The following is a 53,446-nucleotide window of genomic DNA, read 5'->3' as shown; positions in this document are numbered from 1 at the left end:
GGATCGGTCTCGAAATCCCAAGCCATGACCGCCACGCCTCCCAGCGTCCTTTTTCGTAGGTCGGGTATGCTAGACCCGTCGGGAGGCGAGATCAAACGCTCGTTCGGCCGGCGCCTCAGGCGTCGTCGTCGGCCCCGCGGGTCCGGCGGGCGGTCTGGCGCTTGGCTTCGCGCGCCTTCTGCTGGTCCCAGTAGGCCATGCCGTCGTCGGGCTTGAACATGGTGCGCGGCGCGCCGGCCTTGCTGACCACGGCGAAGACATTGGCCTTGGGGTCGTAGATCAGCCTGTCGCCGTTGGCGCGGGTGAGGGTGAGCGCGCCCCTGGGCGGGTGCTCGACGAAGGCGTGGGCCTTGGTCACGAACTCGTCGACGCTGGCCGCGCCGAAGGCCTCGCCGTTGCGGTCGAACGCGCGCTGGGCGTTCTCCTCAGCCGAATAGCGGCGGCTGGCCGACCACATGGGCTTGCCGGAGACCAGGGTCACCGGGTCGTTCCGGTGGTCGACGCGGGGGACCGAGGACGCGGCCGTTTCGGAAGGTGGGCTCGAAGTCGTCCGTTCCGCGGCCGGGGCGGCCGCCTCGGGCTTGGCCGCGACCGCCGAGGGGCCGTTGTCGCAGGCGCTCAGCGCCAGCGCCGCCGCCGTCGCGATCAGCAGGGAAATCCGCGTCGCCGCCATGGTTGTGGCCTCCAGATCCGCACGTCTGGAACAAAGAAAGAACACAAGCCTCGCCGTTTGTCGAGTCCCCGGCTTTGCCCTACATCCAGACCCCATCACACCAAGGCGAGGCGCGCGGCTTGAGCGACAAGCGGGTTCTCCTGATCGTCGGCGGCGGGATCGCGGCCTACAAGGCGCTGGAGCTGACGCGGCTGCTGCGCAAGGCCGGGGTCGGCGTGCGCCCGATCCTGACGGCGGCCGGCGCCCAGTTCGTCACCCCGCTCAGCCTCTCGGCCCTGGCCGAGGACAAGGTCTACACCGAGCTGTTCAGCCTCACCGACGAGGCCGAGATGGGCCATATCGAGCTGTCGCGCTCGGCCGACCTCGTGGTGGTCGCCCCGGCCACGGCCGACCTGATGGCCAAGGCCGCGAACGGCCTGGCCGGCGACCTGGCCTCCACCATCCTGCTGGCCACCGACAAGCCCGTGCTGATGGCCCCGGCCATGAACGTGCGGATGTGGGAGCACCCGGCCACCCAGCGCAACCTGGCTGCGCTGAAGGCCGACGGGGTGACGTTCGTGGGTCCCGACGAGGGCGCCATGGCCTGCGGCGAGTTCGGCCCCGGCCGCATGGCCGAGCCGCCGGCGATCCTCGACGCCGTGCTGACGGCGCTGTCCGGCGCCGCCGCGCGTCCGCTGGCCGGCAGGCGCGCCATCGTCACCGCCGGGCCCACCGCCGAGCCGATCGACCCGGTGCGCCTGCTCACCAACCGCTCGTCGGGCAAGCAGGGCTATGCGATCGCCAGCGCCCTGGCCGCCCTGGGCGCCGAGGTCACCCTGGTCAGCGGCCCCACGGCCCTGGCCGCGCCGGCCGGCGTGCGCCGGGTCGACGTGGAGACCGCGCGCGAGATGCTGGCCGCCTGCGAGGCGGCGCTGCCCGCCGACATCGCCGTCTGCGTCGCCGCCGTCGCCGACTGGCGGCCCGAGACCCTGAACGGCTCGAAGATCAAGAAGGGCGCGGGCGGGCCCCCGGCGATCAGCCTGGTGGAGAACCCCGACATCCTGGCCACGCTCTCCAAGGCCAAGGCGCGGCCCAAGCTGGTGGTGGGCTTCGCCGCCGAGACCGACGCGGTGGAAAAGCACGCCGGCGACAAGCTGGCGCGCAAGGGTTGCGACTGGATCGTGGCCAACGACGTGAGCGTCGAAGGGACGATGGGCGGCGACGACAACGCCGTGGCCATCGTCTCGGCGGGGGGAATCGAGCGATGGGAGCGCATGGCCAAGGGCGAGGTCGCCCGACGCCTCGCCCAGCGCATCGCCGAGGCGCTCTGAACCCATCGATCGTCATCGCCGGGCTTGTCCCGGCGACCCAGACGCGCTGACGTTCGGAGACGGGGCGGGTCGAGGCCGTATCACGGCCCGCCGCCTCGGCGTTTCCGGGTGGCGGGGACGAGCCCGACCATGACGCTTGATTTGAGAGGATTCCAATTGAGTTCGCCCACCGTCCCGATCCTGCGCCTGCCCCACGCCGAGGGCCTGCCGTTGCCGGCCTATGAGACCGCCCAGGCCGCGGGCATGGACCTGCGCGCCGCGGTGGCCGAGGGTGAGACCGTGACCCTGCGCCCCGGCGACCGGCTGGCCGTGCCCACCGGCTACGCCTTCGCCCTGCCGGCCGGGTTCGAGGCCCAGGTGCGGCCGCGCTCGGGCCTGGCGCTGAAGAGCGGGATCACCTGCCTCAACACGCCGGGCACCATCGACGCCGACTACCGCGGCGAGGTGAAGGTGATCCTGGTCAACCTGGGCGCCGAGGACTTCCACATCCGCCGCGGCGACCGCATCGCCCAGCTCGTCGTCGCCCCGGTGGTGCAGGCCACATGGGCGGAGGTGGACAGCCTGGACGAGACGGCGCGCGGCGCCGGCGGCTTCGGCTCCACGGGCGCGGCCTGATGCGTCCCGCCCGCGAGCGGCTGCCGGGCGTGCCCCTGATCGACAGCCCGTTCTTCGACGAGATCGCCGCCGACGGGCAATGGGACGCCGAGACACGCCGGGTGGCCGAGGCGCTCAACCGCGACGGCTTCGCGGTGATCGACTTCCCCGAGCCCGAGCTGGACGCCCTGGCCGCCGATATCGCGGCCTCGCTGTTCGCCGACCGGCCCTGGGACGACTGGCGCGCCGGGAAGATCGAGGCCCTGGAGCGCGCCTCCGACGCCTGGCGCGACAACGCCAGCGTCCGCCGCATCGCCGCCAACGCCGAGGTCGCCGCCCTGCTGTCGCGGATCTACGGCCGCGCGGCCTTCCCGTTCCAGACGCTGAATTTCCCGATCGGCTCGCAGCAGGCGGCCCACATCGACCTGATCCACTTCGCCTCGGCGCCCGAGAACTTCATGTGCGGGGTGTGGGTGGCGCTGGAGGACGTGGGGCCCGGCGCCGGCCCCCTGATCTACTATCCGGGCAGCCACCGCTGGCCGGTCTTCTACAACGAGCACATCGGCCGCCCGGCGCCCTTCGCCGACCGCATCGGCGAGCGGGTGGAGATGTTCGACCAGGTGTGGGGCGAGCTGCGCGAACGCTGTGGCGTGGCGCCCGTCGAGTTCCATCCCAGGAAGGGCCAGGCGCTGATCTGGGCCGCCGGCCTGCACCACGGCGGGGCGCCGCACACCGACCGCACCCGGAGCCGGCTGAGCCAGGTGACGCACTATTTCTTCGCGGACTGCGCCTACTGGACCCCGCTGCTCTCCAACCCCTTCGCCGGCCAGATCGGCTTCCGCCGCGGCCTGCCCGACGTGCGCACGGGCGAGCCGGTGGAGAACGGCATCAACGGCGTGGCGACGCCGAGGGCGTTCCTGGATGTCTCGGCGCCGCCGATGTCGGACGCGCGGGCGGCGGGGGCGGATGGGTTGGCGGCGCGGCGCGGGCTCGCGCGGCGGGCGCTGGGGCGGTTGCGGCGGATGGTGACGGGGTGGGGAGCGGCTACTGACTCTTAGGGGACGTCCGGAATGTCGGTTCGCCAGCGGCGAGCCTTGCCGACGGGTGGCCGTGGTTCCCGCCCCTGAGTTCGCCACCAAGAGGGATCGGCCTTTCAAGCCGCCCGGCTGTGGCCCCTAAGCCGGGAACTAGACTTGGATCGGGACTTGGATCGGAACCATCGGCTCAAGCACATTCCGATATTTCCGGACAATCATGTCGTAGAGGTCCTTGTGCCTTGGAGCCTCCACTGTGATGACAAGCGCGTATTTGATCTTGGCCGTTTGGTGATCGACGTGCCCTTCGTCGCGGGACAGGTAATGGATGTCGAACACCGGCCGCTCCAGACTCGACGCTCGCTTTCGCACCGCCCCATGGAGGCTTGTCTCCCACTTGTGCGCGTCCGTGCGCAGAAGATCTTCGGTCTGATAGAGTCTTGATTGCGATAAGAAGGTCGATGTCTTCGCGTGGGTCGCATTCTCTTCGACGATTGAAGCGTGCGGTCTGAAGAAGATTTCAAGCCCGCTCCGGGTGTAGCTGCCTGGATGAGCGGAATCGATCTCTGTCGCGAAGCAACATGTAGCCTTGATGCTCACCATGCCGCGCAGCGCTTCGTCCGGCAGAGGGATTTCGGCGCGGAGGTATTTCGACGCGGTGAGTTCGCCCTGGTAGACAACCCGGAACGAGCCGTCGGGACAGACGATGATGTCGTCGATGTTCTCGGACACGCGTCCCCACCCGATCTCGTGCTGAGGCTCTTCGCTCGCCTCGGCGGTATGGATCAGCAGCGTCCGCACAGCTAGGGCGTCGAGCGCGCCGCCGAAGTTGGCCTTAACACCCGTTCCGATTCGAAGCGTGTGAGGAGCCGCAAAGCTGGTCCCACACTGCGCGACGCGATTTGACTGACCCGCACCGCCCAGCACAATGTAAGGAGCAGCCGCGCAACCGCCAAAGGCGACAAGATCAGGCTTCACGAGGCCGGGGCTGCGGCCTGGCCCGACGGAGCTATAGGGTGCGCGCTTCCATGTCGGGCCTTGGCCGTCGGATGCGCCGATCGACAAGCCGTTCACAGTGTCTGCCGGCACTTGGATACGGTTCAGGCCGGCGTCGGCATCCCGCTCGCCATCATTACCCACCGCGATGGTCGCGACACATGCCCCGTCGGCGAGGTACTCGTCCAACACGGCCGTCCAAGCATGCACATCATCATCCTCGATAGGCAGGCAGGGGCCGAGGCTCAGGTTGATGAAATCGTACTTCGGCGAGCTATCGAGTGTGTTTTTGATCCTCTCCAACACGTCGAACAGTTCTAGGGGATCGCTCCCCGAGTTCTCGTCCCACACTCTGATGTGATGGACATTTGCAAAAGGGCGCGGTGCCGTCCCAGAGCTGAGTGAGCCGAAGAGCGCAGCACCCGTGACCGCGTAGCCGTGGTCAAGAGCATCAGGCACCGGCGGGCCAATGCCAGGCGGATCAAAGCACGTCACCCAGGGAGTCAGCGGCGAGTTTTCGGGCAGGCCGCCGTCAAAGATCGCGACGCGCACGTTGGGATCAATTGCCGCCGCCGTCGGCAATGTGGCGGCTCCAAAACCTGGTGCACCGCGAAGCGGCACAAGGTCGCGTAGGCGCGGCATCTCACGGACCGCGCGCAGGAACGAAAACAGTGCGATCTCGGGAACGACGGCGGAAGGAGCAACCATCCGCAGGAAACACAAGCCGCCAGCATGAAAGCGGTGTTGGAGATCAGCTTCCAGACCGCGCGCGTTCAGAAAATCCTGAAACGCGGTGATAATGTAGGTGTCGCTCCGAAACTCTGTGGCGTGAAGCACAACCTCAAGCGCGACTTCTGGCGCTTGCGGCAACGATCCTTTGATCTTTGACGCCGGATCGGGTGCGTTGAATTGCTCCAGCGCCGGAAGGTCCTGCTGCACCGCGTCGGCGACAGAAGACGCCTCAATGTCGGCGAGGAGCCTTCTGAACGATCCGATATTCCCGGCGACAAAGAGTTGGGTTGTCGGCTTCTCGACCGGCGGGCGGGCGCGGCCTGTTCTGTCGGGGCTCCGCTGGTCCGGCGTCACGACCGTCGGCTTGCTGCCCACGGCTTTCAAGCCATAGGTCTTCAGCACGTGCTCGGGATAGTAGCTCTTCGCGATATATTCGGGGTTCAGCGTAACGTTGCCGACGACCTGCCCAAGAGGTCGTGCGTTCTCAGGCAGACGCGTCAATTCGCTGAGTGCGGATTCGATCATGGGCCGGAGCCGAACCCGTGCTTCCTCATAGGTGTAGGGAGGAATGCGCTCCAGCTTCCGCCCAGATGGCAAAACCGGTTCGGTCAGACGCTCACCCTTGCCGAGGAGAAAGTTGCGCTGTTCAGCCATGCGGGCCTCCCGCGGACTTCGCACTCCGCTTTCTAATCGTGTCTCTGCTTACGCCTGTGATCTCAGAGGCGGCCCGTTGCGAGATCGAACTCACCGCCGACAAGCGCTCCGCAAGCTCGAGCTTTTCGCTGCGTGGCAGCTCCGCGACCCGCTGGCGCACGAATTTCTGGATCTCGTCATCGAGCCGCAGCTCATCGAGGACCGCCGCACGACGGAGGTGGACGATGCGCTTCGCGATGTCGCTGTAGCTCGCATCCCCGAGCACAATGGAAAGGACGTCGATCCATTCGGCACCGACCCCTTCGTCATCGCCTAGGAGCCGGCGAATGGCTCTGGCGACGTCTTCGCGCGCTGGGCTGGGGAAGCGCACCACTAGGTCGAAGCGCCGCCACACAGCGGGATCCAGCAGTTCCGAATGATTGGTTGCGGCGATCAGCATGCCGGATGGCGGCCAGTCATCGATCTCCTGTAGCAGCACCGTGACGAGCCGCTTCAGTTCACCAACCTCTGTCGCATCGTCTCGACGCTTTGCAATCGAGTCGAACTCATCGAGCAACAGCACGCAGGATTGTCGCTTCGCGTAGTCGAGCACGGCCCTAACGTTGTTTCCCGTCCGGCCAAGGAAGCTGCTCATCACCGCTGAAAGGTCGAGCACCAACAGCGGCAAACCAAGTTGGCTGGCGATCCACCGGGCAGACATCGTCTTGCCCACGCCCGGGGGGCCGACAAACAGCGCCGACTTAGTGGGCTCCAAGCCTGAAGAGGTTAGCCGTTCTATCTCGCGGCGCTCCCGCACAAGGCTCAATATTTGATGGCCGATCTCCGGCGCAAAGACAGGCGTCGGAGCGTCGGGGTTCGGCGACTCAATCCGCAATAGGTGGAGGCGTGAATCGGAGTCGACGGGAACCGGCACGCCAGCCTCTCTGCGCAGCGCGGAGCTTCGGCTCGTAGCGGCCTTCACCAAGCTGCCCAACTCGCCAGACAGCTCTGGATCGCCGTCGCGACATTTTCTCGCGACCTTGTTCAAGAACAGCGGGATGTCCTGCGATTTGTCCGTCAGCGCCAACCGCGCCAACGTCAGGAAATCATCCCTCATTTTCGAACTCTCAGCACTCACAACGCTTCTCCCGCATGAGTCCGAACTCTACATCATTAGTGGAATAGCTTCCATAAATTTGTTCTGATAATAGTCCGATGAAATGCTAACTATTTGTCGCACCGTCATTTTTTGTGGACGAGTTTTTCTTCGAAAATGCAACATTTAGTCCATCCATAGGCGCGGCTGGACGGGAGCCTCACAGGACCTTGCCATCAGCGCCTTGCGGTGTTTTGCCCAGCTTCAGTCGCCTGCGGTTCGTGCAGACGGTCCCCGCAGAGGCCAAGTTCAGAGTGGTCGTTCGCCGAAAGCGATCGGCAGTCGCGTAGGCCGATTGAACGTCCGGTTCCCGCTCCGACGCCAACGCCCCCTCCTCGCGCATTCCTGCCTCCCGCTCCGCCGTCAACCTCCCGCGCCCAAGGGTCCCGGTCTTCGGCTGCGCCGAAACCGGGATGACAGAGAGGGAGGGTGGGGCGTTGTTTTGGAGCGCTTTCGGGGCGTCGCGCGCCGTGGTCGGATCGCCCAGTTCGGAGCGGGTCGTCGGCGGGGCGAGGTCGCCGACGCGGGCCAGGCGGCGGCGCTGGCCCGCGCGGTGGTCGCCTGTGGCGCGACTCCGGGCCGGGCGGATTCGCGCCTCGGGTGAAAGTGGCCTGGGGCGGCCGAGGTCGTGACCCCTGGGGCGGCCGGATGGCGCCTATCCGTAGCGGGCGCCGCGGGTGCGCTCGATGCAGGGGTGCAGATGATGCGGAAGACGATGTTCCTGGCGGCCGCGGCGGCGGCGATGCTGGCGGCGGCGGACGGCGCCCGGGCCGATACGATCGCGGCCGGAGACACCGCCGCGGCGACGGTGTTCGGAACCACCTCGATCTATCAGATCTTCGGCCACAACGGCGCGCCGGGCGGCGGCGGGGCGGCGACCGACGCCATCCTGTTCGAGTTCGCGGCCGCGTCGGGGAACGTCTTCACGTTCGACGCCACCGGCCTGGTCGACTGCTGCGGCGGCGTGAACCTCAACATCCCCCCCGACGGCGGCAATAGCGGCATGAACGTCGGCGGCGCCAACGGCCTGTCAAGCCTGAGCGGCAACGCCAACATCCCGCTGGTGGGGGTGTTCACCACCGACGCCGATCCCTTCGGCGGCGTCGCCCCGGCGGCCCTCAGCTTCGACGTGGCCAACCCGTCGTCGCTGTCGCCGCTGTTGCACCAGGTGTTCTATATCGGCGACGGCCACGCCGGGGAGGACGACCCCCTGGGGGCCCAGCTCACCTTCACGGCGCCGACCAACGCGACGCGGCTCTACATCGGCGTCATCGACGCGTTCAGCTTCTCCAGCACGACCGGCTACTACGCCGACAACGACGGGTCGTTCGCCGTCTCGGTCAGCCTGGCGAACGACGCCGGAAACGGCGGCGCGGTTCCCGAGCCGGCGGCCTGGGCGCTGATGATCCTGGGCTTCGGCGCGGCGGGGGCGAGCCTGCGCGCGCAGCGCCGGCGCCAGGATCCCGGCGAGGGCGTCCATGCCGCGGCAGGGCTATCCTAGGCGATGTTCGGGTCGTGCGCCGATCGCGGCCCCTTCAGGCCCCCGGTCCCGTGCGCACCTCGACGTCGCGGGCGGTGACCGGCTCGCCGCATTCGGAGCAGGTGGTGACGGGGGCGAAGTCGCAGCCGCAGGCCTTGTGGCGGTGGAGCAGGGGCGGGCCCTCCTCGCCGGCGTAGTGGACGTCGCCCCAGTGGACGATGGCCAGGATCACCGGGTGCAGCTCCAGGCCCTTGGCGGTCAGGCGGTATTCGTGGCGGAGCGGGCGGTCCTGGTAGGCCTCGCGGCGCAGGACGCCCTCGTCGACCAGCAGCTTGAGGCGGTCGGCGATGAGGCTGCGCGAGATCCCTAAGCGGCGCTCGAAATCCTCGAAGCGGCGCACGCCCAGGAACAGGTCGCGCAGGATCATCAGGGTCCAGCGGTCGCCGATGACCGCCGTCGCGCGGGCCACCGAGCAGCGCTGCTCCGCCAGTTCGCTCCATTTCATCGAGGGTGACTCCAGGCTCGTCGGGAAGGTCCCATTGACTGGGTTCGGATTCAAGACTTACCATCGTTCAAAATCCGAACGGAGTGGAAGATGAGCGGAGGAAAGGGCGTCTGCCTGGTGGCGGGCGTGGGCGACGGGCTGGGCTCGGCGATCGCCCGGGCCTTCGCGGCCGAGGGCTATGCGGTCTGCATGACGCGCCGCGCGCGGCATCTGGACGCGCTGGAGGCGCTGGCCGCCGAGATCCGCGCGGCCAGCGGGACGGCGCACGCCTATGGCGTCGACGCCCGCGCCGAGGACGAGGTGGTCGCCCTGTTCGAGACCATCGAGCGCGACGTGGGCCCACTGGAGGTGATGGTCTTCAACATCGGCGCGAACGTGCGCTTCGGCATCCGCGAGACCACGGCGCGGGTGTTCACCAAGGTGTGGGAGATGGCCTGTTTCGCGGGCTTCCTGGCCGGGCGCGAGGCGGCCAAGGCGATGGCGCCGCGCGGGCGGGGGACGATCATCTTCACCGGGGCGACGGCCAGCGTGCGGGGGCGCGACGGCTTCGCCGCCTTCGCCGCGGCCAAGCATGGCCTGCGCGCGGTGGCCCAGAGCATGGCGCGCGAGCTGGGGCCGCTGGGGATCCACGTGGCGCACACGGTGATCGACGGGGCGGTGGACGGGGTGTTCATCCGCGGAAACCGCGACGACGTGGACGCGCTGCTGGCGGAAGACCGCATCCTGCGGCCCGGCGACATCGCGGCCAGCTATGTGGCCCTGGCGCGCCAGCCGCGCTCGGCCTGGACCCACGAACTCGACCTGCGCCCCTGGTCGGAAACCTGGTGAGGAGGGGCCGATGACGAAGCCCGTGACGATCGACTTCATCTTCGATTTCGGCAGCCCGAACGGATACCTGGCGTGGAAGGTGCTGCCGGCCATCGCGGCGCGGACGGGCGCCGAGGTGAACCTGATCCCCTGCCTGCTGGGCGGGATCTTCAAGGCCACCAACAACCGCTCGCCGGTGGAGGCGTTCGGCGAGGTGAGGGGCAAGCTGGCCTACGAGGGGCTGGAGACCCGGCGCTATGTGGAGAAGCATGGGCTGACCGCCTACCGGCCCAACCCGCACTTCCCGGTCAACACGCTGCTGATCATGCGCGGGCTGATCGCGGCCCGCCGGATGGGCGTGGGCGAGCGCTACCTGGAGGCGGTGCTGTCGGCCATGTGGGAGCAGGGCCTGAAGATGGACGACCCCGAGGTGGTGGTCCGCACGCTGGACGCCGCGGGGCTGGACGGCCAGGGCCTGGTGGCCGCGACGCAAGACCCGGAGGTGAAGGCCGAGCTGGCCGCCAACACCACGGCGGCGGTGGAGCGCGGGGTGTTCGGCATTCCCACCTTCTTCGTGGGCGACGAGATGTTCTTCGGCAAGGACCGGCTGGGCCAGGTGGAGGAAGAGGCGGCGAAGGCCCGCGCCTGACCCCCGCGCAAACGACCCGCGCAAACGAAAAGGGCGTCCCCGGAGGGACGCCCTTCGCGATCCGTATGTCGCCGGGATCAGACCGCGGCGGTCGCGCCGTCGCGGCGGCTGCGGCGGAGCGCGGCGCCCATGCCGAAGAAGCCGGCCAGCATCAGCGCCCAGGTGCCGGGCTCGGGAACCCCGCCCTCGATCGGCCAGCCGATGGCGAACGCCTGGTGGGCCGGACGGTTCTGGGTGTCGAAGATCTCGTAGATCCGGTCGCCGTCGTAGGTGTTGGTGAAGGCGAAGGCGTTGAAATACTGCGAGTAGGTCTGGCCGCCCGCCGAGTGCGAGCCGTTGTTGACGGTCACGTAGCCGCCGGTCGACTGCAGGATGGTGTTCCAGATCGCGGCCTGGACGGCGGCCAGCTGCAGCTCGGCGTCGGCGTTGCCGGCGAAGTCGCGGTGCAGCTCGAAGCCGTAGTCGACGAGGCTGGTGACGCGCTTCTTCTGGTCGGTGGTGAGCGGCGTGGGCGCGCCGAAGTCGTCGACCGGAATGTCGACGTAGTTCGGATCGTTGTAGGTCGACCAGTAGTTCAGGTTCTGGTTGCCCAGCGTGATGTTGTGGAACACGTCGATGCAGAAGCCGAACAGGTCGTCGAACGACTCGTTGGTCGTCAGGTTCGTGCCGGTGAACACGATGCCGTTCGAATAGGCCGTCTCATGGCCGCCGCCACCGAAGTGGATCGTCGCCGTGTAGGCCGTGTTCATGCTCGTGTGGCTGATGTGCAGCTCTTCGAGCGCCGCAGCCGGCGACGCCGCCGCCAGAACCACACCCGCCGCAAGCGCGGCCGCTCCAAACCAACGTGCCATATTCCGAAATTCCCCGATCCGAACTTACATCGTCACAGAAACCGCCCTCTTCCGGCGCGGCCATCGGCGTGACGCATGCCCCCGATGGCCTCATCTACGACCAACGGCCAAGCCTTGGAAACACCGTTCGCCCCGAAGGCGAGTGAGGCGGTCGCGGCTCGCCGCACGCGGTCCCAAGCTAGAGGCTGGCCTGGGCCTCGTAGAGCCGCGCATAGGCGCCGCCGGCCCCGATCAGGGCGTCGTGGGTCCCCTGCTCGGCGACGCCCTCCCCCGTCAGCACCAGGATGCGGTCGGCGTGGCGCACCGTCGACAGGCGGTGGGCGATCACCAGGCTGGTGCGGCCCCGGGCCAGGCCGGACAGCGCCTGCTGGACCGCCCGTTCGCTCTCGTTGTCGAGGGCGCTGGTGGCCTCGTCGAAGATCAGGATCGCGGGGTCCTTGAGGAAGGCGCGGGCGATGGTCAGGCGCTGCTTCTGGCCCCCCGACAGTCGCACGCCGCGCTGGCCGATGTCGGTGTCGTAGCCCTGGGGCAGGGCCATGATGAAGTCGTGGGCGTTGGCGGCGCGGGCGGCGGCGGCCACCTCGGCGTCGGTGGCGTCCGGGCGGCCGTAGCGGAGGTTCTCGGCCACCGAACCGGCGAAGAGGTAGACGTCCTGCTGCACCACGCCCACGCTGCGCCGGAGCGAGGACAGCGTGACGTCGCGCACGTCGGTCCCGTCGATCAGCACCGCGCCGGAGGTCGCCTCGTAGAAGCGCGGGATGAGCGAGCACAGGGTCGACTTGCCCACCCCCGAGGCCCCGACCAGGGCCACGAACTCGCCGGGCCGTATGGTCAGCGACACGCCCTTCAGCACGGCCGGGGCGTCCGGCGCGTAGCGGAACGTGACGTCGCGGAGGACGATCTCGCCGCGGGGCCGACGGAGCGCGACCGCGCCCGGCCGGTCGGCGATGTCGGGGGCGATCTCGAGGATCTCCATGAACCGGGAGAAGCCGGTCATCCCCTCCTGCCAGAGGCGCGAGAAGTTCGCGAGGCGCTGGACGGGGTCGAGCAGGATCGCCACGCAGAGCAGGAAGGTCAGCATGTCGGCCACGTCCAGCCCGGCCTGGACCACGCGGGCGGCGCCGGCGACGATGACCGTCACGGTGACGAGCTGGGAGAAGCCCGTCATGCCCACGGAGAAGAAGGCCTCGCTGCGGTAGCCCGAGCGGCGGATGTCGAGGAAGCGGGCGTTCTCGGCCTCGAAGCGGCGGGTCTCCAGCGCCTCGTTGGCGAAGGACTTCACCACCCGCACGCCGGCCAGCGCGTCCTCGACCCGCTCGTTGATCGCCCCGATCTGGCGCTTGGCCTGGCGCAGGGCGCGCATCATCCGGCCGTTGAAGTGCAGCGCATAGGCCGTGGCGAACGGGATCAGCCCCAGGACCAGGGCGGCCAGCGGCGGGTCGAGCCGCCACAGGATCAGGCTGGCGCCCACGACCTTCAGGAGGCCGATGGCCATGTCCTCGGGGCCGTGGTGGAACAGCTCGCCCATGGCGAACAGGTCGTTGGTGATCCGGCTCATGAGCTGGCCGGTGCGCTGGCGGTCGTGGAAGCTGAACGACAGCTTCTGGCAGTGCTCGAAGAGCTCGCGCCGCAGCACGCTCTCCATCTTCGCGCCCATCACGTGGCCCTGGTAGTCGACGAACAGGGTCGCCAGGGCCTGGACGGCGAGCAGGGCCAGCATGAGCCCGCCCACCAGGGCGATGCGGCTCAGGGCCTGGGCGGGATCGGCGTCGGCGGCGAGGCGCTTGACGGCGTAGTTGGCGCAGAGCGGCAGCGCCAGGGCGGTGGCGGCGACGAGCGCGGCGCAGGCGAGGTCGGCCGCGAGCAGCGGCAGGTGCGGCCGGTAGTAGGAGAGGAACTTCCGCGCGCGGCGGAGGGTGAGGTCGCTAGCGTCGGGGCGCGGCCTCCGGAGATGCGGATGCATGCGTGATCATGTCCATGATGTGGATGGGGGCTCCTTTCGGGTTGGACATGAAGGTCTGCATCTGACGCTCCCCGGCTCGGGTGGTTGCGAGGCGACGACTATGCCGCCGCCGCGCCGCCGGGGCAACTCAGAGCGGCGGCGGCTCGAAGCCGCGGACGTCCTCGTCGATGGCCTGGGCGATGGCGAGGGTGCGGGAATCACCGCCGATGGGCCCGATGAGCTGGACGCCGACCGGCAGGCCCGCGGGCGTGCGCCCGGCCGGCACGGCGGTGGCGGGCAGGTGCAGGGCGGTGGCCAGGCTGATCCAGGTGAGCATCGAGGCGTAGGGGATGGTCTCGCCGCCCGAGAGCGTGAGGCTGCGGCGCGCGAACGGCCGCGCGTCGTGCGGGAAGGCCGGTACGGGGGCGATGGGCGCGAGGATCGCGTCCCAGGTCTCGAACGTCTCGCCGATCTCGTGGCGAAGGCGAGCCCGCACGGCGTCGGCGGCCATCCATTCGCGGTGGCGGGCGGTGTAGGCCATGGCCATGGCGGCGCTGGACAGCGGGCCGGCGCCGCGCCGCAGCGCGCCCTTGGCGAAGAGGCGCGCCCACTCCAGGCCGCGCACCATCTTCGGCGGCAGGTCCTCGCCCAGCACCGCGCCCAGGAGGGTCTGGTAGGCGAACAGCAGGGCGCGCATGTCGACGGGGCTCTTGATCGGCTCGACGGTCGCGCCGGCCTGGGAGAGCTGCCCGGCGAAGGCCTCGATCGTCGCGCGGACCTCGGGATCGAGCGGGCAGTTGGCGTCGTCGAGCCACAGGCCGATGCGCGTCTCCTTGAGGTCGGCCGGCGGCGCGCGGGGGGCGAGCGGGCCGTTCTGCAGGATCGCCAGCAGCATGCGCAGGTCGCGCGGCGAACGGGCCATGGGGCCGATGACGTTCAGGTCGCGTTCGGCGTGCGAGCCGGGGTGCGGCGGCACGTGGCCGCGTTGGGAGACCGCGCCCCAGGTGGGCTTGTGGGAGAAGACGCCGCAGAAGCTGGCGGGAACCCGGAGCGAGCCGCCGATGTCGGAGCCGATCTCCAGCGGCGTGACCCGCGCGGCGAGAGCGGCAGCCGCGCCGCCCGACGAACCGCCGGGGGTCCGCGCCAGGTCCCAGGGATTGTTGGTGCGGCCATAGGCGGCGTTCACGCTCTGCCAGTCGGCGGCCATGACGGGCACATTGGTCTTGCCCCAGATCACCGCACCGGACTGACGGGCGTGGGCGATGGCGGCGGCGTCCTCGGCCTGGCGGCGGCGCAGGTCGGCGAGGCCCGAGGAGGCGGGCAGGCCGACCACGTCGAAGGTGTCCTTCACCGTCATGGGAAGGCCGGCGAGGGGGCCGAGGACCTCGTTGCGGCTGCGCGCGTCGTCGATGGCGCGGGCCCGCTCCAGGGCGCGCTCGGGGTCGGCGGCGATCACGGCGTTGAGCGCCTCGTGGGTCTCGGCGTGGCGGGCGAGCGCGGCCTTCAGCAACTCCACCGCCGAAATCTGCTTGCTCGCCAGCGCGGCGAGCTGGGCGGTGGCGTCGCGGTCGAGCAGGTCGATCATCTCAATCGTCCGCGAAGCCCAGGACGTCGGCCATGTCGTAGAGCCCGGCCGGTCGCCCGGCGACCCAGCGGGCGGCGGCCACCGCGCCGCGGGCGAACAGGCCCCGGTCGCGGCCGGAGTGGCTGAGGGTGATGATCTCCTCCTCGGCGGCGAAGGTGACGCTGTGCTCGCCGACGATGCCGCCGCCGCGCAGGACCGAGAAGCCGATCTCGCCGACGGGCCGCTCGCCGGTGATGCCGTCGCGGGCGCGGCGCTGGACCTTGGCGAGGTCGACGCCGCGGCCCTGGGCGGCCGCCTCGCCCAGCATGAAGGCGGTGCCGGAGGGCGCGTCGACCTTGTGGCGGTGGTGGGCCTCGAAGACCTCGATGTCGTAGGCCTCGGCCGGCAGGGCGCGGGCGGCCTGGCGCACCAGGCTCATCAGCAGGTTCACGCCCAGCGAGTAGTTGCGGGCGTAGACGATGGGGATCGACTTGGCGGCTTCGGCGATGGCGGCGCGCTGTTCGTCGGTGGCTCCGGTGGCGCCGATCACCAGGGCCGGCCCGCCCCGGGCGGCGCAGGTGCGGGCGAGGTCGACGGAGGCGGCGGGGGTGGTGAAGTCGACCACCACGTCGGCGGCGGCGAGCGCCGCGTCGACCGTCACGAGGTCCGGGCCTTCCGCGCCCGGACGGTCGAAACGGGCGGCGATCACGGCGTCGGGGCTGGCCTCGACGATCCGGGCCACGGCCTGGCCCATCCGGCCGAGCGCGCCGGCGATGGCGATCCTGGTGGGGGCGGACAGGGCGGGCTCTCCCGGCGACGGCGTTTCGAATCAGGGAACCACAGAAAACACGGAACACACAGACGGCGCGATGGTCCGCTGGCAAGCGCCGGCCCTTTGATCGTCATCCCGGCCGGAGCGCTCGTTCGTTAGAGCGTGGAGAGCCGGGACCCAGCCGCGCCGGCGCCGGAGCATCTCGTCGCGAAGCTTCAAGGCTTGAGGTGCTGGGTCCCGGATCTCCGGACGCTGCGCGCCCTGCGTCCGGGATGACGAGTATCCTACGCCGGCTGGTAGAGGGCGAACTCGTCGGTCAGGGCCTTGCCCACGGCCGGCCGGGCCGCCAGCCGTTCCTGATAGGCGAGGATCGCGGGGTAGGGCGAGAAGTCGAGCTGGACGGCGCGGTTCCAGTTCAGCACCGCGGCCAGGTAGGCGTCGGCGACGCTGAACTCGTCGAGCAGCCATTCGCGGCCGGCGAGGTGGTCGTTGAGATAGGCGAGGCGCGGCCCGGCCGTCTCCTTGGCCATGGCCTTGGCCTCGGGGGGCGCCGTACGGCTGAGCAGGATCGCGAAGACCGCCTTGTGCAGCTCGGCGCCGATGAAGCTCAGCCACTGCTGGAGCTCGTAGCGGGCGAAGCCCGAGGGGGCGAGGCGGGCGTCCGGGAACCGGTCGGCGAGGTATTGCAGGATCGCGGCGTTCTCGGTCAGCACCACGCCGTCGTCGGTCTTCAGGGCCGGGACGAGGCCCTTGGGATTGATCTTGCTGTAGTCCTCGCCCGAGGCCGTCCGGCCCGCGCGGGTGTCGACACGGTGGAAGTCGGCCTCGCCGCCGGCCTCGTAGATCACGATGCGGCTGGCCAGCGAGCAGGCGAGGGGGGAGAAATAGACGTCCATGGGGGCAGGTCCTTCCTGGGGGTTTATATTTATACCGTTTCGCATGTAAATGCGGGCGTCAAGGATTGTTTGCGATATGGTACAAAAAGAGGCGGGCGCGGGGCGGCCGAGGGGGCGGCCCCGGAGCTTCGATCCCGACGAGGCGCTGGACCGGGCGCGGGCGGTGTTCTGGAACCTGGGCTATGCGGCCACGAGCCTGGACGACATCGCCGCGGCCACCGGCCTCAACCGGCCCAGCCTCTACGCCGCGTTCGGCGACAAGCACGCGCTCTACATCGCCGCCCTGAAGCGTTCGGGGCGGGAGGCGGCGGGCGCGCTGGCCCAGGCGCTGAAGGCGCCGGGTCCGCTGCGCGCGACGCTGAGGGCGATCTTCGACTTCGCGGTCGACGTCTACCGGCGCGGGGAGATCGGCCAGCGGGGCTGCTTCCTGGTCGGCACGGCGGTGACCCAGGCGGTGGACGACCCCGAGGCGCGCGAGGTGCTGGCCGGCTATATCGCCGAGACCGACGGGCTGTTCCACGCCCGGTTCGAGGCCGACCCGGGCCAGCTCGCCCCCGGCGTGGCGCCGGCCGGCGCCGCGGCCATGGCCAGCGCCACCTTCCACACCCTGGCGGTGCGCGCCCGCACGGGCGCCGACGAGGCCGAGCTGAAGGCCGTAGGGGCCGCGGCGGTCGACATGATCTGCGGGGCGGGGGGGTAGGTCAGGACGATGGTCCGCCGGGGCTAAGGAGCGGCCACAGGTCCTCCCAGTGCGGGTTCTTTCCGCTCGATCAGATTGATCTTCCACTGCCGCGGCCAGCGCTTCAGCGATTTCTCCCGCTGAATGGCGTCGAGCATACGGTCCCATTGCTCGTACCAGACGAGGCGCTTCAGGCCGTATCGCTTGGTGAAGCCGGGGCGAGCGCCGTCCCGGTGCTGCCCGACGCGCTGGAGAAGCTGGCTGGTCACGCCGACATAGAGCGTCCCCCGCATCCGGTCGGTCATGATGTAGACGGCGATTTCCGCACTGCGCGCAACCAAGCCGCCGCCTCGTCATCCTCGGCCTTGTGCCGAGGATCCCTCTATCCGTCCCACGGAGGCCCGAAGGAAGGCCGAAGTCGCTTCCGCCGCTCACCGTCGGCTGCGCGAGGGACCCTCGCCACAAGGGCGAGGGTGACGGTGCGGGGGAGGTAGACGTTGGGATGGGTATCGCCTGAAATGTCTGGAGGCGCCCAAAAACCGCCGCTAGGGTCCGCTTCTGGACACGCAAACGATCGTTTGGAGAGAGACGCCCATGCGCCGCGCACTCGCGCTCGCCGCCCCTGTTGTCGCGCTGGCCCTGGCCAGTCCGGCCGCGGCCGCGACCTGGACCAAATATGTCGACGGGGACAACGGCCTCGCATGGTCGTTCAACGCCGACTACACCTACAAGGACCGCCAGACGGGCCGCCTGGTCGTCATGCAGGCGATCTCCAAGCCGGCGGCGAACCTGGGGCCCGGCGAGCCGGGCGCCGCCGACGGCGTGGGCAATGTCGTGGCCCTCGACTGCGCCAAGAAGAACCTGATCATGCTGGGGTCGTACAAGCCGGACGTCCCGCTCGACATCAAGGCCACCTGGCGGCTCGACTCGCCCAAGAAGGCCGACGGCGCCGACAACGAGGCCTTGCTGGCCGCGGTCTGCCCGACGGCCGCCAACGCGCCGCTGAAGTAGGGCTACCTCCGACGTAATCGACGGGCGGCCGCCATCGGCCGAGGCTTCGGGGCGTCAACAGCCCTGGAGCTTCCCATGACCGCCGTCCGTTCCGCCTTCCTCAAGGCCGTGCTCGCCGCCGACGCCGCCGTCTGCCTGCTGGGCGGGGCCGCGCTCGCGCTCGACGCCGAGATGCTGGCCGACCCCCTGGGGCTTTCCGCCGCCCTGATGCGCCCCGTCGGGATCTTCCTGATCGGCTACGGCGGCCTGCTGGCTTGGCTGGCCACGCGTCCGGCCCTGCCGGGCAAGGCGGTCTGGGGCCTGATCGCGCTCAACCTCGCCTGGGCGGCGGAGAGCGTCATGCTGCTGGCGCTGAAGTGGGTCGAGCCGACCGGCCTCGGACTGGGCGTGATCGTGGCCCAGGCGGTCGCGGTGGTGGTGGTCGCCGACCTCTACTGGCTGGCGCTGCGCAAGGGCCGCGCGGCGGCCTGAGGCTCTCGCCGGGCCGGCGCCCCGCCGTCGGAGGTTCGTGGATCCCGGTCTTCCGCGCGGGGCGGAAGCCGGGATGACACGTAAAGTTCTTGCTCTCCCCACTTTCAAACAAGTGTTTGAATTGCTATAAGCCCGTCCCACGAACGCTTGTTTGATTTTCCTGTCGTCTGCGCCCATGGTCGGCCGCAGACGAAAACCGGCTCCAGCGCTCTGGGAGGAGTGAGTTCATGAACAACGTCGCCGAACGCCCCGACACCGGCTTTGGCCTTTCCCCGCAGGACGAGCTCAACGACCTGCGCATGTCGGACAAGGCGCTCCCGCTCTACGAGGCGGTGAAGGCCTTCATCAAGGAAGTGGCGGAGCCGGTCTCGGAAGAATGGGAGCGGCTGGGCAAGGACCGCCCCGACATCTGGCAGTACGCGCCCGGCCAGCTCGAGCTGCTGGAAAAGGCCAAGGAGACGGCCAAGTCGCGCGGCCTGTGGAACTTCTTCCTGCCGAACGCCGAGACGGGCGAAGGCCTCTCGAACCTCGACTACGCCTACATCGCCGTCGAGCTGGGCAAGGTGCGCCTGGCCTCCGAGATGATGAACTGCGCCGCGCCCGACACCGGCAACATGGAAGTGCTGGAGCGCGTGGGCACGCCCGAGCAGAAGAAGCAGTGGCTGGAGCCCCTGCTGGAAGGCAAGATCCGCTCGGCCTACTGCATGACCGAGCTGAACACCGCCAGTTCGGACGCCAAGAACATCGACACCCGCGCGGTGCGCGTGGGCGACGAGTACATCATCAACGGAGAGAAGCACTACATCTCCGGCGCCGGCAGCCCGCGCTGCAAGGTGATGATCTGCATGGTCAAGACCGGCGAGGAGAACGCCCCGCCGCACCTGCAGCAGTCGCAGATCCTGGTGCCGCTGCCCTGCGAGGGCGTGGAGATCGTGCAGGGCCAGCAGGTGTTCGGCGACCCCGACGCGCCGCACGGCCACATGCACATCCGCTTCCGCAACGCCCGCGTGCCGGCCTCGAACATGCTGCTGGGCGAAGGCCGCGGCTTCGAGATCAGCCAGCTGCGCCTGGGCCCGGGCCGCATCCACCACTGCATGCGCGCGATCGGCTCGGCCGAGAAGGCGCTGGACCTGATGGTGACCCGCGGCATGAGCCGGGTGGCGTTCGGCAAGCCGATCATCCAGCTGGGCGGCAACATCGAGATCGTCAGCCGCGCCCGCATCGAGATCGAGGCCATGCGCCTGATGGTGCTGAAGGCCGCCAAGGCGATGGACGTGCTGGGCAACCGCGAAGCCCGCGTCTGGATCCACATGGTCAAGGCGATGGTGCCCGAGCGGGTCTGCAAGATCATCGACCAGGCGATCCAGATGCACGGCGCGCTCGGCGTGTCGCAGCACACCCCGCTGGCCCGGATGTACGCCAACACCCGCACGCTCCGCCTGGCCGACGGCCCGGACGAGGTGCACCACATGGTGGTGGGCCGCAACGAGCTGCAGCAGTTCCGCGAAGGCCCGCACGACAGCTCGATGTCGGCGGTGTTCCGCAACTAGCGGACGGCCGCAGAGGGGATACGGGAGAGCCTCCGCGCAAGCGGGGGCTTTTTCGTTTTTGGGACCACGTTTCCGGGGGCCGCGCGCGGCGCGGTTTGCTTGGCGGCCCGGCTGTGGTGAACTCCCGCGAAACAAGGGTGTGGGAGGGATGGCCATGAAGCGGCTGATGATCGCGGCGGGGCTTGCGCTGGCGCTGGGGGCGCCGGGACTGGCCAGGGCCGAGACGGCGTGCGCCGACCTGAAGGCGGCCAAGCTGGACCACGCCGAGGTGACGGCGGCCAGCGTCGAGAAGATCGGCGCGGCCGAGGCCTGCAAGCTCTCGGTCACCAGCCGGCCGACCGCCGATTCCGACATCCGCATCGAGGTCTGGATCCCGATCGGCCAGGCCTGGAACGGCCGCTTCGTGCAGATGGGCAACGGCGGCTTCGCCGGCTCGATCCCCTCGGGCTACCTCAAGCGCTTCGCCACCGAGGGCTACGCCACGGCGGCCACCGACAACGGCCACCAGAGCCCGGTGGGCACCTCGGCGGCCTGGGCGTTCGGCCACCCCGAGAAGCTGGTCGACTATGGCTGGCGGGCGCTGAAGGAGACCACCGAGGTCGGCAAGGCGCTGATCGCCGCCCAGAAGGCGGACGGTCCGGCGAAGTCGTACTTCTACGGCTGCTCCGACGGCGGGCGCGAGGCGCTGATGGAGGCCCAGCGCTTCCCCGCCGACTTCGACGGCATCGTGGCCGGTGCGCCGGCCAACTACATGAGCCTGCTGTTCGGCAACGGAACGGCCCAGCAGCAGGCGCTGGCCAAGCCCGGCGGCTGGCTGGGCCTGGGCCAGCTCAAGGCCCTGCAGACCGCGGCGCGCAAGCAGTGCGGCGGCGGCGACTTCATCCGCGATCCGGCCGCCTGCCGGTTCGACCCGGCGGTCACCCAATGCCGCAAGGGCGACGATCCCGCGACCTGCCTGAGCCCCGCCCAGGTGGCCGCCGCGCGCGCCATCTACCAGGGCCGGCGCGACCCGCGGACCGGCCGCATCCCCCTGCCGGGCGTGACGCCGGGCGCCGAGGCCGAGCCGGGTAGCTGGCCGGCCTGGATCACCGGCCCCAGCCAGGCGGACAACAGCCGCGCGGCGGGCTACCAGTTCTCGTCCAACGCCATGAAGTACTTCGCCTTCGGCGACCCGGCGTTCGATTTCCTGAAGATGGACCTGGGGGCCGAGTTCGCCCGCGCCAAGGCCAAGATGGGGCCGATCATCGACTCCGACAGCCCCGACCTGTCGGCGTTCAGGAAGCGCGGCGGCAAGCTGATCCAGTACCACGGGTGGAACGACCCGGCGATCCCGGCCCGCTCCAGCGTCGTCTACTACGAGGACGTGCGGCGCACGATGGGCGACACCTCGGGCTTCTACCGGCTGTACCTGATCCCCGGCATGCTGCACTGCGCCGGCGGGCCGGGACCGGGGACGGTGGACTGGCTGTCGGTGCTGGACGACTGGGTGCGGGCCGACAAGGCGCCCGCCGAGGTGACGGCCAAGACCCTGGCCGGCGACAAGGGGCCGACCCAGCTGCTCTGCCCCTATCCCGGCGTGGCCCATCAGGACGGGGCGGGCGCCTGGAGCTGCAAGGCGAAGCGCTGAGATCACACCTGAGCTGCTGGATCCCGGATCTTCGGGCGCTTCGCGCCCTGCGTCCGGGATGACGGGGTTGTGGGGGCCGATGGTCAATGGCGCCGCTTGGGTGTAAGCGAACGCCGATCGGCCATGACCACCGAACGCATCATTTCCGAAGGCCCCTGGGGCGACCGCGGCGCGAGGACGATCCTCGCGACCTCGCCGTCACGCCTTCCTTCCTCCGGCGCTCGCCCGAACGGGCCTGCGGCGCCGGCTCCGTCCCGCGCGCGACGCGCAGCTGACCGGCGACCGGAGGCGGCCTGTGCCCGCCTTCCGGCGGCGGTCGCAACTCCGGAGAACGACCATGAGCTTCTTGACCGGCGCCTTCATCGTGGGCGCCGCCTTCATCACCGCGGCCATTTCCGGCGTGTTCGGAATGGCCGGCGGGCTGATGCTGAAGGGCGCGCTGGCGCTCGTCCTGCCCGTCTCGGCGGTGTTCGTCGCCCACGGGATCCTGCAGCTCGTCGCTAACGGCTGGCGGGCGGTCATCCACCGCCGCCACGTGAACGTCCGCATCGTCGGCCTCTACGCGCTGGGCGCCGTGGCGGCGGCGGCCGTGGCGGGCTTCATCACCGTCGAGCCGACCCGGGCCTCGCTCTACCTGTTCATGGGGATCATCCCGTTCCTGGTCTGGATCCCCGACGGGCTGCTGAAGCTGGACGCCCAGCGGCCCCTGCAGGCGATCGTCTGCGGCGCCGGGGTGACCGGCGTGAACCTGACGGCCGGCGTGGCCGGGCCGGTGCTGGACATCTTCTTCGTGAAGACCGCGCTCACCCGGCACCAGATCGTGGCCACCAAGGCGGCGACCCAGGTGCTGAGCCACCTGATGAAGATCATGGTCTATGGCGCGCCGCTGCTGGCGGTGAAGGGCAAGGGCCTGCCGCCGGCCTGGGTGTTCGCGCTGGCCATCCCGCTGTCGATGCTGGGCACGGCGGCCGGCGGGGTGATCCTGAACCGGCTGTCGGACGTGAACTTCAAGCGCTACCTGCGCCTGATCCTGAGCGTGCTGGGCGTGATCTACCTGGCCCAGGCCGCGCGGCTGTTCATCGCCGGCTGAGGCGGGTCCAATGGACCCGGAAATCCTCAAAAAAGCCGGGTCCAGAGGCCCCGAGATTCCCCCAAAAAAAAGGCCGGGTCCAGAGGACCCGGCGGGGGAAGTTCTTAGGGAGGAAACGCCCAGGAACGGGCAAGCGCTGAAGTATGTTCGCGCCGCGCCGATGCAAGGGGTCACGGCCAAGTTTTTTCGATTTCCGCGAGTGGTCTGCCGGCGTTGCGCCGAGTGGATGTTCCGTCGCCGCGCCGGTGCGTCTAAGGCCGGGGCGTCGTCGCGGAGGTCACATGAAGCTCGAACCCAAGGTGCTGGAAAACGCGTTCGTGCGGCTCGAGCCGATGGCCGAGGCGCATCGTGAGGGGCTGCGCGCGGCCTGCAACGCCGACCAGGCGGTCTGGACCGAGCTCTATCCCTTCTCGTGGGCGAACGAGCACTTCGAGCCCACCTGGGCCCGGCTGATGGGGGATCAGGCCGCCGGGACGACCCAGCCCTACGCCGTGATCGCGGGCGGCGAGGTGGTGGGGATCACCACCTTCTACGCCATCGAGCCGGCCAACGCGGCGGTGGCGGTCGGGGGGACGTACTACCGGCCGGACGTCCGGGGCGGGCCGGTCAATCCTGGCGCCAAGCGGCTGATGATGGGCTACGCCTTCGAGGCCGGCGCGCGGCGGGTGGTCTATCACGTGGACGCGCTGAACGGCCGCTCGCGCGCGGCGGTGCTGAAGCTGGGCGCGATCCAGGAGGGGATCATGCGCCAGGACCGGATGACCTGGACCGGCCGCGTCCGCGACACGGTGGTGTTCTCGATCCTGGCCGACGAATGGCCCGCCGTGCGCGATCGGCTCGACGCGCGGCTGGGGGCTTTCGCTTAGGCGGCCCTCCCCCTCCACCCCGTTCCGCGGTCCCCCTCCCCCGCAGGCGGGGGAGGAGCGCTCGTCCCCTGCGAAGCGGGGGAGGTGGCGGCGCAGCCGCCGGAGGGGGCGTCAGGCCGCCGCCGGCGCCTTCAACCGGTGGACGTTCTCGGGGACGTCGAAGAACACCTGCGCGGCGTTCTCGGCGACCTCCTGGGCCGTGTAGGGCCGGCCGGGGGCGAAGCCCTCGGTCTCGACCATCTTGATCTCGCGCACGCCGCGCGAGGAGACGCCGAGGATCTTGCCCGAGTGTTCGGCGGCCAGGTCGCTGACCATGAAGAGCACGCCGGGGGCGACGTTCTCGGGCAGACTCAGCGGATCGGGCTCGCGGTCCTTGCGGCCGGGCAGGTCGGAGGTCATGCGGGTGTAGGCGCCGGGCGCCAGGCCCATGACGCGGATGTTGTACTTCCGCCCCTCGATCGACATCACCCGGACCATGCCGTAGATGCCGGCCTTCGCCGCGCCGTAGTTGGTCTGGCCGAAATTGCCGTAGAGGCCCGAGGTGGACGAGGTGAGCACCATCGAGCCGCCGCCGTTGTCCTTCATCCACTTCCAGACCGGCAGGGCGCAGCAGTAGGTGCCCTTGAGGTGCACCTTGATCACCTTGTCCCAGTCCTCCTCGGAGGTGTTGGCGAAGGTCTTGTCGCGCAGGATGCCGGCGTTGCAGACCAGAACGTCGACCTTGCCGAAGGCGTCGAGGGCGGTCTTCAGGATGTTCTCGCCGCCGGCGATGGTGGAGACATCGTCGCCGTTGGCCACGGCGCGGCCGCCCGCGGCCTTGATGTCGGCGACCACCTTCTCGGCGGCGGCGCTGGTCCCCGATCCGGAGCCGTCGCGCGCGCCGCCCAGGTCGTTGACGACCACCGCGGCGCCTTCCTTGGCGAACAGCTTGGCGTAGGCCTCGCCCAGCCCGCCGCCCGCGCCCGTGATGATGGCGACCTTCCCGTCCAGCAATCCGGCCATGACCTTCCTCCCATACCGTTCTTTGGAAGCATCTTCGGACCCGGGGAGGGCGGATGGCAAGGGGCGATGCGCGCTCAGCCCGGCGCCTTGGTCCCCCGCCGCGCCCGGAAGAAGGCCTTGAGCATGGCCGAGCTCTCCTCGGCCAGCACGCCGGCCTCGACCTCGGGGCGCCAGTGGCACGTCGGCTGGTCGAAGAAGCGGGGGCCGTGGACCACGGCGCCGCCCTTGGCGTCCTCGGCGCCGAACACCAGGCGGCCGATGCGGGCGTGGCTGATGGCGCCGGCGCACATGGCGCAGGGCTCCAGGGTGACGAACAGGGTGAGGCCGGTCAGGCGGTAGTTGCCGAGCTTCCGCGCCGCCTCGCGCAGGGCGACGATCTCGGCGTGGGCGGTGGGGTCGTGGGCGCCGATCGGCTGGTTGGCGCCCATGGCGATCACCTCGCCCGAGGCGGAATCCACGACGACCGCGCCCACCGGCGTCTCGCCGGCCGCGGCGGCGGCTTGCGCCGCTTCGAGCGCGATGCGCATGGTCTTTTCGTCATGGTCCACGATCCCCTACGAACAGAGCCGCGCGAGCCGGGTCAAGCCGAGAGCGAGGACGGCGCCGAAAGCGGCGAACGCGTCGCCAAGCTGCTGGCGCGCTCGGGCGTGGGCTCGCGCCGCGACGTGGAGCGGCTGATCGGCGAGGGCCGGGTGGCGATCAACGGCCGGGTGCTGACGACGCCGGCGGTGAAGGTGGAGCCCGGCGACATCCTCACCGTGGACGGCGAGGTGGTGAGCGAGCCCGAGCCCGCGCGGGTGTTCCGCTACCACAAGCCGGTGGGGCTGGTGACGACCCACAAGGACCCGGCGGGGCGGCCCACGGTGTTCGGCGCCCTGCCGGAGGGGCTGCCGCGGCTGATCTCGGTGGGGCGGCTCGACCTCAATTCCGAGGGCCTGCTGCTGCTGACCAACGACGGCGAGCTGGCGCGCGCGCTGGAGATGCCGTCGAGCGCGATCGTGCGCCGCTACCGCGCCCGGGCGCACGGGCGCACCAATCAGGAACGGCTGGACCGGCTGAAGGACGGGATCACCGTCGAGGGCGTCCGCTATGGTCCCATCGAGGCCAAGCTGGACAAGGCCAAGGAGGGGCCGCAGGGCGCGAACCTGTGGATCACCGTCACCCTGCACGAGGGCAAGAACCGCGAGGTGCGCCGGGTGCTGGAGGCGCTGGGCCTGAAGGTGAACCGCCTGATCCGCCTGGCCTACGGGCCGTTCGCCCTTGGGACCCTGGGCGTGGGCGAGATCGAGGAGGTGGGGCCGCGGGTGATCCGCGAGCAGCTCGCCGAGCACATCGCGCCCGAGAACCTGCCCACCGGCGAGCGGCCGCAATACCGGGCCCCGGCCAAGCAGCGCCGCCGCGCCCAGCAGGCGGCCGAGGCGGCGGCCACGCAGGCCCCGCAGGCGCCCGCCGAACGGCCGGCGAAGAAGGCCTACAAGGCCGGCTGGGCCAAGCCGAAGGTCAAGGCCCGGCCGCACCCGCCGCCCAAACCCAAGCCGAAGCCCAAGGGCAAGCCCGGCGCGGCTAAGCCTTCTGGATCTCCGCGGGCTGGCGGGCCGCCCGCAGGGCCTCGCGGGCCGAAGCCGTCCGCATCACCTCGGCGAACGAGCGGCGCTCGTCGGCCAGGCCCTCCGCGACCGGGCGGTCGAGGGCCGCGCGGGTGAGGCGCTTGGCGTAGGCGATCCCCTCGGCCCCGCGGGTCTCCCACTCGGCGGCGATCTCCAGGGCGCGGGCCAGCGGGTCGGCGGCCAGCTCGTGCACCAGGCCGATGGCGTGGGCCTGCTCGCCCGTGAAGGTGAGGCCGCGCAGGATGATCTCCAGGGCCTTGGCCTCGCCCACCACGCGCGGCAGCCGCTGGGTGCCGCCGCCGCCGGGGAAGATGCCGACCCGGGTCTCGGGCAGGCCGATCGCCTCGACGCCCGGGCTGGCGATGCGCAGGTCGCAGGCCAGCGACAGCTCGAACCCGCCGCCCATGCACAGGCCGTTGATGGCGGCCACCACGGGCTTGGGCGCCTCGAAGATCTCGTCGGTGAGGGCCAGGAACCCCTGGCGGGGCCGGGCGCCGGGCTCGGGCGGGGGCGGAGGCGGCGCGTCCCTTGTCGCGTCGCTGGCCGTGGAGAGTTCGCCGACGTCGTAGTGGCGGATGAAGATGTCCTTCAGGCCGCCGGTGACGACGACCGAACGCACGGCCGGATCGGCGGCCAGCGGGCGGAACGCCTCCAGCATCTCCTGCGCGCCCGCGGCGGTCATGGTCCCGAACGGCGGGTTCGCATAGGTCATCACCGCTGTCCCACCGCGGCGCTCGACGCTCACCAGGCCCATGGTCTCCTCCTCTTGCTTTGTTGTCCGAAAGCCTGGATCGGAAGGGCCGACTTCACAAGGATGACCCAGCGTTGCGCATCGTATCGGGAGACTTCCGCGGGAAGGCGCTGATCGCGCCCAAGGGCGAGGCCACGCGCCCCACCTCGGACCGGGCCCGCCAGGCGATCTTCAACATCCTGGAGCACGCGCCCTGGAGCGAGGGCGTGCGCGACCGCCGCGTGATCGACTTGTTCGCCGGCTCGGGCGCCCTGGGCTTCGAGGCCCTGTCGCGGGGGGCGGCCTTCTGCCTGTTCGTGGAGACCGACGAGGCGGCGCGCGGGGCGATCCGCGAGAACGTGGACGCCATGGGCCTGTTCGGCCGCACGCGGGTGCACCGGCGCAGCGCCAGCGACCTGGGCGTCAGGCCCGGCGCCGACGGGCCGGCCTTCGACCTCGCCTTCCTCGATCCGCCCTACGCCAAGGGCCTGGGCGAGCAGGCGCTGGAGCGCCTCGCCAAGGGCGGCTGGCTGGCCGACGGCGCCATCGTCGTGTTCGAACGCGGCGCGGGCGAGCCGGATTTCGAGGCCGAGGGCTACGAGCGGCTGGACGCGCGCGACTACGGCGCCGCGCGCGTCCATTTCCTGCGGGCTCTACCAGCCGCGGGCTGAGGTGCGGTTGTCGCCCTGGGCGCGCAGGCAGAGCAGGCCCTCGCGGGTGATGCGATAGGGGCCGCCGCCGCGGCTGGCGATCAGCCGCTTCTGCTTCAGCGACTTGAAGACCGCGAGGTCGCAGTCGGAGAGGCGCCAGCCCTCGCGGGTGACGCATTCGGCGGCGACGAGGGTTCCGCGTTCGTCGCGTTCGATCAGGATCGCGCCGCCCTGGGCGAGCGCATGCAGCGTGCGTTGCTGCGGCTTGGAGATGTTCAAGGAAATGTCCGGGATCAGGCGTCACTGGGCGCGCCCGCACGGGGCGCGGACGGAACGGGCCTGCCGCATTTCCAGCCGAAGTGGCTGCCGGTTCGGCGCGGGAAATGCGCCGAATTGAACGAGACGAGCCTCGTAGTCCCGATCGGAGGGATCCGATCGGGCGAGGCTGTCGTCGCCGATCACAAACGAGGAACCGGTCGGCGGCTAGGCCCGGGCCTCGGACACATTCTCAGACATGGACTCCACCTGAAGCGGACTGCGCCGGAGGATGGCCGAGCTTCGCCGTTTCGGCAACGCTTGACCCTCACGGGACGTGAGACCTCAAGTGCCTGGGCCATCGGCAAGGGAACGATTTTCTTGAGCGGCTATACGGTCAAGCAGGTGGCGAAGCTGTCGGGCGTCTCGGTCCGCACGCTGCACCACTACGACGACATCGGGCTTTTGAAGCCCGCGGCCGTCGGCGCGAACGGCTACCGCTATTACGGCAAGGACGAGCTCCTGCGCCTGCAGCAGATCCTCTTCCATCGGGAGCTGGGCTTCCCGCTGGACGAGATCCGCCAGGTGCTGGACGCGCCGGACTTCGACCGGATGGCGGCGCTGAAGGCGCACCGCGCGCGGCTTGAGGCCGAGCGGCGGCGCTATGGGCGGCTGCTCAGGACGATCGACGACACCCTCGCCGCTTTGCAAGGAGCGACGACGATGGACGACAAGGCGATGTACCGGGGCTTCGACCCGGAAAAGCAGGCCAAGCAGGAAGCCTGGCTGGTGGAGCGATACGGGCCCAAGATCCAGGACTCGATCGATGCGGTGAAGACCGCGCAGAAGGGCTGGACCCAGGCCGATTTCGACCGGTCGCAGGCCGAGATCGCCGAGATCGAGACCGGTTTCGTCCGCGCCCTGACCTCGGGCCTGCCGGCGGACGGCGAGACGGTCCAGGCCCTGACCAGCCGCCACTGCGACTGGATCGCCCGGTCGTGGCCGCATCCGGTGAGCCGGGTGGCCTATGAGAACCTCGCGGTCCTGTACGGCGAGCACCCCGACTTCCGGGCCCGCTATGAGGCCCAGGCCGCCGGCATGACCGAATATCTGCAGGCGGCCATGCGAGCCTATGCGGCCGAGGCGCTCGGCTAGACCCCGTCGTCAGAGCGCCAGCAGCGCGACCGGCAGGAGCGAGCCCGCGCCCAGCAGGATCAGGGCGAGCGTCTTCTGCCGGGCCTGCACCACGCCGATCCACAGGCCGAGCAGGGTGGTGGCGACCAGGCCGACGGCGGTGGCGGTGAAGAACCAGCGGCTGGCCACGACCGAAGTCTCCGGCGCGGGCGGCGTCGCGCGCGGCGCGGCGGCCTGGGCGGGCGCGCCGCCCCTGGCCGGCGCGGCGCCCTGGCGCTGGGGCCGCACGGCGAACTTCTGGTGGATGTGGACCTGGCCCAGCTTCTCGACGATCGGGGCAGGCGTGTAGTCGCCGTGGGCCTCGTGCAGCTTCAGCTCCTGCAGGCCGCCGGTGACGGCGAAGAACAGGATGGCCGGGGCGAAGAACACGCCCAGCCACAGGTGGATCTGCCGCAGGAGCCTGGGCCAGGGGATTCTGCGGGGCTTGGACGCGACGCTCACGAAAGGTCCTCGGCGTTGATTGCGGCGGAGCTTTCGCGCGGGATTCCGGCGAACGCATTGCGCAATCTCATGTCGGATGCTGCGGCGCTGAAATGTGCTGCGCGACCGGGCTCTAGCGCCGGCCGAACAGGCGCTCGATGTCGGCCAGCTTGAGTTCGACGTAGGTGGGGCGGCCGTGGTTGCACTGGCCGGAATGGGGGGTGGCCTCCATCTGGCGCAGCAGGGCGTTCATCTCGGGCGCGGTGAGGCGGCGGCCGGCGCGGACCGAGCCGTGGCAGGCCATGGTGGAGCAGACGTCCTCCAGCCGCTCCTTCAGCGCCAAGGCCTGGCCGTTCTCGGCGAGGTCGTCGGCGATGTCGCGGATCAGGCCGGCGGCGTCGGTCTGGCCCAGGAGAGCGGGGACCTCGCGCACCAGCACCGCGCCGGGGCCGAAGGGCTCGATCACCAGGCCCAGGGCGGCCAGCTCGTCGGCGCGGGCGGCGACGCGCTCGGCCTCGGCGGGGTCGAGCTCGACCACCTCGGGCAGCAGCAGCGCCTGGCGGGCCACGCCCCCGTCGTCGAGCTCGGTCTTCATCCGCTCATAGACCAGGCGTTCGTGGGCGGCGTGCTGGTCGACGATGACGACGCCGTCGCGGGTCTGGGCGACAATGTAGGTCTCGTGGACCTGGGCGCGGGCGGCGCCCAGCGGATAGTCGACGGGATCGAAGGCCGGCGCCGGGGCCTCGCCTTCGGCCATGCCGGAGTAGGCGGCGTCCGGCGCCGGCTCGGCGCGGGCCGAGACCTCGGTCAGACCGGGTATGGCCTGGGCGATCGCCGCGCCCATGTCGCGCCGGTCCCAGCCCCCTTGGGACCAAGCCGAGAAGCCGCCGCCCGAGGGCCGCTGCGGCGGCAGGCTGGAGGGGCGGAAGCCGCCCAAGGCGGCGCTGGCGACGGTGGTCGAGGCCCGGTGTCCGGCCCCGGCCAGGGCGTGGCGCAGCCCGCTGACGATCAGGCCGCGCACGAGGCCGGGATCGCGGAAGCGCACCTCGGCCTTGGCCGGATGGACGTTCACGTCGACCAGGGTGGGGTCGAGTTCGAGGTAGAGGGCGGCGACGGGATGGCGATCGCGCGCGAGGAAGTCGGCGTAGGCGCCGCGCAGCGCGCCCTGCAGCAGCCGGTCGCGCACCGGCCGGCCGTTGACGAACAGGTACTGATGCGCCGCGTTGCCCCGGTTGAAGGTCGGCAGGCCGGCATAGCCGGTGAGGCGCACGCCCTCCCGCTCCTGGTCGATCAGCAGCGCGTTGTCGGAGAATTCGCGGCCCATGATGGCGGAGAGCCGGGCGAGGCGCCCGTCGTCGCCGGCGGGCTCGGCCGGGAGGCGCAAGGTCCGGCGGCCGTCGATGTCGAGGGCGAAGCCCACGGCCTCGTGCGCCATGGCCTGGCGCTTCAGCTCCTCGGCGATGGCGGTGGACTCCGCCCGCTCTGATTTCATGAACTTCAGGCGCGCAGGGGTGGCGTAGAAGAGGTCGCGCACCTCGACGCGGGCGCCGTGGGGGCCGGGGAAGCCGGCCGGCGCCACCTGGCCCACCGCGCCGCCCTCCACGAAGATCGCATGGGCGTCGGCCAGGCCCTTGGCGCGGCTGGTGATCGACAGGCGCGCCACCGAGCCGATCGAGGGCAGGGCCTCGCCGCGGAAGCCCAGGGTGGCGATGCGCAGGAGGTCGTAGTCGCCGGCGTCGTCGGGGGTGAGCTTGGAGGTGGCGTGGCGCTCCACCGCCAGCGGCAGCTCCTCGGCCGTCAGGCCCTGGCCGTCGTCGGCCACCAGGATGCGGGACAGGCCCCCGCCGTCGGCCTGGACCTGGATCTCGGCCGCCCCGGCGTCCAGCGCGTTCTCCACCAGCTCCTTGACGGCGCTCGCGGGCCGTTCCACCACCTCGCCGGCGGCGATGCGGTTGATCAGTTCGGCGGGAAGGCGGCGGATCGGCATGGACCTTCCTAACTAATACGATTCCAGGCGGCCCGTTTCCCAGGATTGCTCGCGTGAAGACCCGTATTCCTTGCCTCATCGCCGTTCTCGCCCTGGCCGCGGCGCCGGCGGGCGCCCAGCCGCAGCCGGGGACGCCGGCCATCGACGACCCCGACGCGACGCTCGTGCAGGAGCTGGTGGTGCGCGGCCGCCTGCCCGGACCGGCGTGGTGGCAGGTGTCGGACGCCGACACGACGGTCTACGTGCTGGGGGTGCCCTCGCTGGCGCCCAAGCGGATGCAGTGGAACCGCCGGGTGTTCGAGCGGCGCCTGGAGGGCGCCAACGAGGTGATCCTGCCCTTCGTCAACGTGAAGGTGAAGCTGGGCGGCTCGATCGGCTCGATGTGGAACCTGATGCGCCTGAAGTCGGGCGGCCCGTTCGAGGACCGGCTGGACCCGGCGACCCGGGCGCGCTTCGTGGCCGTTCGCGAGAAGCTGGGCCACGATGCCGGTCACTACGGCACCAAGAACCCGCTGGCGGCGGGGGTGCAGCTGGCCATCGACTACCGAGACGCCTCGGAGCTGACCAACATGGATCCGGCCAAGCTGGTCCGCTACCTGGCCCAGCAGAAGGGCGTGAAGGTGGTGACCAAGAGCTACGACCTGGGCCGCCAGCTCAGCGGGATCATCCGCACGCCGGCGGCCTCGGGCCGCGTCTGCTTCGACGAGGTGCTGGCCCAGGCCGAGGCGGGCCCCGAGGTCACGCGCGCCGCGGCGCGGGCGTGGGCCGACGGCGACGTGGAAGGCGCGCTGGCCAACGAGCGGACCTACGAACGCTGCCTGGCGGCGATCTCGGGGGGCCGCACCTACGACGAGAAGACCAAGGCCGACGAGGCCGCCGCCATCGCCCAGGCGCTGAAGACGCCCGGCCACGCCATCGCGCTGGTGCCGCTCAGGCCCCTGCTGGCGCAGAACGGCGTGCTGGAGCGCCTGCGCGCCCAGGGTTTCGATGTGAAGACGCCGGACGAGGCGGAATAGGGCGCGAGATTTCCCTCCCCTTCATGGGGAGGGTGGACCGGGCGTCAGCCCGGGACGGGTGGGGGCGGCGGCCGCCCCACCCCGCTCGCTGCGCGAGTCGCCCTCCCCATGAAGGGGAGGGAAAGGGCTTAGAGCCCGGGGAGCTTGATTTTGGTCCCGCCTTCGCGGTGGATCGTCACCGGCTGGTCGCCCGTGAGCTTGGCGATCCGCTCCTTCTCCTCGGCGGCGTCGATCGGGGCCGTGGAGCCGTCGAGCCCGGATTGCGGAGCGGCGGCCGTCTCGCCCTTCTTCCAGAACATCACCCGGTCGGCGAAGCTCTTTTCCTTGTGGGCGATGTCGCCGAACTCGTCGTCGACGACGTAGCGGACCAGCGGGTCGGCCTTGTCGGCGCCGGCCTTGGCGGCCAGCAGCTTCTCACCCTGCGACCGCTGCTCGGCCTCGCGCTGGCCCAGGAGGGCGATGCGCGCGGCGCTTTCGGGCTGGAGTTCCTGCGGGCGCGGCTCGCCGGGGGCCGGCGGGCGCAGCGCATAGTCAGGCGGCACCACCAGCGGGGCCTTGGTGACGATGCGGAACTCGTCGGGGGTGACCTTCGACATGCCGAGCGCCTTCTGGGTCGACTGGCAGCCGGCGAGACCCGCGGCCGCGACCAGGGCGGTCGCCACGATCACTCGGTTGACGCTCATGGACGATAGAGACTCCTTGAGGCCCCCAGCCTCGGAGGCAACGGCATAGCGCAATCGGGCGCTGAGGCCAACGCCGTCAATCGCCGCGGCCGCTGCGGAAGCTGTCGAGCAGCAGCAGGGCCACCCCGATGGTGATGCCCGAATCGGCGACGTTGAAAATCCACGGGAAAAAGCCGATCCGCTGGACGTCGATGAAATCGACCACGGCGCCGAAGCGGGCCCGGTCGATGGCGTTGCCCACCGCGCCGCCCATGACGAGGCCCAGACCGAGGGCCGGCAGCCAGCGCGTCTGGTTGCGCGCCCAGGCGCCGAGCAGGGCCGCCACGGCCAGCGAGAAGCCCACGAGGCCCCAGCGCACGAGGTCCTGCTGGGCCTGGAGCAGGCCGAAACTGACGCCCTGGTTCCAGATGCGGGTGAACTGCAGCGGCCACAGCACCTCGATGGTCGCCTGCTCGGGCAGGCGCACGACCGAGAGGATCCACCACTTGCTGAGCTGGTCGAGGGCGATGACCGCCAGGCCGACGGCGTAGGCCCGCCAGCCCCAGCGGGTCACGCGGGGGGACGGGGGCGCGTTCTCCACGGCTCCGCTCATGCGCGGGCGGCGTCCCAGGCGGCGACCGCGTCGGCGTCGCGCAGCGACAGGTCGGGATAGCGCGGGTCGGTCCCCACCTCGGGCAGGATGCGCCAGGAGCGGGCGCACTTGCGGCCCTCGGCGCGCAGGGGCTCGACGGCCACGGCGGCGACCTCGGGCAGGCGGAAGGCGCCGGCCGGGCCCTCGCCGGCCACCAGGGTCGCCTGGCTGGTGCGGAACACCTCGGCGGCGTCCAGCTCGCCGAAGGCGGCCAGCAGGTCGGGATCGGCCACGTGGACGCGCGGGGCGGCCTCAAGCGCGGCGCCCAGCCGCTTCTCGCGCCGCTCGACCTCCAGCGCGCCGGTGACCACGGAGGTCACCTTCTGGACCTTCGCCCAGCGGGCGGCTTCGGCATCGTTGCGCCATTCGGCCGGCGTCTGCGGGATGGTGCGCAGGCAGTTGGAAGGCGCGTCGGGATAGCGCGTGGTCCAGGCCTCTTCCATGGTGAAGGGGATGAGGGGGGCGAGCCAGGCGGTCAGGCGCTCGAAGGCGGCGTCCATCACCGTGCGCGCGGCGCGGCGGCGGACCGCGTCGGGCCGGTCGCAGTAGAGGCTGTCGCGGCGGATGTCGAAGAACAGCGCCGACAGCTCGTCCTGGCAGAAGTCGAGGATCGGGCGGATCACGTCCTGGAACAGATAGCCCTCGTAGGCGGCGCGCACCTGGCCATCCAGTTCCCAGAGGCGGTGCAGGATGAAGCGCTCCAGCGGCGGCATCTGATCCAGCTCGACGGCCTCGTCGGGGCCGTAGTCGGAAAGGGCGCCCAGCATGTAGCGGACGGTGTTGCGCAGCTTGCGATAGGCGTCGGAGGTGGTCTGGAGGATCGTCTTGCCGATGCGGCTGTCGTCGGCGTAGTCGATCATCGCCGCCCACAGGCGGATGATCTCGGCCCCGCTCTCGCGGATCACCACCTCGGGGTCGACGACGTTGCCCTTGGACTTGCTCATCTTCTCGCCGGCCTCGTCCATGGTGAAGCCGTGGGTGAGGATGGCGTCGTAGGGCGCGCGCCCGCGGGTGCCCGAGCTTTCCAGCAGCGAACTCTGGAACCAGCCGCGGTGCTGGTCGGAGCCTTCCAGGTAGAGATCGGCCGGCCACTTGGTGTGGGCGCGGTTCTCCAGGGTGAAGGCGTGGGTCGAGCCCGAGTCGAACCAGACGTCGAGGATGTCCTCGACCTTCTCGTAGCGGTCGGGATCGTGGGCGCCCAGGAAGTCGGTCGAAGGCCGGGTGAACCAGGCGTCGGCGCCCTCGGCCCTGATCGCCTCGACGATCCGGCGGTCGACCTCGGGGTCGTGCAGCGGGTGGCCGGTCTCCTTGTCGACGAACATGGCCAGCGGCGAACCCCAGGCGCGCTGGCGGCTGATCAGCCAGTCGGGGCGGCTCTCGACCATGGCGCGGATGCGGTTCTTGCCCCCGGCCGGATAGAACGTCGTGGCCTCGATGGCCTCCAGCGCCGCCTCGCGCAGGGTGCGGCCGCCGAGCTGCGGGGTCTCCACCGGCTCGTCGATGCGGATGAACCACTGCGGCGTGTTGCGGAAGATCACCGGGGCCTTGGAGCGCCAGGAGTGCGGGTAGCTGTGCTCCAGCCGCCCGCGCGCCAGGAGCCGGCCGGCCTCGATCAGCTTGTCGATGACGGCGGGGTTGGCGGGGCCGAACCTGCCGGCCTTCTTGCCCTCGGTCTCCAGCACCTTCAGGCCCGCGAACAGGGCCACGTGCGGATAGTAGGCGCCGTCGGGATCGACCGTTTCGGGGATCTCGCGATGGCCGTGGGCCAGCCAGACCAGATAGTCGTCGGCGCCGTGGCCCGGGGCGGTGTGGACGAAGCCCGTGCCGGCGTCGTCGGTCACGTGGTCGCCGCTGAGCAGCGGCACGCCGAACTGGTAGTGCGGGTCGAGGTTGGCGAAGGGGTGTTCGCACTCCATGCCCTGGCAGTCGACCGGCTCGACGCGGCGGAACTTGGCGACCTTGGCGGCGGACATCACGTCGGCGGCCAGCTTGTCGGCGACGATCAGCTTGTCGCCGGCCTTGGCCCAGGGCTCGAACTCCAGGCCCTCCTCCATCGCCTCGACCACATAGACCGAGTAGGCGATGGCCTCGTTGTAGCTGATCGCCCGGTTGGCGGGGATGGTCCAGGGCGTGGTGGTCCAGATCACCACGCTGGCGCCACGGGCGGCGTCGCTGCCTTCGACGACGGGGAACTTCACCCAGATCGTGGGGCTGACATGGTCGTGGTACTCGACCTCGGCGTCGGCGAGCGCGGTGCGTTCCACCGGGCTCCACATCACCGGCTTGGAGCCGCGGTAGAGCTGGTCGGAGGCCACGAACTTGTGGAACTCGGCGACGATGGCCGCCTCGCTCGTGAAGTCCATGGTGGCGTAGCGGTTCTCCCAGTCGCCGATCACGCCCAGGCGCTTGAAGCCGTCCTTCTGGACGCCCATCCAGTGGGCGGCGTAGTCGCGGCAGAGCTTGCGGAACTCGGCCTTGGAGACCTCGTCCTTGCGGCGGCCCTTGGCGCGCAGCTCCTCCTCGATCTTCCACTCGATCGGCAGGCCGTGGCAGTCCCAGCCGGGCACGTAGTCGACGTCGTAGCCGAGCAGGAACTTCGAACGGACGACGAAGTCCTTCAGCGTCTTCTGCAGGCAGTGGCCCACATGGATGGCGCCGTTGGCGTAGGGCGGCCCGTCATGCAGCACGAACAGCGGCGCGCCCGCCCGCTGCCGCTCGGCGCGCATGGCGTGGTAGAGGCCGGTCTCGTCCCACCGGGCCAGGGTCAGCGGCTCCTTCTGCGGCAGGCCCGCGCGCATGGGGAAGGGCGTCTCGGGGAGGAATACGGTCTCGCGGTAGTCGCGAACGGGCTTGTCGGCGTCGTCGGCCATCACTCGGTGTCCAGAAGTTCGGGGGAGAGGTGCGGGAAACCCGGCGCGCGCGGCCGTCCGGCGGCGTCACGCCGGGCGTATAATTCGCAGGCTCGTCCGAACCGTCGTCATCGCGGTGGCTCTAACAGAGTGGGCGCCGGGCGTCATCCCCGCAGGCGGCGCAGCCCCGGCGCGAAGCGGTCGCGCGCCGCCCCGGCCGGCGAGAAGCGCTTTGATGGGCCGCGCGGATCGCGTCGTCGCCGACGCCGTCCAGAGGTGGAAATTGCGAATTTTCTGGAGCGCGGGAAGTTTTTCGGATAGGATGCGCAAATCGAAATTCGAAATGGTTCGGTTGCTCTCCACGCTTGTTCTTCGGATCGAGCCCGGACTTACCTAGATCCAATCCGATAAATCGATGCGACGCCCCGCCGGGGTGCGCGAAATATTGTGCTTGAAAGGCGACAAAAATGGCTTCTGGTACCGTGAAATGGTTCAATCCCACCAAGGGCTTCGGCTTCATCCAACCTGACGACGGCGGCAACGACGTCTTCGTCCACATCTCGGCCGTCGAGCGTGCGGGCCTCGGCTCGCTCAACGAAGGCCAGAAGGTCAGCTTCGAGCTGGAGCGCGACCAGCGCAGCGGCAAGATGTCGGCCGGACAGCTGCAAGCCGGCTGAGGACTGGCGGGGAGGCGGGCGCCCGTCCGCGTCCCCGCAACGTCATGACCGTATCCACAATCGAACACGCCTTCGAGGTCGCCCGTTCCGGAGAAGTCGCCGACTTCGAGGAGCTCAAGCGACGCCTGAAGGCCGACGGCTGTCGCGCCGTCGACGCGCTGCTCGCGCCCCGCAGCATCCGTGGCCATCTGGCGGCGATCTGCGCAGCGACGTTCCCTGCGGCCCAGGCCGCGCCCTCTCCGAGGCGCCCGTGAAAGAATTCCAACGAACCGACTTCGCCGAGCGACTGAAGACAGCCGCCGAAGCGAAGAAGGCCCTGCTGGCCGGTTTCCGGCCCAAGCCGACCGTCAACGCCGGTGAATTCACGCCCCGCGCGGAAGCGAAGAAGGCCGAGCTGGCGCAGGTGCGCCAGGCGCGCATCGACGCGAAGGCCGCCAAGCTGCAGGCCGCGGCGGACGCCGCCGAAGCCGCCGCGCTCGCCGTCCAGGCCGCCGCGACCGCCGAACTCGACGCCAGGCGCGGCGAACGCAAGGAGCGCAAGGCGCTCAGCAAGGCCGAGCAGAAGGCGAAGCGCGACGCGCGCTACGCCGCCCGCAAGGCGCGCGCCTGAACCCAAGCTCCTGAGGAGGCCTCGATGGCGAGGAAGCCGAATTTCGATTTCGAGCGTCGTGAACGCGACCGACTGAAGGCGTTGAAGAAAGCCGAAAAGGCGGAAGCGAAGCGGGCGCAGCGCGCACCCGCCGCCGCTGATCCCGAGACGCCCGCGGCCAACGAAGAAAGCTGAGCATGCCCAGCGGCGAGATCTACAACCACGAGACCGTCGCCATGGACGGCGAAAGCTTCTCGGGCTGCGAGTTCCGGGACTGCCGGCTCGTCTACGCGGGCGGCGAGCCGCCCGTGTTCGTCGACTGCAGCTTCGTCGGCTGCGACTGGAAGTACGACGCCTCGGCCGCGCGCACCCTGGCCTACCTCAAGGTGGTTTGGAGCGTCGGCGGCAAGGCGTCCGTGCAAGCGCTGATCAAGGACATCACCGCCGCCCGCTAGCGGCTACGCCCCCAGGATTTCCCGCGCCCTGGCCGCGTCGGCCATCACCTGCTGCGTCATCACCTCCAGGCTGGAGAACTTCTCCTCCGGCCGCAGGAAGGCGATCAGGTCGGTCTCGATGACGCGGTCGTAGATGTCCTCGTCGAAGTCGAACAGCCAGACCTCGAGCAGGGGCTTGGTGACCCCCGTAACCGTCGGATTGACGCCGATGTTGGCCACGCCGGCCAGTTCGCGCCCGTCGGAGAGCCGCGTGCGGGTGGCGTAGACCCCGAAGCGGGGCGTGACGTAGTCGGCGAGGTCGACGTTGGCGGTCGGGAAGCCCAGCTTGCGGCCCAGCTGGCGGCCACGCTGCACCGGGCCCTCGATGGCGAAGGGCCGGCCCAGAACCTCGGCGGCGACCTCCGGGCGGCCCTCGCGCAGGGCGTCGCGCACCGCGGTGGAGGAGAACTTCGCCACGCCGCCGTCGCCGACCGGCTCGGCCACCGAGACCCCGAAGCCCATCTCCTGGCCGTAGGCCTTCATGGTCCGCGGCGTGCCGGTGCGGCCCTTGCCGAAGGAGTTGTCGAAGCCCACGGCCACGTGGCGGGCGCCGAGGCCCTCGTGCAGCACGCGGGTGGCGAACTCGCGGTCGGTCATCCCCGCCAGCTCGGCGGTGAGCGGCAGGACGTAGAGCATGTCGACGTTCAGCTTCTCGAGCGCCCGGGCCTGCTGGTCGGTCTTCATCAGGCGGAAGGCCGGCTCGTCGGGGCGGAAGTAGACGCGCGGGTGCGGATCGAAGGTGATCACCCCCAGCGGCGCGGAAAGGTCCTCGGCCGCCCGGGCCGCCAGCTCGATCACCTTCTGGTGGCCGAGATGGACGCCGTCGAAATTGCCCATGGCCAGGGCCGCGCCGCGGTCGCCGGGCGGCAAATCCTTCCAGCCGCGGATCACCCGGATGCGCTTCATACGGCGCGGACCCTCACGCCCCGCGCCGGGGCGCGATCACCAGCGCCTCGCCGTCCACCACCGTCTTTCCGCCCACCTCGCATACCGTCTCCAACGTGACATGGCCGCGCGCCGCGTCCAGGGCCTTCACCGTCGCCCGCGCGGTGACCAGGTCGCCGATCTTCACGGGCCGCCTGAACCTGAGCGACTGCGACAGGTAAATCGCGCCTGGTCCGGGCAATTTCGTGCCGAGGACGGCCGAGATATAGGCGCCCGACAGCATGCCGTGGGCGATCCGCTCGCCGAAGGTCGTGGTCTTGGCGTAGGCGTCGTCCAGGTGCACCGGATTATTGTCGCCCGAAACCTCGGCGAACGCCTCGATGTCGGCGGCGCCGACCACGTGGCTGATCTCGGCCGACTGGCCCACCGTCAATTCATCGAAATAAAGCCCCTGCACGCGCTTGCGCCCCCTTTTTTGCTTTTTCCCGCTCCCCCCGGAGCCGGCTACCAGACCATATCCGCAATGACCCAGTTCGCCGCTAGCCCTTCCTGGCGCATCAAGTCGCCCACGATGCGCAGGTCGAGGCCGGTCTCGCCCACGGTTTCGGCGCCATGGATGCCGTTGGCGACGAAGAGGACGTCAAGCCCACGGGCGTTGGCGCCGCGGATATCGGTGGGCAGGCCGTCGCCGATGCAGAGCACCCGGCCGCGGTCCACGGGCCGGCCGAGCGCGGCCTCGGCCTCCCGGAGCGCCATGTCGTAGATGGGCTCGTAGGGCTTGCCGGCCATCACGGCGCGGCCGCCCAGGCTCTCGTAGAGCTGGGCCAGGGCGCCGCCGCAGTAGATCAGCCGGTCGCCGCGCTGCACGACGATGTCGGGATTGGCGCAGATCAGGTCGAGGCCACGGTCGGCGCACAGGCGGAAGCGGTCGCGGTAGTCGGCGGGCTCGTCGACCTCATCGTCGTAGGGACCGGTCACCGAGATGAAGGCGGCGTCCTCGGCCCCGCCGAAGTCGAGCCCCAGCCCTTCGTAGAGGACGGCGTCGCGCTCGGGGCCGATGGCCCACACCGGCCCGGGCGCCCGCTCGGCCAGCAGGGCGCGGGTGGCGTCGCCCGAGGTGACCAGCCGGGTCCAGGCGGCGCGCGGCACGGCCAGGCCGTCGAGCTGCTCGACGATCGGCGGGTGCGGGCGCGGCGCGTTGGAGATCAGGATCACCGGGCCGACTTCGGCGCGGAACCGGGACAGGGCGGCGGTGGCGGCGGGGAAGCTTTCGCGGCCGTTGTGGATCACGCCCCACACGTCGCAGAGCAGGACGTCGTAGCGGCCGGCGAGCTCGGAGAGCCCGGAGATCGGGGTGGGGGAGGTCATGGCCGGCGGCGGTTAGCACGTTCCTCCGGCCCGGCGAAGCACGCGAGGCCCCATCATTCCGGACGGAAGGGCCGTCATCCCGGTCAAGGCCCCTTAGGGGCCGCCGAACCGGGATCCAGCCGCACGGCGCCGACGACGCGCCCGTTGCGGTGTCGAGGGCGGGGATGCTGGGTCCCGGATCTTCGGGCGCTTCGCGCCCTTCGTCCGGGATGACGGGTGGGGGTTTACGCCGCCCGCACGCGCAGGCGTTCGACGTTCGAAGGCGGCGGCGGCGCGCCGGCCTCGCTGAGCACGGCTTCCTTGATGGCGCGGGGCTCGCCGAACAGGTGGCCTTCGCCCAGGCGTATGTCGAGGTCGAGGATGTCGACCACCTGGCGCTCGGTCTCGACCTTCTCGGCCACCAGCTCGATGCCGTAGCGGCGGGCGAGCAGGGCGAAGTCCTCGGCGGCGAGGTCGGGCAGCGAGCGCAGCACCAGCCGCTCGTTCACCTCGGTCAGCTCGTCCAGCAGCGCCTGGGCGCCCAGCTTCACGAACCGCACCTCGCAGCGGGCGAGCTCCTGCAGGTCGAGGTCGAGGTTGGTCACCTTGTCGAGGCTGAACCGAAAGCCCAGCTCGGCCAGGCGCGCCATGTTGCGGGCTTGGACGTTGTTGCGGTTGTCGAAGGCCGCCTGGCCGATCTCGAACACCAGCGCCGGGGCGAGGTCGCGGTTGGCGCGCAGCAGGTCGACAAACTGCGGGAAGAAGTCGTCGTCGCCCAGGCTGGCCAGGGAGATGTTGCAGAAGATGCCGACGCGGCGGTCCTGGCGCGCCAGCCGGCGGACGATCTGGACGCAGCGGAACAGCAGCAGGTTGTCGATGGCGGTGACCAGGCCGCCGGGCTCGGCCACCGAGAGGTATTCGGCCGGCATGATGACGGCGCCCGTGGCGTCGCGCAGGCGGGAATAGCCCTCGTAGAAGACGGTCTTGCGCTGCGGCAGGGCGACGACCGGCTGCAGGTAGAGGTCGACGCGGTTCTGGGACAGGGCGTCGCGGACGATCTCGCGCAGGCCCGCCGGGCGCGGGGCGGCGTAGCCGCCGGCGGCGGCGAGATAGGGCGCGGGGGCCTCGTCGAAGCGCTGGCCCATCTTCTGGACCAGGTCCTCCAGCATGTGGACCTCGTCTTCGAGTTCGGCGGAACGGGACAGGTCGATCTCGACCGCCTGGGCCACTTCCACGAGCCGGCCGTCTATCCGCTCGACCTGGCCCAGCAGGATACGGTGCGCCTCGCGCACGGCGTCGACCTCGCCGCGGATCTCACGCATCTCCAGGAAGCGCATGATCATGCCGTGGGAAGCCAGGCACAGGCCGAGGCACCCCATGAGCGCCGAGCCCGCCACGCCCCAGCCGAAGCCGTAGCGCCACAGGCTGACCGCCACGATCAGCGAGAGACAGAGATAGGTCGCGCAGAGCAACGCGAGGGTGAGCCGGCGCATGGGACCCCGATCCGAATCACCCGGAGTATCCGCTGGGGACTCCCGGGCCGTCGAATTCATTAACCATGCCCCGGGTTCGGGTTTGGTTAACGCGCGATGGGGGCGAGCCGGCGCAGCCTTGCGTCACGCAGCCACAGGCCGCCCCAGGCGATGAGCGCCAGATAGGGACCGAACAGGATGTGGCTGAAGACCGGCGAGCCGGCGACGAGGTGGACGGCCGCCGTGCCGCCCATCAGGGCCGCGACCAGCACGGCGCCCAGGAGCGAGGTGCGCGGGAACAGGTAGAGCGCCACGATGATCAGCTCGCCGAGCCCGATCCCGAAGCCGCTGTCCGGCGGCAGGCCGAGCTGGCGGCCGGTCCCCTCCACGATCGGAAGGCGGATCAGCTTGATGGCGATGTCGAAGGCCATGAAGGCCGCGAACAGGCCGGAGAGCGTCCAGCCGGCGATGGTCAGGGCGCGGCTTTGCGGCGAGGCGCCGGGCGTGACGGTGAGCGCAGTCATGTCGAGGTTCCTTCGAGGGAGCGGGCGCCCGCGGCCGGCGGGGAGGAGGGACCGGCCGCGGGCGCGCCTCAGGCCGCGGGGCTCAGGCGGCCTGGTTGAAGGCCCAGACGAAGCCGAAGGGGTCGCGGACCTGGCCCCAGATGTCGCCCCAGAACATCTTCTGCGGCGGCATGATCCCTTCGCAGCCGGCGGCGACGGCGCGGTCGAACCACGCCTGGGCGTCGTCGACGATGAGCTGGAGGGTGATGGCGGCCGGCGCGACCTTGGCGTGGCCGTGCTCCTCGTAGAAGTCGCCGAGCATCATCGACGAGCCGTTCACATAGAGGTGGATGTGCATGGTCCGGCCCTTGTCGTCGACCGGATGCTGGGCGGCGATCTCGGCGGCGAAGGCCTTCCGGTAGAGTTCGGCGGCCTTCACGGCCCCGTCGACGGCGAGGTAGGCGATCACCCCGCCCTTGGTCTCCACCTGGGGCACGGGACGGGTTTCGAGCGTTTCGGACATCGGGGGCTCCTTGGCTGAGCGGTTGTGCTCCAAGGACGCGCGACGGCAGCCTGGCCCGACATCCGTCGCCAGAACTATTTCGACCGCCGGCGCCCGAGCCCGAGCCGTCATCCTCGCCCCCGTGGCGAGGATCCCTCGTTCCGCCCCACGAATGTTGGGGGACATCCCGCGCCGTGCGGCCGCGAGAGGGATCCCAGGCACGAGGCCTGGGATGACGGGACGGGGTCGGTCGCTCGGCCGATCGCAGGCGGCGTTCAGGCCGCGCCGGACCTCGGCGCGTGATCCCGGGACAGACGGTCCAGGTGCTGGCGGATGTGGGCGGCCTCCGCCGGCGTGTTGGCGAGCGCGATGGCCCGGTCGAACGCCGTGCGCGCGGCCTCGTGGCGACCGAGCTCCAGATTGAGCGCTCCGGCCAGGCCGTGGAAGTAGAAGTAGTTCGCCAGGCGGTCGGACAGCGGCGCGATCATGTCGAGCGCGGCTTCGGGGCCGGCCACCTTGGAGACCGCCACGGCGCGGTTCAGCGTCACCACGGGCGAGGGCGTCAGCCGCTCCAGCGTGGCGTAGAGGGCGTCGATCTGGGTCCAGTCCGTGTCGGCCGGCGAGGGGGCGCGGGAATGCAGCGCCGCGATCGCCGCCTGCACCTGATAGGGACCGGGCCGGCGGTGGCGCATGGCCTTGTCGATCAGCGCCAGCCCCTCGGCGATCGGCTTGCGGTCCCACAGGCCGCGGTCCTGATCGTCGAGCAGGATCACCTGGCCGTCGGCGTCGAAGCGCGCGGCGGTGCGCGACGACTGCAGCAGCATCAGCGCCAGCAGGCCCATGATCTCGGGCTCGGTCTGGAACATGCGCAGCAGCAGGCGCGTGAGCCGGATCGCCTCGCCGCAGAGCTGGGCGCGCTCGGGATTGTCGCCCGCGGAATAGCCCTCGTTGAAGACCAGATAGAGCATGGCCGCGACGGCCGCGACACGCTCGGCCCGCTCCACGGGGCCGGGGGTCTCGAACGCGGCGTCGCCCTGGCCCACGAGCCGCTTGGCGCGGGTGATCCGCTGTTCCATCGCCGCCTCGCTCACCAGGAAGGCGCGGGCGATCTGGACCACCGAAAGGCCCGAGACGATGCGCAGCGCCAGCGCGATCTGCTGCGTGGCCGGCAGGTCCGGGTGGCAGCAGATGAACAGCAGGCGCAGGACGTCGTCCCGATAGTCGCTTTCGTCGATGCGCGAGGCCGCGCGCTCCTCGGCGTCGTCCAGGTCGGACAGCACGTCCTCGGAGGGCAGTTCGGCGTCGCGCGAGCGCTTGCGCACCCCGTCCAGCGCGGCGTTGCGGCCCACCATGATCAGCCAGGCGGCTGCATCGCGCGGCGGTCCGTTCTTCGGCCAGTTCTTCAGCGCGCGAAGGCACGCGTCCTGAAAGGCCTCCTCGGCGGTGTCGAGGTCGCGGAAATAGCGCAGCAGCGCGCCGACGGCCTGGGGCCGGGCGGCGGTGATCGCCGCGTCGATCCAGGCCAGGTCGCTCACCGCGCGGCGCTCGCGGCGGCCGGATCGACAGGGGCGCCGGCGTTGTAGACCGCGAGCGGTCGGATCTCGTAGGCGCCGCCGGGATTGGCCTCGCCCAGGTCATGGGCGACCTGCAGCGCTTCCTCCAGATCGGCCACGTCGAGGATGTAGAAGCCCAGCAGCTGTTCCTTGGTCTCGGCGTAGGGGCCGTCGACGACCAGCGGCGGGTCGCTCTTGCGGAAGGTGGTCGCGGCGGTGGTGGGCAGCAGGCGCAGCGAGGGCCCCATCTTGCCGGCCTTCTCCAGCCGGTCGCGCACCACGCCCAGGCGCGCCATCACCTCGGCGTCCTGCGTCTTGTCCCAGGCCCAGACGGTGGCCTCGTCGTTGTAGCAGAGCAGCGCGTAGAGCATCGGCGGGCCTCCTCGTTCGTCCCAAGGACGCGCGAGGATGCCAGAGCCCGACAGGCGCGGGAAACTATCGCGTGGGGACGGGCTTCTCGCCGCGGTAGTCGTAGAAGCCGCGGCCCGACTTGCGGCCCAGCCAGCCCGCCTCGACGTACTTCACCAGCAGCGGGCAGGGTCGGTACTTGGAGTCGGCCAGCCCCTCGTGCAGCACGTTCATGATCGACAGCACCGTGTCGAGGCCGATGAAGTCGCCCAGCTCCAGCGGGCCCATCGGATGGTTGGCGCCCAGCTTCAGCGCCGTGTCGATGGCCTCCACCGTGCCGACGCCCTCGTAGAGGGTGTAGATCGCCTCGTTGATCATCGGCACCAGCACGCGGTTGACGATGAAGGCGGGGAAGTCCTCGGCGTTGGAGGTGGTCTTGCCCAGCGACTGGGCGAACTGGACGGCGACCTCGTAGGTCTCGGCCTCGGTGGCGATGCCCCGGATGATCTCCACCAGCTTCATGGCCGGCACGGGGTTCATGAAGTGCAGGCCGATGAACCGGCCGGGCCGGTCGGTGACCGACGCCAGGCGGGTGATTGAGATCGACGAAGTGTTGGAGGCGAGGATCGTCTTGGCGGCGAGGTGGGGCGAAAGCGCCTTGAAGATGGTCTTCTTGGTGTCCTCGTTCTCGGTGGCCGCCTCGATCACGAGGTCGGATCCGCCGATCGACTGGAGCTCCGTGGCCGGCTTGATCCGCGTCATCGCCGCTTCCATGGCGGCGGGCTTGATCAGGTCGCGGGCGACCTGGCGGGTCATGTAGCGCTCGATGTGGGCGATGCCCTGCTCGATCCGCTCCTGGCTCACGTCGTGCAGCATCACGTCATAGCCGCCGAGCGCACAGACCTGGGCGATGCCCGAGCCCATCTGACCGGCGCCAACGACGCCGACCGTCTTGATGTCAATCATTCAGACCACGCCTTAATGCCCATCGACGGATTCCGCCGATATATGTGGCAGCTTTCTAACATGCGTATGGCGCGCTGCGGCAAGAGGTTTGCTGCGTCGCAGCAGATCGTCGGGCCGCGCCTCCCGGCCGCTGGGCCGGACGCGGGGCGGGCGACCCGGCGCTAAGCCATGCCGGCGCGGCGGGGCCGCAACCTTCGGATGTCGCGCCTTCGGGGGTCCGGGCCGGCGGGCGTTTCGCCCGGCCGCGGCGCGCGGCGGCGGCGCGCCAATCCACCTCACAATGCCGGAGAACAGCGGTCGTTGGCGCGCGCTCGCGCGCAGGCCTAGGTCATCGGGTGTCGGCCTGGCCGAATGTGTGTGTGAAAACAGAGGACTAAAAATGAACGCCCGAATACTGGCCTTGTTCGCTGCGACCTCGTTCGTGGCGGCCAACGCCGTCCAGGCGGCCGCCGTCGATCGCGACGTCGGCGCCTATCTGAGCGGCGCCCACGCGGCGGCGGCCCGGCGCGCCGCCGCCCATGCGCCGGACCTGAAACACGGCCTGGTGGTGAAGGGCCACGTCGACGCCGACGGCCGAATCTATGACGCGCATGTGGTGCGTTCGTCGGGATCGCTGGCCGATGACGTGACCGTGACCCGCGCCCTTCGCCGGCTGAAGACCCCCGAACCGCCGGTGCGGCTGATCGGCGCGGCCGTCACCCTGACGATCGCGCCGCCCACGGTGAGGCGGGCGGCCAACGACTGATCCCATCCCACCTGCGGCCGGCCTCCGCCGGTCGCCGGCTCCCGGCCGGCGGGGCCCCACGCCGCCGGACGCGGAGAAGGAGCGACCCTGCCCGGCAGGCCGCTCCTGTTCGCGCGCCCCGGGTTTCAGGCCGCGGCGGCGGCCTCGGCGACGCCGACCTCGGCGGCCAGCCATGCGGCGAGGGCCTCGATCCGCCGCAGCTTGCGGCTCTGCGGCCGCCACACCAGGAAATAGCTCCGATCGGAGGCGGAGGTGACGTCGAGCGCGCGCACCAGCCGCCCGGTCGAGAGTTCCGGGTGGGTCATGCCGGTCGGCGCGAGGGCCACGCCCAGGCCCTGGGCCGCGGCCTCCAGCATCATCAGGGTGTCGTCGAACACGGGGCCGGGCGGCGGCGCGTCGGCCACGCCCGCGCCGCGCAGCCAGGCGTCCCAGGGATGGTCGGTGCGGTGCAGGAGCGGAACGCCCAGCAGGTCCCGCGGCCGCCGAAGCCGGTGGATTGCGGCGAAGGCCGGACTGCAGACCGGGAACCACGACACGGGAAACAGCGGCCGGGCCTCCAGCCCCGACCATTCGCCGGCGCCGAAGCGGATCGCGGCGTCCACGCCGTCGGTTCCAAGGTCGGCGCAGCGCTCCTCGACGCGGATCTCCAGGAGCGCGCCCGCGGGATGGGCCAGCAGGCGCGGCAGGCGCATGGCCAGCCAGCGGCGGGCGAGCACCGGCTCGACGCTCAGCACCAGGGCCTCGCGCTCGGGCGCGGCGCCGAAGCGGGCGACGCCGTCGTGGAGCGTCTCCAGGGCCCGGTTCACGTCGGCGGCGAGCCGCAGAGCCTCCAGCGTCGGCTCCATGCTGTTGCCGCGACGCTGGAACAGCTTGGCCCCGAGCTCGGCTTCGAGGCGGCGGATCTGGTGGCTCACGGCGCCGTGGGTGACGGCCAGCTCGTCGGCGGCGCGGCTGTAGCTGCGATGGCGGCTGGCGGCCTCCAGCGCCCGAAGGGCGAAGAAGGGCGGCAGCCGCCGGCGGCGGTGGCGCAAGGTCTCGGACATCCGGGCCTCACGCGGTCTGCAGGCGCAGCGGGCTGCGCACGTTGAGCGGCGCGAACAGGGCGCGGTATTCGGCCGGCGTCATGCCCGTGGCCCGCTTGAACAGCCGCCGGAAGAAGGCGACGTCGTCGTAGCCGACCTCGGAGCTGATCGTCTGGACGGCCTTGGAGTCGCGTTCCAGCATCGACTTCGCGGCCTGGATCCGCAGCGCCTGCAGGTAGCTGGCCGGCTGGCGGCCGGTGGCGGCCTTGAAGCGCCGCACGAAGGTGCGCTCGGCGAGGCCGGCCCGCTGCGCGAGCGAGGGGGTCGGCAGGTCGTCGCGGAAGTTGGCCTGCAGATAGCCCTCCACCGCCAGGATGCGCTCGTCGCTGTGCGGCCGCGTCACCGGCAGCATGGCGTAGCCCGACTGGTAGATGCGGGGCATGGGCAGCAGCAGCGCCTTGGCGCACTGCACCGCCACCTCGTGGCCGCAGAGCTTCTCGATGAGATAGAGGCTGAGGTCGACCGCCCCGTTGACCCCGCCGCTGCAGAGCAGGCGCGCGTCCTCGGTCACGAACAGGTCGGGCCGCCAGCAGACCGTGGGATAGCGCTCGACCATCTCCTCGGCCACGGCCCAGTGGGTGGTGGCCACGCGCCCGTCGAGCAGGCCCGCCTCGGCGAGGTAGGCCGATCCCATGCAGACGCCGGCCATGTAGGCGCCCGCGTCGTACTGTCGGCGGAGCCAGGGCAGCAGGGCCGCGTTCTCGACGAACTTCGGATCGAGGATGAGCCCCGAGGTCGGCACGACGACGATGTCGGTGCGCGCGACGTCGGCGATGGCGCCGTCGGGGCTGACGTTAAGGCCGGAGGGGCTGCGGACCGCGGCCCCGGTGACCGACACGGTCCGAACCTTGAAGCGGGGTTCGAGGGGCGAGCCGTTCAGTTCGTTCCAGAGCCGGCCGGCCGAATGAAAGATCTCGACCGGCATGACCGCGGGGGTGGAAAGGCCGTCGTCGAGAAGGACTACTGTCACGTCCAGCATGGACACAACTCCGTTGGCCGGCCGGGCGCGTGGCGCGCCGGTCGGCGAGCCCCGAGACGTGGCCGGCGTGCGGCCGCGCTCGAGGCTTCTGGGTTCAATCGTGATTCAACGGCGCAGCGACCCCGACTCGCCGCGCCGCGCTCGACGCCGTCTCCGCCCGCGCCGATGCGCGCAGATGGGGAGGACGGCGTTTTCCGCCATCACCGAAGCCAGCCGCGTAGCCCTAGTCGGCTGGTTCGAGACCGAAGGGGACGGGCCTAGCCGCCCGTGCTGGGGTCGATGATTCCGGAGACCTCCGTGATCTTGTTGGCGGGGAAGCCGCTGAGCTCCGCGTGCTCGCGCACGGCGGCCTCGCTTTCGGCCAGGTAGATGCAGAACGTCTTGTCCGCCGTGACGAACGACTGCTGCCACTGGACCTTCGGCGACAGTTGCGCAAGGGCCGCATTCGACGTGGCGGCCGCGCCCTTGAGCTCGCCGGGCGACATCGCCCCTACGCCGGGAAGCTCCCGCTCGATGACGTACTTCTTCATGGACTTGCCTCTCTGTTCAGGGAGGCGGGAAATTGACGTCGGTCGACGAACGTCGATAGGGGGCGATCCGGACAACCACGGGGGACGATCCCGTCGGCGGGCGGCCGCGCCCGAAAAGGTGACGCCGTAAAGGAAAAGGGCGGCCCTCGCGGGCCGCCCCTCCGAAAGTCCGGGAACCGCCTGGGCCTATTTGCCGGCGGCGGTCAGCGCGTCCATCAGCTCGGGGACGGCGGCCTTGTAGTCGGCGACCAGGCCGTAGTCGGCGACCTGGAAGATCGGCGCGTCGGGATCCTTGTTGATCGCCACGATCACCTTGGAGTCCTTCATGCCGGCCAGGTGCTGGATGGCGCCCGAGATGCCGATGGCGACGTAGAGCTCGGGGGCGACGACCTTGCCGGTCTGGCCGACCTGGTAGTCGTTCGGCGCGTAGCCGGCGTCCACCGCGGCGCGGCTGGCGCCCACGGCGGCGCCCAGCTTGTCGGCGAGCGGCTCGATGACCTTCTGGAACTCCTCGGCCGAGCCCATGGCGCGACCGCCCGAGACCACGATCTTGGCGGCGCCCAGTTCGGGGCGGGCCGACTTGACGATCTTCTGGTCGACGAAGTGGGTCTTGGCCGGCGCGGCCGGGACCGAGACCGACTCGATCTTCGCCGAACCGCCTTCGCCGGCCGCCTTGAAGGCCGTCGGGCGCACGGTCAGCACCTTCTTGGCGTCGGCCGACTGCACCGTCTCCATCGCGTTGCCGGCGTAGATCGGGTGGGTGAAGGTGTCGCCCGAGACGACCTCGGTGACGTCGGAGATCTGGGCGACGTCCAGCTTGGCGGCGATGCGCGGGCTGAAGTTCTTACCCTGCGAGGTGGCCGGGGTGAGGATGTAGTCGTAGCCCGAGGCCAGGCCCACCACGAGGTCGGCGACCGCCTCGGCCAGGCCCTGGCCCAGCTCGGGGCTCTCGGCCGTCAGCACCTTGCGCACGCCGGCGATCTTGGCCGCCTCGGCGGCCACCGGGCCCACATTGGTCCCGGCCACCAGCACGTCGACGTCGCCGCCGATCGCCTGGGCGGCGGTCACCACCTTGTGGGTGTTGTCCTTGAGGGTCGCGTTGTCGTGGTCCGCGATGACGAGAACGGCCATTTAGAGGACCCCCGCGGTCTTGAGGTTGGAGACGAGGTCGGCGGCCGTTTCGACCTTGATGCCCGCCTGGCGCTTCGCCGGCTCGGTGACCTTGACCACCTTCAGGCGCGGCGCGGTGTCGACGCCGAGCGAGCCCAGCTCCTTCACGTCGAGCGGCTTCTTCTTGGCCTTCATGATGTTGGGCAGCGAGGCGTAGCGCGGCTCGTTGAGGCGCAGGTCGGCGGTCACCACCGCCGGCAGGTCGACCTCGATGGTCTGCAGGCCGCCGTCGACCTCGCGGGTCACCTTGGCCTTGGAGCCGGCGATCTCGACCGCCGAGGCGAAGGTCGCCTGGGGCCAGTCGAGCAGGGCGGCCAGCATCTGGCCGGTGGCGTTGTTGTCGCCGTCGATGGCCTGCTTGCCCATCAGCACCAGCTCGGGGCTCTCCTCGGCGATCACCGCCTTCAGCACCTTGGCCACGGCCAGCGGCTCGAGGTCCTGGTCGGTCTGGACGAGGATCGCGCGGTCGGCGCCCATGGCGAGCGCGGTGCGCAGCGTTTCCTGGGCCTGCGTCGGGCCGATGGAGACGGCGACGACCTCGGTCGCCGCGCCCTTCTCCTTCAGACGGACCGCCTCTTCCACGGCGATCTCGCAGAACGGGTTCATCGACATCTTCACGTTGGCGAGGTCGACACCCGTCTGGTCGGGCTTCACCCGGGCCTTGACGTTATAGTCGATCACCCGCTTCACCGGGACCAACACCTTCATGGGTCGCTAGCGCCTCAAATGTTTGCGGAAATGGAAATGCCGGGTGGCAATAGCGGTTTGGCCGCGCATTGCAAGCGCGCCGGCGCGGATTCCGCCGCAGCGGAGGGCGCTAGCCAGACCCCGGCAGGCCCGGGTAAAATCATCCCATGAACCCGAATATCGAGCGCCTGAAGCTGATCTTCGTCGGCGTTTTCCTCGTCCTGGTCGTGGGCGCGGTCGTCTGGCAGGTCGGCTGGATCATGCCGCAGCGCAAGTGCGAACAGGCCCACAAGTGGTGGGATCCGGATCACCGCGTCTGCGCCCAGCCCGTGCTGGTCTCGGACATCACCGGCCGGGTGATCACCGACGAAAAGGCGCTGGCCGAGGCCAAGGCCGCCATCGGGCGCGGCCCGAAGCCCGAGACGAAATGATCTCCTCTCCCCCCGCGTAGCGGAGAGGGAGAGGGTAGGGAGAGGGACTGGCGCAAACCCGTCCGCGTTGCTCCGAGTTCGGCGGGCATCCTAGCGAGTAGAGTTGCTTTGGGGCGATGGGAGCTCGGAGCCGCCCCTCTCCCTGCCCTCTCCCTCTCCGTTCGCTACGCTCAACGGGGGGAGAGGAATTCACCGGGTCGCCCCGGATTCCCAGAACACCTCCGCCTCGCCGCGGCCGTTGGCCCAGCGGGCGGCGACGAACAGGAAGTCGGACAGCCGGTTGAGGTAGCGCATGGCCGGGCCGCCCACGGCCTCGCCCGCCTCGACCAGGCGCACGGCCTCGCGCTCGGCGCGGCGCGCCACGGTGCGGGCCAGGTGCAAGGCCGCCGCCGCCGGGGTCCCGCCCGGCAGGACGAACGACTTGAGGTCGGGAAGCCGGCCGTTCAGCAGGTCGATCTCGTCCTCCAGCCGCGCCACCTGGCTGTCGAGGATGCGCAGCACGACGCCTTCGGCCTCGTCGGACCTGGCGGGCGTCGCGAGGTCGGCCCCCAGGTCGAACAGCTCGTTCTGGATGCGGGCCAGCATGGGATCGAGTTCCGAATCGCCGACCGTGTGCAGCCGGGCCAGGCCCAGGCAGGCGTTGGCCTCGTCCACGGCGCCGTAGGCCTCGACCCGCAGGTGCGACTTGCTGACGCTGGCGCCGGAGGCCAGACGGGTCGTCCCGGCGTCGCCGGTGCGGGTGTAGATGCGGTTCAGCGTGACCATCCGGACGCCCTCAGTGCGCGTGCCGCCACCAGACGGCGACCACCAGGATCGCGATGGTGACCGCCTGGGTCAGCACCCGCAGGCGCATGAGCTTGTTCGAGTAGGAACGCCCGAAATCCCCGCCGCGGAAGAGGGCGAAGATGCCCAGCGCCAGCACCGAGGTGACGACGGCGAGCGCGCCGATGATCACGTAGTCGAAGATGTCCATGCCGCCGAACTTAGGCCGCACGAGAGGGCTAGGCCATCGCAAACCCGAGGTTCAATTTAAACTTGACTTTTGCCGCCTTGATCATGTTCAACGACCCGTGGTCCGGCAGAACGTCGAGAAAACGGCGTGACGCGGGAGCCCTTGTGGAATAAGCGATTTCGCAGTGCGCCCGAGTGGCCGACAGGTCGCGGAGACGCGCCCGCGAGGACGTTTTACCGTCCAGCAACCCTGAGTCTATTGAACGCGTTCATCGCCGGGGCGACCGCCAGGATCGCACCGGTTCCTCCCCAAGCCAGGACACGCCGGCGTCCCCCCGCCGACGGAAGCCAAGAGAAGAATGAAACACATCTCCCCTATCCAGGTCGCCGCCGAAACCCCCGCGCGTCCGCCCACGCGCCGCGCGCTCGCCAAGCAACAAACCCGTCAGAAGGTGCTGGCCGCCGCTCGCCGCCTGTTCAGCGAACAGGGCTATGAAGGCGCGACCATTCGCGACATCGCCGCCGCGGCGGGCATGTCGACCGGCGCCGTCTTCGCCAACTTCACCGACAAGTCGGACCTGTTCCGCGAGATCATGGTCGACGACATGAAGGCCCTGCACGCC

60 protein-coding genes and 1 pseudogene (2 of these 61 only partly in view) are annotated in these 53,446 nt (G+C 70.3%); 25 read left to right on the top strand and 36 right to left on the bottom strand.

Annotated elements, in window-relative coordinates; genetic code table 11:
• Window positions 1-26: the start of an acyl-CoA dehydrogenase family protein gene (locus GC203_RS17800; RefSeq protein WP_293457420.1), read on the bottom strand. 1,300 nt of this gene lie to the left of the window's left edge; the window shows 26 of its 1,326 coding nt (coding positions 1-26); the start codon lies at window positions 24-26; the stop codon falls past the left edge of the window.
• 89 nt (window positions 27-115) lie between these two features.
• Window positions 116-673 (bottom strand): hypothetical protein, encoded by a 558-nt coding sequence (locus tag GC203_RS17795; RefSeq protein ID WP_293457417.1) that lies wholly within the window; start codon window positions 671-673, stop codon window positions 116-118.
• A gap of 119 nt (window positions 674-792) precedes the next feature.
• Here GC203_RS17795 and coaBC point away from each other — a divergent pair, with 119 nt between their 5' ends.
• The 3 genes from coaBC (at window position 793) to GC203_RS17780 (ending at window position 3,635) form a co-directional block, all read left to right on the top strand.
• Complete coding sequence (gene coaBC, locus GC203_RS17790; protein ID WP_293457415.1) at window positions 793-1,983, top strand: bifunctional phosphopantothenoylcysteine decarboxylase/phosphopantothenate--cysteine ligase CoaBC; 1,191 nt, start codon at window positions 793-795, stop codon at window positions 1,981-1,983.
• 156 nt (window positions 1,984-2,139) lie between these two features.
• Entirely contained in the window at window positions 2,140-2,598 is a 459-nt protein-coding gene (gene dut, locus GC203_RS17785) for a dUTP diphosphatase (protein WP_293457414.1), read from the top strand.
• Complete coding sequence (locus GC203_RS17780; RefSeq protein WP_293457412.1) at window positions 2,598-3,635, top strand: phytanoyl-CoA dioxygenase family protein; 1,038 nt, start codon at window positions 2,598-2,600, stop codon at window positions 3,633-3,635. The genes dut and GC203_RS17780 overlap by 1 nt, the downstream gene beginning before the upstream one ends.
• Window positions 3,636-3,764: 129 nt before the next feature.
• Here GC203_RS17780 and GC203_RS17775 read toward each other — a convergent pair whose 3' ends face one another.
• Together GC203_RS17775 and GC203_RS17770 are read right to left on the bottom strand one after the other, a co-directional pair.
• The gene (locus GC203_RS17775) at window positions 3,765-5,993 is read right to left on the bottom strand and encodes a S8 family peptidase (protein WP_293457410.1); all 2,229 of its coding nucleotides are present in this window, start codon (window positions 5,991-5,993) and stop codon (window positions 3,765-3,767) included.
• On the bottom strand, window positions 5,986-7,089 hold the full coding sequence (locus GC203_RS17770) for an ATP-binding protein (RefSeq protein WP_293457408.1): 1,104 nt from the start codon (window positions 7,087-7,089) through the stop codon (window positions 5,986-5,988). Before GC203_RS17770 ends, GC203_RS17775 begins: the two co-directional genes overlap by 8 nt.
• Before the next feature lie 742 nt (window positions 7,090-7,831).
• Between GC203_RS17770 and GC203_RS17765 the strand changes: the two genes are divergently transcribed.
• Entirely contained in the window at window positions 7,832-8,629 is a 798-nt protein-coding gene (locus tag GC203_RS17765) for a PEPxxWA-CTERM sorting domain-containing protein (protein ID WP_293457405.1), read from the top strand.
• A gap of 34 nt (window positions 8,630-8,663) precedes the next feature.
• Here GC203_RS17765 and GC203_RS17760 read toward each other — a convergent pair whose 3' ends face one another.
• The gene (locus tag GC203_RS17760; protein ID WP_293457403.1) at window positions 8,664-9,113 is read right to left on the bottom strand and encodes a helix-turn-helix domain-containing protein; all 450 of its coding nucleotides are present in this window, start codon (window positions 9,111-9,113) and stop codon (window positions 8,664-8,666) included.
• A 90-nt stretch (window positions 9,114-9,203) separates the two neighbouring features.
• Here GC203_RS17760 and GC203_RS17755 point away from each other — a divergent pair, with 90 nt between their 5' ends.
• Both GC203_RS17755 and GC203_RS17750 read left to right on the top strand, forming a co-directional pair.
• Window positions 9,204-9,941 (top strand): SDR family oxidoreductase, encoded by a 738-nt coding sequence (locus GC203_RS17755; protein WP_293457401.1) that lies wholly within the window; start codon window positions 9,204-9,206, stop codon window positions 9,939-9,941.
• Between the two features lie 10 nt (window positions 9,942-9,951).
• Complete coding sequence (locus GC203_RS17750) at window positions 9,952-10,569, top strand: 2-hydroxychromene-2-carboxylate isomerase (RefSeq protein ID WP_293457399.1); 618 nt, start codon at window positions 9,952-9,954, stop codon at window positions 10,567-10,569.
• Window positions 10,570-10,646: 77 nt separating this feature from the next.
• Here the strand turns inward: GC203_RS17750 and GC203_RS17745 are convergent, their stop codons facing one another.
• The 5 genes from GC203_RS17745 to GC203_RS17725 form a co-directional block, all read right to left on the bottom strand.
• A complete protein-coding gene (locus GC203_RS17745) occupies window positions 10,647-11,420 on the bottom strand; it encodes a PEP-CTERM sorting domain-containing protein (RefSeq protein WP_293457397.1) in 774 nt (257 codons plus the stop codon).
• 178 nt (window positions 11,421-11,598) lie between these two features.
• A complete protein-coding gene (locus GC203_RS17740) occupies window positions 11,599-13,383 on the bottom strand; it encodes an ABC transporter ATP-binding protein (protein ID WP_293457395.1) in 1,785 nt (594 codons plus the stop codon).
• 127 nt (window positions 13,384-13,510) lie between these two features.
• The gene (locus tag GC203_RS17735) at window positions 13,511-14,947 is read right to left on the bottom strand and encodes an amidase family protein (protein WP_293457394.1); all 1,437 of its coding nucleotides are present in this window, start codon (window positions 14,945-14,947) and stop codon (window positions 13,511-13,513) included.
• Between the two features lies 1 nt (window position 14,948).
• Entirely contained in the window at window positions 14,949-15,725 is a 777-nt protein-coding gene (gene dapB, locus GC203_RS17730; protein ID WP_293457485.1) for a 4-hydroxy-tetrahydrodipicolinate reductase, read from the bottom strand.
• A 257-nt stretch (window positions 15,726-15,982) separates the two neighbouring features.
• Window positions 15,983-16,594, bottom strand: a complete 612-nt coding sequence (locus GC203_RS17725) for a glutathione binding-like protein (protein ID WP_293457392.1) — start codon at window positions 16,592-16,594, stop codon at window positions 15,983-15,985.
• A gap of 76 nt (window positions 16,595-16,670) precedes the next feature.
• Here GC203_RS17725 and GC203_RS17720 point away from each other — a divergent pair, with 76 nt between their 5' ends.
• A complete protein-coding gene (locus GC203_RS17720; protein WP_293457390.1) occupies window positions 16,671-17,294 on the top strand; it encodes a TetR/AcrR family transcriptional regulator in 624 nt (207 codons plus the stop codon).
• A gap of 23 nt (window positions 17,295-17,317) precedes the next feature.
• On the opposite strand, the gene GC203_RS17715 is transcribed toward GC203_RS17720, so the two are convergent.
• Complete coding sequence (locus GC203_RS17715) at window positions 17,318-17,614, bottom strand: GIY-YIG nuclease family protein (protein ID WP_366502012.1); 297 nt, start codon at window positions 17,612-17,614, stop codon at window positions 17,318-17,320.
• Window positions 17,615-17,867: 253 nt separating this feature from the next.
• Between GC203_RS17715 and GC203_RS17710 the strand changes: the two genes are divergently transcribed.
• The 6 genes from GC203_RS17710 to GC203_RS17685 all read left to right on the top strand — a co-directional run bounded on the left by GC203_RS17710 (window position 17,868) and on the right by GC203_RS17685 (window position 23,888).
• Complete coding sequence (locus tag GC203_RS17710) at window positions 17,868-18,284, top strand: hypothetical protein (RefSeq protein ID WP_293457387.1); 417 nt, start codon at window positions 17,868-17,870, stop codon at window positions 18,282-18,284.
• A gap of 75 nt (window positions 18,285-18,359) precedes the next feature.
• The gene (locus GC203_RS17705) at window positions 18,360-18,755 is read left to right on the top strand and encodes a hypothetical protein (RefSeq protein ID WP_293457384.1); all 396 of its coding nucleotides are present in this window, start codon (window positions 18,360-18,362) and stop codon (window positions 18,753-18,755) included.
• A gap of 227 nt (window positions 18,756-18,982) precedes the next feature.
• Entirely contained in the window at window positions 18,983-20,305 is a 1,323-nt protein-coding gene (locus GC203_RS17700) for an acyl-CoA dehydrogenase family protein (RefSeq protein ID WP_293457381.1), read from the top strand.
• 154 nt (window positions 20,306-20,459) lie between these two features.
• Entirely contained in the window at window positions 20,460-21,932 is a 1,473-nt protein-coding gene (locus GC203_RS17695) for a tannase/feruloyl esterase family alpha/beta hydrolase (protein WP_293457379.1), read from the top strand.
• A 337-nt stretch (window positions 21,933-22,269) separates the two neighbouring features.
• The gene (locus tag GC203_RS17690; RefSeq protein WP_293457377.1) at window positions 22,270-23,022 is read left to right on the top strand and encodes a TSUP family transporter; all 753 of its coding nucleotides are present in this window, start codon (window positions 22,270-22,272) and stop codon (window positions 23,020-23,022) included.
• A gap of 281 nt (window positions 23,023-23,303) precedes the next feature.
• On the top strand, window positions 23,304-23,888 hold the full coding sequence (locus GC203_RS17685; RefSeq protein ID WP_293457374.1) for a GNAT family protein: 585 nt from the start codon (window positions 23,304-23,306) through the stop codon (window positions 23,886-23,888).
• A 111-nt stretch (window positions 23,889-23,999) separates the two neighbouring features.
• Here GC203_RS17685 and GC203_RS17680 read toward each other — a convergent pair whose 3' ends face one another.
• Together GC203_RS17680 and tadA are read right to left on the bottom strand one after the other, a co-directional pair.
• On the bottom strand, window positions 24,000-24,890 hold the full coding sequence (locus GC203_RS17680; RefSeq protein WP_293457372.1) for an SDR family NAD(P)-dependent oxidoreductase: 891 nt from the start codon (window positions 24,888-24,890) through the stop codon (window positions 24,000-24,002).
• 74 nt (window positions 24,891-24,964) lie between these two features.
• Window positions 24,965-25,417: a tRNA adenosine(34) deaminase TadA gene (gene tadA, locus GC203_RS17675; protein WP_293457482.1), complete on the bottom strand. Its 453-nt coding sequence runs from the start codon at window positions 25,415-25,417 to the stop codon at window positions 24,965-24,967.
• A 12-nt stretch (window positions 25,418-25,429) separates the two neighbouring features.
• Here tadA and GC203_RS17670 point away from each other — a divergent pair, with 12 nt between their 5' ends.
• Window positions 25,430-26,593 (top strand): pseudouridine synthase, encoded by a 1,164-nt coding sequence (locus tag GC203_RS17670; protein WP_293457369.1) that lies wholly within the window; start codon window positions 25,430-25,432, stop codon window positions 26,591-26,593.
• Here the strand turns inward: GC203_RS17670 and GC203_RS17665 are convergent.
• A pseudogene (locus GC203_RS17665) lies at window positions 26,544-27,179 on the bottom strand (enoyl-CoA hydratase/isomerase family protein); the annotation flags it as partial. The gene GC203_RS17670 and the pseudogene GC203_RS17665 overlap by 50 nt on opposite strands.
• A 104-nt stretch (window positions 27,180-27,283) precedes the next feature.
• Here GC203_RS17665 and rsmD point away from each other — a divergent pair.
• Entirely contained in the window at window positions 27,284-27,898 is a 615-nt protein-coding gene (gene rsmD / locus GC203_RS17660; protein ID WP_293457479.1) for a 16S rRNA (guanine(966)-N(2))-methyltransferase RsmD, read from the top strand.
• On the opposite strand, the gene GC203_RS17655 is transcribed toward rsmD, so the two are convergent.
• On the bottom strand, window positions 27,881-28,156 hold the full coding sequence (locus tag GC203_RS17655; protein WP_293457366.1) for a YjhX family toxin: 276 nt from the start codon (window positions 28,154-28,156) through the stop codon (window positions 27,881-27,883). The genes rsmD and GC203_RS17655 overlap by 18 nt on opposite strands.
• A gap of 357 nt (window positions 28,157-28,513) precedes the next feature.
• Here GC203_RS17655 and GC203_RS17650 point away from each other — a divergent pair, with 357 nt between their 5' ends.
• Window positions 28,514-29,287 (top strand): MerR family transcriptional regulator, encoded by a 774-nt coding sequence (locus tag GC203_RS17650; protein ID WP_293457364.1) that lies wholly within the window; start codon window positions 28,514-28,516, stop codon window positions 29,285-29,287.
• A 9-nt stretch (window positions 29,288-29,296) separates the two neighbouring features.
• Here the strand turns inward: GC203_RS17650 and GC203_RS17645 are convergent, their stop codons facing one another.
• Complete coding sequence (locus GC203_RS17645) at window positions 29,297-29,767, bottom strand: hypothetical protein (RefSeq protein ID WP_293457362.1); 471 nt, start codon at window positions 29,765-29,767, stop codon at window positions 29,297-29,299.
• A 112-nt stretch (window positions 29,768-29,879) separates the two neighbouring features.
• Window positions 29,880-31,733: a DNA mismatch repair endonuclease MutL gene (mutL, locus tag GC203_RS17640; protein WP_293457360.1), complete on the bottom strand. Its 1,854-nt coding sequence runs from the start codon at window positions 31,731-31,733 to the stop codon at window positions 29,880-29,882.
• Between the two features lie 53 nt (window positions 31,734-31,786).
• On the opposite strand from mutL, the gene GC203_RS17635 reads away from it, so the two are divergent.
• Window positions 31,787-32,749 (top strand): TraB/GumN family protein, encoded by a 963-nt coding sequence (locus tag GC203_RS17635; protein WP_293457358.1) that lies wholly within the window; start codon window positions 31,787-31,789, stop codon window positions 32,747-32,749.
• Window positions 32,750-32,877: 128 nt separating this feature from the next.
• On the opposite strand, the gene GC203_RS17630 is transcribed toward GC203_RS17635, so the two are convergent.
• From GC203_RS17630 to ileS, 3 genes are all read right to left on the bottom strand, one after another.
• Entirely contained in the window at window positions 32,878-33,432 is a 555-nt protein-coding gene (locus GC203_RS17630; protein WP_293457356.1) for a DUF3035 domain-containing protein, read from the bottom strand.
• Between the two features lie 76 nt (window positions 33,433-33,508).
• Entirely contained in the window at window positions 33,509-34,024 is a 516-nt protein-coding gene (lspA, locus tag GC203_RS17625) for a signal peptidase II (RefSeq protein ID WP_293457353.1), read from the bottom strand.
• On the bottom strand, window positions 34,021-36,933 hold the full coding sequence (ileS, locus tag GC203_RS17620) for an isoleucine--tRNA ligase (protein WP_293457351.1): 2,913 nt from the start codon (window positions 36,931-36,933) through the stop codon (window positions 34,021-34,023). The genes lspA and ileS overlap by 4 nt, the downstream gene beginning before the upstream one ends.
• Before the next feature lie 446 nt (window positions 36,934-37,379).
• On the opposite strand from ileS, the gene GC203_RS17615 reads away from it, so the two are divergent.
• From GC203_RS17615 to GC203_RS17595, 5 genes are read left to right on the top strand one after another with little or no spacing between them, the layout of a single operon-like run.
• Window positions 37,380-37,589 carry a cold-shock protein gene (locus tag GC203_RS17615; RefSeq protein WP_293457349.1) on the top strand — a complete coding sequence of 70 codons (210 nt, stop codon included), beginning with the start codon at window positions 37,380-37,382 and terminating at the stop codon, window positions 37,587-37,589.
• A gap of 44 nt (window positions 37,590-37,633) precedes the next feature.
• Complete coding sequence (locus GC203_RS17610) at window positions 37,634-37,843, top strand: hypothetical protein (protein ID WP_293457347.1); 210 nt, start codon at window positions 37,634-37,636, stop codon at window positions 37,841-37,843.
• A complete protein-coding gene (locus GC203_RS17605) occupies window positions 37,840-38,199 on the top strand; it encodes a DUF6481 family protein (protein WP_293457344.1) in 360 nt (119 codons plus the stop codon). Before GC203_RS17610 ends, GC203_RS17605 begins: the two co-directional genes overlap by 4 nt.
• Before the next feature lie 24 nt (window positions 38,200-38,223).
• Window positions 38,224-38,373 carry a hypothetical protein gene (locus GC203_RS17600; RefSeq protein WP_293457341.1) on the top strand — a complete coding sequence of 50 codons (150 nt, stop codon included), beginning with the start codon at window positions 38,224-38,226 and terminating at the stop codon, window positions 38,371-38,373.
• Window positions 38,374-38,375: 2 nt separating this feature from the next.
• On the top strand, window positions 38,376-38,633 hold the full coding sequence (locus GC203_RS17595) for a hypothetical protein (protein WP_293457338.1): 258 nt from the start codon (window positions 38,376-38,378) through the stop codon (window positions 38,631-38,633).
• Between the two features lie 3 nt (window positions 38,634-38,636).
• On the opposite strand, the gene GC203_RS17590 is transcribed toward GC203_RS17595, so the two are convergent.
• The 9 genes from GC203_RS17590 to GC203_RS17550 form a co-directional block, all read right to left on the bottom strand.
• Entirely contained in the window at window positions 38,637-39,578 is a 942-nt protein-coding gene (locus GC203_RS17590; protein WP_293457335.1) for a bifunctional riboflavin kinase/FAD synthetase, read from the bottom strand.
• 13 nt (window positions 39,579-39,591) lie between these two features.
• Window positions 39,592-40,014 (bottom strand): MaoC family dehydratase, encoded by a 423-nt coding sequence (locus GC203_RS17585; protein WP_293457333.1) that lies wholly within the window; start codon window positions 40,012-40,014, stop codon window positions 39,592-39,594.
• Between the two features lie 47 nt (window positions 40,015-40,061).
• Window positions 40,062-40,925: a TIGR01459 family HAD-type hydrolase gene (locus tag GC203_RS17580; protein WP_293457330.1), complete on the bottom strand. Its 864-nt coding sequence runs from the start codon at window positions 40,923-40,925 to the stop codon at window positions 40,062-40,064.
• A gap of 224 nt (window positions 40,926-41,149) precedes the next feature.
• Window positions 41,150-42,397 carry an EAL domain-containing protein gene (locus GC203_RS17575; protein ID WP_293457328.1) on the bottom strand — a complete coding sequence of 416 codons (1,248 nt, stop codon included), beginning with the start codon at window positions 42,395-42,397 and terminating at the stop codon, window positions 41,150-41,152.
• 86 nt (window positions 42,398-42,483) lie between these two features.
• Window positions 42,484-42,900, bottom strand: a complete 417-nt coding sequence (locus GC203_RS17570) for a DoxX family protein (RefSeq protein WP_293457326.1) — start codon at window positions 42,898-42,900, stop codon at window positions 42,484-42,486.
• 82 nt (window positions 42,901-42,982) lie between these two features.
• Complete coding sequence (locus GC203_RS17565) at window positions 42,983-43,402, bottom strand: VOC family protein (protein ID WP_293457323.1); 420 nt, start codon at window positions 43,400-43,402, stop codon at window positions 42,983-42,985.
• A 254-nt stretch (window positions 43,403-43,656) separates the two neighbouring features.
• Window positions 43,657-44,916 carry an RNA polymerase sigma factor gene (locus tag GC203_RS17560; RefSeq protein WP_293457320.1) on the bottom strand — a complete coding sequence of 420 codons (1,260 nt, stop codon included), beginning with the start codon at window positions 44,914-44,916 and terminating at the stop codon, window positions 43,657-43,659.
• Window positions 44,913-45,305, bottom strand: a complete 393-nt coding sequence (locus GC203_RS17555; RefSeq protein ID WP_293457317.1) for a YciI family protein — start codon at window positions 45,303-45,305, stop codon at window positions 44,913-44,915. Before GC203_RS17555 ends, GC203_RS17560 begins: the two co-directional genes overlap by 4 nt.
• Window positions 45,306-45,369: 64 nt before the next feature.
• Window positions 45,370-46,248 carry a 3-hydroxybutyryl-CoA dehydrogenase gene (locus GC203_RS17550; RefSeq protein ID WP_293457315.1) on the bottom strand — a complete coding sequence of 293 codons (879 nt, stop codon included), beginning with the start codon at window positions 46,246-46,248 and terminating at the stop codon, window positions 45,370-45,372.
• A gap of 379 nt (window positions 46,249-46,627) precedes the next feature.
• Here GC203_RS17550 and GC203_RS17545 point away from each other — a divergent pair, with 379 nt between their 5' ends.
• Entirely contained in the window at window positions 46,628-46,993 is a 366-nt protein-coding gene (locus GC203_RS17545; protein WP_293457313.1) for a hypothetical protein, read from the top strand.
• Window positions 46,994-47,118: 125 nt separating this feature from the next.
• On the opposite strand, the gene GC203_RS17540 is transcribed toward GC203_RS17545, so the two are convergent.
• The 5 genes from GC203_RS17540 to GC203_RS17520 form a co-directional block, all read right to left on the bottom strand.
• Entirely contained in the window at window positions 47,119-48,036 is a 918-nt protein-coding gene (locus tag GC203_RS17540) for a LysR substrate-binding domain-containing protein (protein WP_293457310.1), read from the bottom strand.
• Between the two features lie 7 nt (window positions 48,037-48,043).
• Window positions 48,044-49,054: a helix-turn-helix domain-containing protein gene (locus tag GC203_RS17535; protein ID WP_293457307.1), complete on the bottom strand. Its 1,011-nt coding sequence runs from the start codon at window positions 49,052-49,054 to the stop codon at window positions 48,044-48,046.
• Between the two features lie 257 nt (window positions 49,055-49,311).
• The gene (locus GC203_RS17530) at window positions 49,312-49,584 is read right to left on the bottom strand and encodes a DUF4242 domain-containing protein (RefSeq protein ID WP_293457304.1); all 273 of its coding nucleotides are present in this window, start codon (window positions 49,582-49,584) and stop codon (window positions 49,312-49,314) included.
• 186 nt (window positions 49,585-49,770) lie between these two features.
• Window positions 49,771-50,715, bottom strand: coding sequence for an electron transfer flavoprotein subunit alpha/FixB family protein (locus tag GC203_RS17525; RefSeq protein ID WP_293457301.1), 945 nt, complete (start codon window positions 50,713-50,715; stop codon window positions 49,771-49,773).
• Window positions 50,716-51,462, bottom strand: coding sequence for an electron transfer flavoprotein subunit beta/FixA family protein (locus tag GC203_RS17520; RefSeq protein ID WP_293457298.1), 747 nt, complete (start codon window positions 51,460-51,462; stop codon window positions 50,716-50,718). It abuts the gene before it with no gap.
• A 146-nt stretch (window positions 51,463-51,608) separates the two neighbouring features.
• On the opposite strand from GC203_RS17520, the gene GC203_RS17515 reads away from it, so the two are divergent.
• Window positions 51,609-51,872, top strand: coding sequence for a hypothetical protein (locus GC203_RS17515; protein ID WP_293457296.1), 264 nt, complete (start codon window positions 51,609-51,611; stop codon window positions 51,870-51,872).
• Between the two features lie 189 nt (window positions 51,873-52,061).
• Here the strand turns inward: GC203_RS17515 and GC203_RS17510 are convergent, their stop codons facing one another.
• The gene (locus tag GC203_RS17510; RefSeq protein ID WP_293457293.1) at window positions 52,062-52,637 is read right to left on the bottom strand and encodes a cob(I)yrinic acid a,c-diamide adenosyltransferase; all 576 of its coding nucleotides are present in this window, start codon (window positions 52,635-52,637) and stop codon (window positions 52,062-52,064) included.
• 10 nt (window positions 52,638-52,647) lie between these two features.
• Window positions 52,648-52,845 (bottom strand): twin transmembrane helix small protein, encoded by a 198-nt coding sequence (locus tag GC203_RS17505; RefSeq protein ID WP_293457477.1) that lies wholly within the window; start codon window positions 52,843-52,845, stop codon window positions 52,648-52,650.
• 337 nt (window positions 52,846-53,182) lie between these two features.
• On the opposite strand from GC203_RS17505, the gene GC203_RS17500 reads away from it, so the two are divergent.
• Window positions 53,183-53,446: the 5' end (the start) of a TetR/AcrR family transcriptional regulator gene (locus tag GC203_RS17500; RefSeq protein ID WP_293457290.1), read on the top strand. Its footprint extends 387 nt past the window's final position; 264 of the gene's 651 nt are visible here — the first part of the coding sequence; the start codon lies at window positions 53,183-53,185; its stop codon lies beyond the right edge, outside the window.

Origin of the sequence: Phenylobacterium sp., assembly GCF_016124325.1 — a bacterium.
Taxonomy (GTDB): Bacteria; Pseudomonadota; Alphaproteobacteria; order Caulobacterales; family Caulobacteraceae; genus Phenylobacterium.
The sequence above is the reverse complement of the archived record's forward strand: the minus strand, read 5'-3'. Positions and strand labels throughout refer to the sequence as shown.

What these genes read in the sequence shown, in the direction of transcription:
- GC203_RS17795 (WP_293457417.1), bottom strand. Translation starts at nt 673, where the DNA reads ATGGCGGCGACGCGGATTTCCCTGCTGATCGCGACGGCGGCGGCGCTG.
- GC203_RS17780 (WP_293457412.1), top strand. Translation starts at nt 2,598, where the DNA reads ATGCGTCCCGCCCGCGAGCGGCTGCCGGGCGTGCCCCTGATCGACAGC.
- GC203_RS17775 (WP_293457410.1), bottom strand. Translation starts at nt 5,993, where the DNA reads ATGGCTGAACAGCGCAACTTTCTCCTCGGCAAGGGTGAGCGTCTGACC.
- GC203_RS17770 (WP_293457408.1), bottom strand. Translation starts at nt 7,089, where the DNA reads ATGAGGGATGATTTCCTGACGTTGGCGCGGTTGGCGCTGACGGACAAA.
- GC203_RS17765 (WP_293457405.1), top strand. Translation starts at nt 7,832, where the DNA reads ATGCGGAAGACGATGTTCCTGGCGGCCGCGGCGGCGGCGATGCTGGCG.
- GC203_RS17760 (WP_293457403.1), bottom strand. Translation starts at nt 9,113, where the DNA reads ATGAAATGGAGCGAACTGGCGGAGCAGCGCTGCTCGGTGGCCCGCGCG.
- GC203_RS17755 (WP_293457401.1), top strand. Translation starts at nt 9,204, where the DNA reads ATGAGCGGAGGAAAGGGCGTCTGCCTGGTGGCGGGCGTGGGCGACGGG.
- GC203_RS17750 (WP_293457399.1), top strand. Translation starts at nt 9,952, where the DNA reads ATGACGAAGCCCGTGACGATCGACTTCATCTTCGATTTCGGCAGCCCG.
- GC203_RS17745 (WP_293457397.1), bottom strand. Translation starts at nt 11,420, where the DNA reads ATGGCACGTTGGTTTGGAGCGGCCGCGCTTGCGGCGGGTGTGGTTCTG.
- GC203_RS17740 (WP_293457395.1), bottom strand. Translation starts at nt 13,383, where the DNA reads ATGCATCCGCATCTCCGGAGGCCGCGCCCCGACGCTAGCGACCTCACC.
- GC203_RS17735 (WP_293457394.1), bottom strand. Translation starts at nt 14,947, where the DNA reads ATGATCGACCTGCTCGACCGCGACGCCACCGCCCAGCTCGCCGCGCTG.
- GC203_RS17725 (WP_293457392.1), bottom strand. Translation starts at nt 16,594, where the DNA reads ATGGACGTCTATTTCTCCCCCCTCGCCTGCTCGCTGGCCAGCCGCATC.
- GC203_RS17720 (WP_293457390.1), top strand. Translation starts at nt 16,671, where the DNA reads ATGGTACAAAAAGAGGCGGGCGCGGGGCGGCCGAGGGGGCGGCCCCGG.
- GC203_RS17710 (WP_293457387.1), top strand. Translation starts at nt 17,868, where the DNA reads ATGCGCCGCGCACTCGCGCTCGCCGCCCCTGTTGTCGCGCTGGCCCTG.
- GC203_RS17705 (WP_293457384.1), top strand. Translation starts at nt 18,360, where the DNA reads ATGACCGCCGTCCGTTCCGCCTTCCTCAAGGCCGTGCTCGCCGCCGAC.
- GC203_RS17700 (WP_293457381.1), top strand. Translation starts at nt 18,983, where the DNA reads ATGAACAACGTCGCCGAACGCCCCGACACCGGCTTTGGCCTTTCCCCG.
- GC203_RS17695 (WP_293457379.1), top strand. Translation starts at nt 20,460, where the DNA reads ATGAAGCGGCTGATGATCGCGGCGGGGCTTGCGCTGGCGCTGGGGGCG.
- GC203_RS17690 (WP_293457377.1), top strand. Translation starts at nt 22,270, where the DNA reads ATGAGCTTCTTGACCGGCGCCTTCATCGTGGGCGCCGCCTTCATCACC.
- GC203_RS17685 (WP_293457374.1), top strand. Translation starts at nt 23,304, where the DNA reads ATGAAGCTCGAACCCAAGGTGCTGGAAAACGCGTTCGTGCGGCTCGAG.
- GC203_RS17680 (WP_293457372.1), bottom strand. Translation starts at nt 24,890, where the DNA reads ATGGCCGGATTGCTGGACGGGAAGGTCGCCATCATCACGGGCGCGGGC.
- tadA (WP_293457482.1), bottom strand. Translation starts at nt 25,417, where the DNA reads ATGCGCATCGCGCTCGAAGCGGCGCAAGCCGCCGCCGCGGCCGGCGAG.
- GC203_RS17670 (WP_293457369.1), top strand. Translation starts at nt 25,430, where the DNA reads ATGGTCCACGATCCCCTACGAACAGAGCCGCGCGAGCCGGGTCAAGCC.
- mutL (WP_293457360.1), bottom strand. Translation starts at nt 31,733, where the DNA reads ATGCCGATCCGCCGCCTTCCCGCCGAACTGATCAACCGCATCGCCGCC.
- GC203_RS17630 (WP_293457356.1), bottom strand. Translation starts at nt 33,432, where the DNA reads ATGAGCGTCAACCGAGTGATCGTGGCGACCGCCCTGGTCGCGGCCGCG.
- lspA (WP_293457353.1), bottom strand. Translation starts at nt 34,024, where the DNA reads ATGAGCGGAGCCGTGGAGAACGCGCCCCCGTCCCCCCGCGTGACCCGC.
- ileS (WP_293457351.1), bottom strand. Translation starts at nt 36,933, where the DNA reads ATGGCCGACGACGCCGACAAGCCCGTTCGCGACTACCGCGAGACCGTA.
- GC203_RS17615 (WP_293457349.1), top strand. Translation starts at nt 37,380, where the DNA reads ATGGCTTCTGGTACCGTGAAATGGTTCAATCCCACCAAGGGCTTCGGC.
- GC203_RS17610 (WP_293457347.1), top strand. Translation starts at nt 37,634, where the DNA reads ATGACCGTATCCACAATCGAACACGCCTTCGAGGTCGCCCGTTCCGGA.
- GC203_RS17600 (WP_293457341.1), top strand. Translation starts at nt 38,224, where the DNA reads ATGGCGAGGAAGCCGAATTTCGATTTCGAGCGTCGTGAACGCGACCGA.
- GC203_RS17595 (WP_293457338.1), top strand. Translation starts at nt 38,376, where the DNA reads ATGCCCAGCGGCGAGATCTACAACCACGAGACCGTCGCCATGGACGGC.
- GC203_RS17590 (WP_293457335.1), bottom strand. Translation starts at nt 39,578, where the DNA reads ATGAAGCGCATCCGGGTGATCCGCGGCTGGAAGGATTTGCCGCCCGGC.
- GC203_RS17580 (WP_293457330.1), bottom strand. Translation starts at nt 40,925, where the DNA reads ATGACCTCCCCCACCCCGATCTCCGGGCTCTCCGAGCTCGCCGGCCGC.
- GC203_RS17575 (WP_293457328.1), bottom strand. Translation starts at nt 42,397, where the DNA reads ATGCGCCGGCTCACCCTCGCGTTGCTCTGCGCGACCTATCTCTGTCTC.
- GC203_RS17570 (WP_293457326.1), bottom strand. Translation starts at nt 42,900, where the DNA reads ATGACTGCGCTCACCGTCACGCCCGGCGCCTCGCCGCAAAGCCGCGCC.
- GC203_RS17565 (WP_293457323.1), bottom strand. Translation starts at nt 43,402, where the DNA reads ATGTCCGAAACGCTCGAAACCCGTCCCGTGCCCCAGGTGGAGACCAAG.
- GC203_RS17555 (WP_293457317.1), bottom strand. Translation starts at nt 45,305, where the DNA reads ATGCTCTACGCGCTGCTCTGCTACAACGACGAGGCCACCGTCTGGGCC.
- GC203_RS17550 (WP_293457315.1), bottom strand. Translation starts at nt 46,248, where the DNA reads ATGATTGACATCAAGACGGTCGGCGTCGTTGGCGCCGGTCAGATGGGC.
- GC203_RS17545 (WP_293457313.1), top strand. Translation starts at nt 46,628, where the DNA reads ATGAACGCCCGAATACTGGCCTTGTTCGCTGCGACCTCGTTCGTGGCG.
- GC203_RS17540 (WP_293457310.1), bottom strand. Translation starts at nt 48,036, where the DNA reads ATGTCCGAGACCTTGCGCCACCGCCGCCGGCGGCTGCCGCCCTTCTTC.
- GC203_RS17535 (WP_293457307.1), bottom strand. Translation starts at nt 49,054, where the DNA reads ATGCTGGACGTGACAGTAGTCCTTCTCGACGACGGCCTTTCCACCCCC.
- GC203_RS17530 (WP_293457304.1), bottom strand. Translation starts at nt 49,584, where the DNA reads ATGAAGAAGTACGTCATCGAGCGGGAGCTTCCCGGCGTAGGGGCGATG.
- GC203_RS17525 (WP_293457301.1), bottom strand. Translation starts at nt 50,715, where the DNA reads ATGGCCGTTCTCGTCATCGCGGACCACGACAACGCGACCCTCAAGGAC.
- GC203_RS17520 (WP_293457298.1), bottom strand. Translation starts at nt 51,462, where the DNA reads ATGAAGGTGTTGGTCCCGGTGAAGCGGGTGATCGACTATAACGTCAAG.
- GC203_RS17515 (WP_293457296.1), top strand. Translation starts at nt 51,609, where the DNA reads ATGAACCCGAATATCGAGCGCCTGAAGCTGATCTTCGTCGGCGTTTTC.
- GC203_RS17510 (WP_293457293.1), bottom strand. Translation starts at nt 52,637, where the DNA reads ATGGTCACGCTGAACCGCATCTACACCCGCACCGGCGACGCCGGGACG.
- GC203_RS17505 (WP_293457477.1), bottom strand. Translation starts at nt 52,845, where the DNA reads ATGGACATCTTCGACTACGTGATCATCGGCGCGCTCGCCGTCGTCACC.